The following is a 55,472-nucleotide window of genomic DNA, read 5'->3' on the forward strand; positions in this document are numbered from 1 at the left end:
TGCCCGATGGGGTGCTGTGGATGGTGCTGAAGATGTGGTTCTGGTTCTGGATGTTCTCGATGGTGAAGGCACTGGTGCCGCGCTATCGCTATGACCAGCTGATGCGGATTGGCTGGAAGGTCTTCCTGCCGCTGTCGCTGGCCTGGGTCGTGATCGTCGCGATTCTGGCACGTTATGAAATCCTCGGCGGCTTCTGGGCCCGCTGGGACCAACTGGCGCCCATCGGCGCCGCCGTTACCGGAGGCTGATACCCATGTCGGAGCAAACCATCGCACATGCCCTTGCGAACGCCAGCGAGACCGACAAGGCAGAATTCGCCCATTTTCTGGCCGATCACGCCGGGCTGGACCGCGATTCCGCGCATGTCCGCGCCCTTGTCGCGGCCTTTGACCGCTTCGTTGCAGAACGCCTGAAGGAGCGCTGATCATGGCTTTCGATCTGGCCCGGGCGACGAAGTATTTCCTGCTTTGGGATTTCATCAAGGGTTTCGGTCTGGGGGTGAAGTATTTCTTCGGCCCCAAGGAAACCATCAACTACCCGCACGAGAAAGGCCCGCTGTCGCCGCGCTTCCGGGGCGAACATGCGCTGCGCCGCTATCCCTCGGGCGAGGAACGCTGCATTGCCTGCAAACTGTGCGAGGCGATCTGCCCCGCGCAGGCGATCACCATCGACGCCGAGCCGCGTGACGACGGCAGCCGCCGCACGACGCGTTACGACATCGACATGACCAAGTGCATCTATTGCGGCTTCTGTCAGGAAGCCTGCCCAGTCGATGCCATTGTCGAAGGTCCGAATTTCGAATTCGCCACCGAAACCCGGGAAGAGCTGTTCTACGACAAGGAACGCCTGCTTCAGAACGGCGACCGGTGGGAACCTGAAATCGCCCGCAACCTCGCATTGGACGCGCCCTACCGATGACCGACGCATTCGCCCTTTTGTTTCAGCAGATGCTCCAGCAGGGGCAGGACATGGCGCGGGCGTTCAACCCGGCGCTGGAACAGGTCGACACCAAGGCTTTTGAAAAGCTGGTGCCGACCATGCCCGCCGACGTGCTTGAAATGTGGTTCGGCCGCACCTTCAACCGTGAAGGTCTGGACGCCAAGACCCGGCTTTTGCTGACAATCGGCGCGATCACCGTGCAGGGCGCGCTGGCAGAGCCGCAGCTGCGCCTGACCATCCGGCACGCGCTGGAAGCGGGCGCGACCAAGCGCGAGATTGCGGAAACCATCTATCAGATGAGCATGTTCGCGGGCCTGCCCGCCATGCAGAAGGCGCTGAGCATCGCCGCCAGCACCTATGACGAGGAGGACGAGGCGTGAGCGTCTTTGCATTCTATCTGTTCGCGGTCGTGGCCTGCATTTCGGGCTTTATGGTCGTCTTGTCGAAGAACCCGGTCCACTCGGTCCTGTGGCTGATCCTGACCTTCCTTTGCGCGGCGGGTCTGTTCGTGCTGCAAGGTGCGGAATTCGTCGCCATGCTGCTGATCATCGTCTATGTCGGCGCGGTTGCGGTGCTGTTCCTGTTCGTGGTCATGATGCTGGACATCGACTTTGCCGAACTGAAGGGTGAACTGGCCCGCTTCCTGCCGCTCGGTCTGATGATCGCGCTGGTGCTGCTGACCGTTCTGGGGATGAGCTTTGCCGGCTGGATCACCGCCGACGGCGCGGCCGATCTGCGCGCGGCACCCATCGACAACAGCACCTGGAACACCAATGCCATCGCCGGGGTTCTGTATGACCGTTACTTCCTGGCATTCCAGCTGGCGGGGCTGATCCTGCTGGTGGCAATGATCGGGGCGATCGTGCTGACCATGCGCCACCGCCGCGACATCAAGCGGCAGGACGTGCTGAAGCAGATGTGGACCGACCCCAAGAAGCAGCTGGAGCTGCGCGACGTCAAGCCGGGGCAGGGATTGTGACAGGGCGCGCGGCCATAGCTCTGGCCGCAGCCGGCCTTGCCCTTGTCGCGTGCGGCAAAGACGCACCTGACGAGGGCAGTGCCAATGCCATGTCGCTGCTGCCGCCTTGCGGCGCGGCCTTTACCAATGCTTTGGGTGGCTGGACGCGCTATGCGGCGGTCGATGAAGGCGGCGGAAAGGTCGGGCTTGCCTATGACAATGGCGGCGATCACATCGCTGCCGGCATGCCTCGGGCCTATTACCGCTTGCACGATTGCCGCACCGGTGCCGCGCAAGGGTTTGATGCCGATGGGCGCGGCAATCTGCCGCCGATCGAGGCGTTTCTGACACAGGCGCGGCAGGACGGCCTGATGTCCTCGCCCCAGCGGCTGCTGAGCCGCGCGACCCAGAGCGGTTACCTGCAAGCCAGCAATGCCCGCTGGAATGCCGAGGAAATGGCCGAATATGCGCATTGCGCCTGCGGGCAGTTTTATCCGGGATTGGGCGGTTCGCGCGGGGGGCAGGGGCAATGATCCATGCAGCATCCACGATGCATCGCGCGGATCCTCGGGGATTGAAATCTGCTGACCGGCTGGCATCAGACCGCCGCGAGGCAACCGGAAATCCGCGCCTCGGGTGCGGGTGTATGCTTCACTATCCGGATCTTCTCTGGCAGTAAGCGGCAAAAGACGGGGGCGGGCGTCCGCCCCCCGACTCAATAAGCAAGCGAAAGCGGGGGCAATGGCCTTCACAAGGGACAAGCGAGCGATGGGACGAACCGCAGGGGCAGCACTGGCGCTGTGCCTGACGGCTGTGTCTGCGTCTGCGCTGACGCCCCTGCCGCCCTGCAACGGTGACATCGAATCCGGGATGCGCGTCAGCAATGCCGAAAGCTTCGGCTATTACGGCAGCGGATTCGCGACCGAAGACTATGCCAATGCGTTGGAGGACGACGCCGGCGCGGATGGTGTCTATGACTATCTCGACGTGCCTGTCGGCGACCTTGCTCGGTTCTCGGGCTATCGGGTGATTGATTGCAAATCCGGTGAGTTTCTGGCCATCAGCCACTTCGGCGAAGCCGGCGCGCAGCGGCTGACCGCGACCGAATTCCTGCGCAGCAAAGTGCAGGAAGAAAAGCCGATCTCTCTTGCCGATGTGCGCCGCGCCGCAGAGGCACTGTACAAGGGCCTGGACGTCGCGATCCTGACCCTGCGCGAAACCGAACAGACCTGCTCTTGCAAGAATTATGGCGGCCAATAGCCGCCTGAAGAACGACCGGGGCCACGCGCCCCAGAACACGAACCGAGGGACGATACGATGATCGGATTGACGCATTTTCTGGTGGTGGGGGCGATTTTGTTCGTCACCGGCATCTTCGGCATTTTCGTGAACCGCAAGAACGTCATCGTCATCCTCATGTCGATCGAATTGATGCTGCTGGCGGTGAACATGAACTTCATCGCGTTTTCGGCCCATCTGGGCGATCTGGCGGGGCAGGTCTTCACCATGTTCGTGCTGACCGTCGCCGCAGCCGAGGCCGCCATCGGCCTGGCGATCCTGGTGGTGTTCTTCCGCAACCGCGGCACCATTGCCGTCGAAGATGTCAACGTGATGAAGGGCTGAGACAGACATGGCACAGTTCATCCTGTTTGCGCCCCTGATCGGCGCGCTGATCGCGGGCTTCGGCTGGCGCACCATCGGCGAACAAGCCGCCCAATACCTGACCACCGGTATCCTGTTCGTCTGCTGCCTGCTCAGCTGGATCGTCTTCCTGGGCTTTGACGGCGTCACCCAGCATATCCCGGTGCTGGACTGGGTCGTGGCCGGGGATTTCGTGTCGCAATGGGCGATCCGGCTGGACCGGCTGACGGCGATCATGCTGATCGTGGTCACCACCGTCTCGGCGCTGGTTCACCTGTATTCGATCGGCTACATGGCCCATGACGACAACTGGGACCATTCCGAGCATTACAAGGCGCGTTTCTTCGCCTATCTATCCTTCTTCACCTTTGCCATGCTGATGCTGGTGACGGCGGATAACCTGCTGCAGATGTTCTTCGGCTGGGAAGGCGTGGGCGTCGCGTCCTATCTGCTGATCGGTTTCTACTACAAGAAGCCCTCGGCCAATGCGGCGGCGATGAAGGCGTTTATCGTCAACCGCGTCGGCGATTTCGGTTTCCTTCTGGGCATCTTCGGGCTGTGGTGGCTGACCGGCACCGTGGTGTTTGACGAGATCTTCGCGCAAGTGCCGGCGATTGCCGAAACCAACGTGCATTTCCTGTGGACTGACTGGAACGCGGCGAACCTGCTGGGTGTGCTGCTGTTCATCGGCGCGATGGGGAAATCGGCGCAGCTGCTTCTGCACACCTGGCTGCCGGACGCGATGGAGGGCCCGACGCCGGTGTCGGCGCTGATCCACGCCGCGACCATGGTGACCGCGGGCGTTTTCCTGGTCTGCCGGATGTCGCCGCTGTATGAATTTGCCAGCGATGCGCGTCTGTTCATCACCATCATCGGGGCCTGCACGGCATTCTTCGCCGCGACCGTGGGTCTGGTCCAGAACGACATCAAGCGCGTCATCGCCTATTCGACCTGTTCGCAGCTGGGCTATATGTTCGTGGCGGCCGGTGTCGGCGTTTATTCGGCGGCGATGTTCCACCTGCTGACGCACGCATTCTTCAAGGCGATGCTGTTTCTTGGTGCGGGTTCGGTCATCCACGCGATGCATCATGAACAGGATCTGCGGAACTATGGCGGGCTGCGCAAGAAGATCCCGCTGACCTTCTGGGCCATGCTGATCGGCACGCTGGCCATTACCGGCGTCGGCATCCCGCTGACCACCATCGGCTTTGCCGGCTTCCTGTCCAAGGACGCCATCATTGAAAGCGCATGGGTCGGCAACGGCTTTGCCTTCTGGATGCTGGTGATCGCGGCGGGCATGACCAGCTTCTACAGCTGGCGGCTGATGTTCATGACCTTCTGGGGCACGCCGCGCGGCGACCACCACGCCCATGACCACGCCCATGAATCGCCTGCCGTGATGACCGTGCCGCTTGGCGTGCTGGCGGTTGGCGCCATCTTCTCGGGCATGCTCTGGTATGGCGATTTCTTCGGCGACCGGGTGAACCAGTTCTTCCATATCGGTGGGGCGCAGGCGCAAGCTGCCGAGCATGGTGAGGCCGCGCCGGCAGAGCACGGTGAAGCCGCGCCCGGCGAAGCCGCATCGGCCGAACATGGCGAAGCCGCCCCTGCAGAACAGGCCGTGGCCGACACCGCGACCGAAGGCGAACATGCCGCCGCGCCCGCCACTGACGGCGAACACGCGGCTGACGGCCATGTCCGCACCGACGTGCCCACGCCGGTCGGTGGTGCGATCTATCTTCACCCCGACAACCACATGATCCACGAGGCCCATGAGGCGCCGAAATGGGTGAAGGTGTCGCCCTTCATCGCCATGCTGATCGGCCTGTTCACGGCATGGATGATGTATATCCGTTACCCCGAGGCGCCGGCGAAGCTGGCCGCGACGCAGCGCCCGCTTTACAATTTCCTGCTGAACAAATGGTACTTCGACGAGATCTACGACCGCGCCTTCGTGCGGCCGACCCTGTGGCTGGGCCGCGCGCTCTGGACCGGGGGGGATGGGCGTGTCATCGACGGCGCGATCAATGGCGTGGCCATGGGGCTGATCCCGCGGCTGACCCGTTTCGCTGGCCGGATGCAGTCGGGCTATTTGTTCCACTATGCCTTCGCGATGGTGTTGGGGATCGTGGCGCTGCTGATCTGGGTCATGGCGCGGGGGAGCATGTAAGATGAGCAATATCCTCTCGATCATCACCTTCCTGCCGCTGGTCGCGGCGCTGATCCTGGCCGTGTTCCTGCGCGGCGATGATGAGGCGTCGAACCGTAACGCCAAGTGGCTGGCGCTGATTGCCACCACGGCGACTTTCCTGATTTCGCTGACGGTTCTGTTCGGCTTCGATCCGGCCAATACCGGGTTCCAGTTCGTCGAGGACCGCAACTGGATCATGGGCCTGCGCTACAAGATGGGCGTCGACGGGATTTCGATCCTGTTCGTCATGCTGACCACCTTCCTGATGCCGATCACCATCCTGTCGACCTGGGATGTGAGCACGCGCGTCAAGGAATACATGATTGCCTTCCTGGTGCTGGAAGGGCTGATGATCGGCGTCTTCACGGCGCTGGATCTGATCCTGTTCTACCTGTTCTTCGAAGCCGGCCTGATCCCGATGTTCCTGATCATCGGCATCTGGGGCGGTCAGAACCGCATCTATGCGGCGTTCAAGTTCTTCCTGTATACCTTCCTCGGCTCGGTTCTGATGCTGGTCGCCATGGTGGTGATGTATCGCGCCGCCGGGACCACGGATATTGAACAGCTGCTGGCTTTCGACTTCTCTTCCGAGCCGCTGCATTTCCTGGGCTGGACGATCTTCGGCGGGCTGCAGACCGTGCTGTTCCTGGCCTTCTTTGCCAGCTTTGCGGTGAAGATGCCGATGTGGCCGGTGCACACCTGGTTGCCGGACGCCCACGTTCAGGCCCCGACCGCGGGTTCGGTCGTGCTGGCGGCGGTGCTGCTGAAAATGGGCGGTTACGGCTTCCTGCGCTTCAGCCTGCCGATGTTCCCGGTCGCGTCCGATCTTCTCCAGCCGGTCGTCTTCTGGCTGTCGGCCATCGCCATCGTCTATACCTCGCTGGTGGCACTGGCCCAGTCCGACATGAAGAAGCTGATCGCCTATTCGTCCGTCGCGCATATGGGTTACGTGACCATGGGCATCTTCGCCGCCAATCAGGTCGGCGTTGATGGCGCGATCTTCCAGATGCTGAGCCACGGCTTTATTTCCGGCGCGCTGTTCCTGCTGGTCGGCGTCATCTATGACCGCATGCACACGCGCGAGATCGACGCCTATGGCGGTCTGGTGAACCGGATGCCGAAATACGCGCTGGTGTTCATGTTCTTCACCATGGCGAATGTCGGCCTTCCCGGCACCTCGGGTTTCGTGGGCGAATTCCTGACCCTGCTGGGCACCTTCCGCGAAAACACGTGGGTTGCGCTGATTGCGACCACGGGGGTCATCTTCTCGGCCGGTTATGCGCTGTGGTTGTATCGCCGCGTGACGCTGGGCGCGCTGGTGAAGGAAAGCCTGAAGACAATCACCGACATGACCGCGCGCGAGCGCTGGATCTTCGTGCCGCTGATCGTCATGACGCTGTGGCTGGGAATCTATCCGCGCGTCGTCACCGACATCACCGGGCCCAGCGTCGATGCGATGCTGACCCAGATGCATGCCGCCACCGAAGGCATGCCCGAAGACCCGGCCGCGTATCGCGTGGTCGAGGCAACGACCGGCGCCGATACGGCCGCCGCCGCGCACTGAGAGGACCGTCATGACTTCGCTCGACTTCACGATCATCATGCCGGAAACCCTGCTGGCGGCCTATGCGCTGCTGGCGCTGCTGGCAGGGGCCTATTTCGGCAAGGACCGCATCGCCGGTACGCTGCTTTGGACCACGGTCGCGGCCTTTCTGGTGCTGGCCTTCTATATCGGCGTCGGCCGCGTGACCGAGGGCGCCGCCTTCTTCGGCATGTTCGTCGCTGACGGCTTTGCGCGTTTCTGCAAGATCCTGATCCTGACCGCCGCCGCCGCCGTTCTGGCGATGAGCGCGGATTACATGCAGCGCCGCAATGCGCTGCGTTTCGAATATCCGGTGCTGATCGCGCTGTCGGTTCTGGGCATGATGGTCATGGTCTCGGCCGCTGACCTTCTGACCCTGTATCTGGGGCTGGAACTGCAGTCGCTGGCGCTTTACGTCGTCGCCGCCATGCGCCGCGAATCCAGCAAATCCTCGGAAGCGGGCCTGAAATATTTCGTGCTCGGCTCTCTTAGCTCTGGCCTGCTGCTGTATGGTGCCTCGCTGATCTATGGTTTTGCCGGCACAACCAGCTTCTCGGGTATCATCGACGTGGTGCAGGGCGGCACGCTGCCGGTCGGGCTGCTGTTCGGCATGGTCTTCGTGATCGTGGGCCTTGCCTTCAAGGTCAGCGCGGTGCCCTTCCACATGTGGACGCCGGATGTCTATGAAGGTTCGCCCACGCCGGTCACCGCCTTCTTCGCCACCGCGCCCAAGGTTGCCGCCATGGCGCTGCTGGCCCGCGTGTTGACCGATGCCTTCGGCCGGGTGCCGGGGGATTGGGGCCAGATCATTGCGGTGCTGGCGCTGCTGTCGATGTTCCTCGGCTCGATCGCGGGGATCGGGCAGACCAACATCAAGCGCCTGATGGCCTATTCCTCGATCGCGCATATGGGCTTTGCGCTGATGGGTCTGGCCGCTGGCACGGCTGTCGGCGTGCAGGCGATGCTGCTGTACATGGCCATCTATGCGGTCATGAACGTGGGCGTTTTCGCCTGGATCCTGTCGCTGGAACGCGACGGCCAGCCGGTCACCGACCTGGCGGCGCTGAACCAGTTCGCACGGGCCGAGCCGGTCAAGGCGATGGCGGTGCTGATCCTGTTCTTCAGCCTTGCCGGTGTGCCGCCGATGCTGGGCTTCTTCGCCAAGCTGGGCGTGCTGAATGCGGCCGTCGATGCGGGCATGGGATGGCTGGCGGTGGCGGGTGTGATCGCCTCGGTCATCGGCGCGTTCTACTACCTGCGTATCGTCTATTACATGTATTTCGGGGCCGAGACCGACCCCGTGGGCAGCCGCATGGGCCCGGTGTCCTATACGATGCTGATCGCGTCGGCGGTGGCGGTGCTGCTGGGGGCGATTACCATGTTCGGGGTCGACCGGGCGGCGGAGCGTGCCGCGGAATCGCTGATGATCGTGGATGCGCATCCCGCGGGTGGCGCGGTTGCCACCGCGACCCAACCCATTGACTGATCCGCATCTCTGGCCCGAGGGCGTAGCGCGGCATGTCCTGCCGCGCAGCCCCTCCACCAATGCCGAGGCGCTGCGCATGACCGCGCAGATGGCGGGCAAGGCCTGGATCATCACCCATGACCAATATCAGGGGCGCGGCCGTCGAGGCCGCGCCTGGGCTATGCCGCGGGGGAACTTCGCCGGCTCGTTGGCGCTGCGGCCCGAGGGCGATCCCGGACAGGCGGCGCTGTATTCTTTTGTCGCGGCGCTGGCGCTGTATGACGCGCTGACTGCGGCCTGCGGGCCGGCGGCGCGGCTGGCGCTGAAATGGCCCAATGATGTGCTGCTGAATGGCGGCAAGGTCGCGGGCATCCTGCTGGAAAGCGCGGGGCAGGGGGCGCGGGTCTCGGGGCTGGCGGTGGGCATCGGGGTGAACCTTGCAGCCGCCCCACCCGCCGATCCAGGCGCGGCATTTGCGCCCGTCAGCGTCGCGGGCGAAACCGGCCTGACGATCCCGGCCGAGGAGTTCCTGGACCTGCTGGCCCCTGCCTTCGCGGCTTGGGAGGCACGTTTCCTGACCGAGGGGTTCGGCCCCATTCGCGAGGCATTCCTCGCCCGTGCCGCCCGCCTGGGCGAGACCATCATCGCCCGCACCGGCACCACGGAACTGACCGGCCGGTTCGAAGGCATCGACCAGACCGGCGCGCTGATCCTGACCACCGCCGCAGGCCGTCAGGCCGTGCCGGCCGCAGATGTGTTCTTCTGATGCTGCTGTGTATTGATACCGGCAATACCAACACCGTTTTTTCCATCTGGGACGGCGAGAAATTCCTGTCGCATTGGCGTATCGCCACCGACCACAAGCGCACGGCGGACGAATATTTCGTCTGGCTGCAGACGCTGATCTCGCTGCGCCATTTCGAACTGGATATCGACAGCTGCATCATTTCGTCCACGGTGCCGCGCGTGGTCTTCAACCTGCGGGTGCTGTGCAACCGCTATTTCAACACCCGCCCGCTGGTCGTCGGCAAGCCCGACTGCCTGCTGCCCGCCCTGCCGCGCGTCGATGCGGGCGCGACCGTGGGGCCCGACCGCATCGTGAACACCTGGGCGGCCCATGCCCGCCATGGCGGCAGCCTGATCGTGGTCGATTTCGGCACCGCCACCACCTTTGACGTGGCCGATACCGATGGCGCATATATCGGGGGCATTATCGCGCCGGGCGTGAACCTGTCGCTTGAGGCGCTGCATATGGGCGCGGCCTCGCTTCCGCATGTCGATGTGACCCGTCCCGAACGGGTCATCGGCAGCAATACGGTCGCCTGTATCCAGTCCGGCATCTTCTGGGGCTATATCGGTCTGGTCGAAGGGCTTATCACCAAGATCCGGGGTGAACGTGACCGGCCGATGAAAGTTATCGCAACCGGAGGCCTGGCTCCGTTGTTCGAACAGGGGACGGATGTTTTCGACAGCGTCGAAGAGGATCTGACCGTCCACGGATTGCAGCTTATTTATGATTTCAACAAGGAGGCGGGGAATGTCTGACCGTCTGATCTATCTGCCGCTGGGCGGCGCGGGCGAAATTGGCATGAACGCCTATGTCTATGGCTATGGCCAGCCGGGCAAGGAACGGCTGATCGTCGTAGACCTGGGCGTGACGTTTGGCGACATGGACTCGACGCCGGGCATCGACCTGATCATGGCCGATACCGCATGGCTGACGGCGAACAAGGACCGCATCGACGCGATCTTCATCACCCATGCGCATGAGGACCATGTCGGCGCCCTTGGCCTGTTGTGGGACCGGATCGGCGCGCCGATCCATTGCCGCAAGTTCACCGGCGCACTGGCGCGGATGAAGATGGAGGAACGCGGCCTGCCGACCGACGCAATCAACATCCATGAACCACGCCCCGCGGTGGTCGAGGCTGGCCCGTTCACGGTTCAATTCGTGCCGATCAGCCACTCGATTCCTGAAAGCTCGGCCCTGATCATCGATACGCCGGCCGGCCGGATCGTCCATACCGGCGATTTCAAGCTGGATGGCACCCCGGTCGTGGGCGAGGCCTTCGACCCGATCCTGTGGCACGAAATCGCCCGCGAAGGTGACGGTGTGAAGGTGCTGACCTGCGATTCCACCAATGTCTTCAGCACCCATCCCGGCCGGTCAGAGGCGATGCTGGCCAATCCGCTGCTGGAATTCGTCATGGCTCAGCCGAACATGGTGGTGGCGACGACCTTCGCGTCCAACGTCGCGCGTCTGAAGACGCTGGCAGACGCCGCCATTGCCGCTGACCGCAAGGTTTGCCTGCTGGGCCGCGCCATGCGCAAGATGGTCAATACTGCGCAGGAAACCGGCATCCTGACCAACTTCCCCAAAACCATCTCGCCCGAGGAAGCGGCCGATCTGCCGCGCAACAAGGTGATGCTGATCGCCACCGGCAGCCAGGGCGAACGCCGCGCGGCCACCGCGCAGCTGGCGCGCGGCAGCTATCTGGGGCTGAAGCTGCGCGAAGGCGACAGCTTCCTGTTCAGCTCGCGCACCATTCCGGGTAATGAGCGGGGCGTGATCCGCATCATGAACCAGTTTTCCTATCTGGGCGTCGACGTGTTCGACCCCGATGACGGCACCTATCACGTCTCGGGCCATGCCAACCGGCCGGATCTGGAAGCGGTCCATGACCTGTTGAAGCCGAAGATGCTGATCCCGATGCATGGCGAGCACATGCATCTGCGCGAACATGTCAATATCGGCCGCGCCAAGGGGATCGCCTCGATCGTGGCGACCAATGGTCAGATGATCGACATTACCGGCGACAAGCCACACCATACGGAAGAAGTCGATCACGGTCGGATCTACCTGGATGGCTCGGTCCTGATCGGGGCGATGGACGGGGTCGTGCGTGACCGCATTCGCATGGCGCTGAACGGAAGTGCCCTTGTCAGCGTGATCGTCGATGAAAACGACAGCCCCTTCCCGGATGCCTGGGTCGAGCTGATGGGCCTGCCGGAAAAGGGCCGCTCGAACACGCCCGTGGCCCAGCAGATCGAGACCGAGCTGGCCGAGTTCCTGGAACGCGCCGACGCCAAGACCGTCGCCGACGATCAGAAACTGGAAGAGGCGGTGAAGAAAATCACCCGCCAGGTCGCCATGGAAGAAATCGGCAAGAAGCCCGAGGTAACGGCGATCATCAGCCGGCTGGCGCCGTAAGGGGCCACACGAATGCGCAGGGTGGCGAGGTTCGCCGCCCTCGTCAGCCCATCCTGCCATTGTGAAGGCTGCTGCCGCTGGCGCGCTTTTGCTGGGGGCTACAGGGGGAAGGCAATCAGAAGCATCGGGACCGAGACCAGTATCACGATGACTTCCAGCGGTAGACCCATCCGCCAGTAATCGCTGAAGCGATAGCCGCCGGGGCCAAGGATCAGCGTATTGTTCTGGTGCCCGATCGGCGTCAGGAAGGCACAGGATGCCGATACCGCCACCCCCATCAGGAATGCGTCGGCATTGACGCCAAGCTGACCTGCCAGCTGGATCGACACCGGCGCGGCAAGGATCGTCGTGGCGTTGTTGTTCAGCACGTCCGACATGAACATGGTCGTGATCATCAGCAGCGCCAGCGCAACCCAGGCTGGATAGCCCGAGGTCAGCTGCGCCAGTCCCGACGCGATCAGCGCAGATCCCCCGGTGGTTTCCAGCGCCATCCCAAGCGGGATCATCGCCCCCAGCAGCACGATGATGGGCCAGTCTACATGATCGTAAAGGTCTTCCGGCGACAGGATCTTGCCCAGCACGAACAGCAGCAGAACCACACTGAGCGCGATGGGCATGGTGATCACGCCCATGCTGGTAAGCGCAATTGCGCCTGCGAAAATCGCAAGCGAACCCCAAAGGCGATGTTCTTTGGTGACCTGGGTCGTGCTGCCCTGCAGCGCCAGAAGGTCACGGGGGTCAAGTGCCGCGTCGACGTTCTCCTCGGGCAGCAGCAACAGCAGCACATCGCCATTGCGGATGCGCTTGGTGTTCAGCTTCTCGCGCAGGGTCAGGCCCTCGCGCAGGATGCCCAGAAGCAACCCGTCGACCTCGTGGCCGCGAAACAACCGGTCTGCCCGTCGCCCGATCAGGCGCGAACGCTGCGGCACCACTGCCTCGACCAGCACCCTGCCGCCGGCATCCAACTGGGCGCGGCGCGATTCGCCGGTGCTCTCGTCATCGTCGCCTTCTTCGGCCTCGGGATAGGCGAGGCCCTGATCGGTGCGAAACTCCTCCATCGCGTCGGGGCTGGCCTCGATGATCAGCCGGTCGCCCGTATGCAGCACGATCATCCGCGAGGTGCGGTAATAACGCGTGCCGGCGCGTTCCACCGCCAGGATCACCACGTTGCCGGCGTTATCGACGACCTCGCCCAGCGACTTGCCGACGGCGCTGCTGGATTCGGGCAGGACAAGCTGGGTCACATAATCGCGCAGCGCTTCGCTGCTGTCGCCGCCACGCACGTCGTTGTCCCTGCGCGGGATCAGCCGCCAGCCGATCAGGGCGATGAACAGAACGCCTGCCACCGCAACCGCCCCGCCCACGGGAAGAAAGTCGAACATCTTGAAACCGTCGCCGGCTGCGCCCTCGCGGAATTGCGAAACCAGCAGGTTCGGCGGTGTCCCGATCAGCGTGGTCATGCCGCCCAGAATGGTGGCAAAGGCCAGCGGCATCAGCGTCAGCGCGGGCCTGCGCCCGGCCTTGCGCGCGGTCTGTATGTCGATCGGCATCAGGATCGCCAGTGCCGCCACGTTGTTCATGAAACCCGAAATGGCCGCGCCAACGCCGCCCATGATCGCCACATGGGCGGGAACGGACCGCTTTTCTCCCGACAGCAGCCGGGTCAGCATCGCGACCACACCAGAGCGTTGCAGCCCGGCGGTCACGATCAGGATCAGTGCCACGGTCATGGTGGCGGGATTGGCAAAGCCGGAAAAGGTCTCCTCGGCGGGAACGATGCCGGTCAACACCCCGGCAATCAGCCCGGCGAAGGCCACGATGTCATAACGCCACCGCCCCCACAGCATCAGCGCCATCACCACGGCAAAAATCACGAAAAGCGTAATCTGGTCGGGGGTCATGGGTACATCCTGCTGCACGTTTGCATTTCTGTCACGCCCATGCGGGCTTGACCAGAGCGGCCAGTCCGGGGCACAGGTCGCCCATGTCCGACAAGAATTTCGATACGAACCCGACCCATCGCAACTTCTATGGCCGTCGCCACGGCAAGACCCTGCGGCGCAGTCAGAAGGGCTATCTGGCCGATGACCTCGGGCCGCTGCGCCCGAGCGGCATAACGCTGGCGGAAAACCCGGGCCGCGAACCGGTCGACCCGGCGGGTTTCTTTGAAGGCGACCGCCCGGTCTGGCTAGAGGTCGGATTCGGCGGTGGCGAGCACATGGTCCATATGGCGGCCGCCTATCCCGAAATCGGCATCATCGGCTGCGAGCCCTTTATCAACGGCGTGGCCATGCTGGTCGGCAAGATCAAATCGGCCGGCGTCACCAATGTCAGCGTCCATCCCGGCGATGCGCGTGACCTGATGGACGTGCTGCCGGATGGAACAGTCGCAAAGGCCTTTCTGAATTATCCAGACCCCTGGCCGAAGACCCGCCATCATCGCCGCCGCTTCGTGACGCCCGAACACTTGATCCCGCTGCATCGCGTCATGGCCCCCGGTGCTGAATTCCGGGTCGCGACCGACATCCCGTCCTATGTCCGTCAGACGCTGGCGGAGGTTCCGAAAGCCGGGTTCGAGCTGGTCAGCCTGCGTGCCGAGGCCTGGCCGGACTGGCCATCAACCCGCTATGAGCAAAAAGCCCTGCGCGAGGGGCGCGCTGCCACCTATATCTCGTTCCGGCGCGTCTGAGGCGTCGCCGCCGGGGCGCTGCCCCGGACCCCGGGATATTTCAACCAGAATGAAGAAGCGGCACCCTGCCGCGACGGCCTTGGGGGCTGGCGGCCGGGCAGGGTGCTTTCACTCTGGACGGTCATCGGCGTCCCCGCCTGTACCGTAACACCCGTTTACGAACCTAATCTTTCATTCTGGTTAAAATACCCCCGCCGGAGGCATTATTTTCGTTCCGCAGCCTTGGCCGCGTCCCAAAGCGCGTCCATTTCCGCCAGCGTCGAATCCTCGGGCCGGCGGCCTTCGGCGTGCAGCGCTGCTTCTATCGACTGGAAACGGCGGGTGAACTTGGCATTGGCGCCACGCAGGGCTTCTTCGGGGTCGATGTCCAGATGGCGGGCGAGATTCGTCATCACGAAAAGAAGGTCGCCGAACTCCTCGGTCAGGTGGGCGTGGTCGGCGCTGTCGCGGGCTTCGACCAGTTCGGCGGTTTCTTCGTTGATCTTGTCCAGCACATATTCCGGCCCCGGCCAGTCAAACCCCACGCGGGCCGCCCGGTTCTGCAGCTTCAGCGCCCGGGTCAGCGCGGGCAGGCCAAGCGCCACGCCATCCAGCACGCCCTTTTCGGCCTTGGCGGCGCGCTCGGCCGCCTTGATCGCCTCCCAGTCCTTGATCTGCTGCGCCGCGGATTTGTCGCGTGATTCGTCGCCAAAGACATGGGGGTGCCGTGCGATCAGCTTGTCCGAGATTTTCGCCGACACATCGGCAAAATCGAACATGCCTTTTTCCTCGGCCATCTGGGCGTGGAACACCACCTGCAGCAGCAGATCGCCCAATTCGCCGGGGAATTCGTCCCAAGCCTCGCGGGCGATGGCATCGGCGACCTCATGCGCTTCCTCGATCGTGTAGGGTGAGATCGAGGCGAAATCCTGTTCGATATCCCAGGGGCAGCCGGTCTTGGGATCGCGCAGTGCCGCCATGATCTTGATCAGGCGGGCGATTTCGGACTGGGCGCGATCGGTGGCGTCGGCTTCAAGGCGGGGGGCGGGGGTGACGGTCATGGCATGCTCCTTCGCTGGCGAAGCCGTGCCACAAGTGGCGGTCCGAGTCCATCTTTCGCCCCGAATCGCGCAGAGTTCACCCCGGTTTTCGCGCCGCTTCCTTGCCAACCGTGCGGCTCAAGATTAGGTTGCGCCGCAACTCTGGGGGTGCAAGGCCCCATTTCGCGAAAGGATCGCCGATGTTTGTCACTCCCGCCTATGCCCAAGCCGCCGGAGGCGCTGGTGGCGCCGGGGCTATTGCCCAGTTCATTCCGCTGATCCTGATCTTCGTGATCATGTATTTCCTGATCCTGCGCCCGCAGCAGAAGCGCATGAAGGATCACCGCAACATGGTGTCGGCGCTGAAGCGTGGCGATCAGGTGGTCACCCAGGGCGGGCTGATCGGCAAGGTCACTGACGTCAAGGACGACGAAATCACGGTCGAGATCGCGCAGGGCGTGAAGGTCCGCGTCGTTCGCGCCACCATCGCGCAGGTTGTGACCCAAACCACCCCCGCCGCCGCCAACAGCTAAGGCCTTCCCGCCATGATGCATATCCCGCTCTGGAAGCGCGTCCTGATTCTGGGCGTGGTGGCGATCGGCCTGATCTGGGCCTCGCCGAACCTGTTCTATTCCCGTGTCGAGGCGCATAACGATGCGCTTGCGGCTTCGGAAAAGGCCGGGTTCGTCACCCCCGAACAACAGGCCGCCATCGACGCGTGGCCCAGCTGGATGCCCAACGGGCTGGTCAATCTGGGGCTGGACCTGCGGGGCGGGGCGCATCTGCTGGCAGAGGTGCACACGGACGACGTCTATAAGGCGCGGATGGATTCGCTGTGGCCGGAAATGCGCCGCGCGCTTGCAGATCAGCGCGATGTGGTGGGCGCGGTGCGCCGCGTTGCCAGTCCCGAGGATGAGCTGCATATCGAGATCGAGAACCCCGATCAGATGGCCGCTGCGGTCCAGATCGCGCGCGACATGGCCGTGCCGGTGGTGACGCTGACCGGGGCCGGGCAGTCGGATCTGGTCGTCAGCGCCTCGGGCAATGTGATGACGGTGGCGCTGTCTGATGCCGAGAAAACGGCCGCAGACGACCGCACGATCCAGCAATCGCTGGAAATCGTGCGCCGCCGCGTCGACGAGGTGGGCACCCGTGAGCCGACCATTCAGCGCCAGGGCGCCGACCGTATCCTGATTCAGGTGCCGGGCATCGGCTCCGCGGCCGAGCTGAAAGAGCTGATCGGCACCACCGCCAAGCTGACCTTCAACCCGGTCGTCGGGCGCACCACTGACGCCAATGCCCGCCCGGGCGTGGGCAATGTGCTGCTGCCGTCGCAGGATGAGCAGGGCGTATACTATATCCTTGAAAACACCCCGGTCGTGACCGGCGAGGAACTGACCAACGCGCAGCCGGCTTTCGATCAGAACAGCCAGCCGGCGGTGAATTTCAACTTCAACCCCTCGGGGGCGCGCAAGTTTGGTGCCTATACGGCGGCCAATATCGGCCAGCCCTTCGCCATCGTGCTGGATAACGAGGTGATTTCCGCCCCGGTCATCCGCGACGCGATCACCACCGGATCGGGCCAGATCTCTGGCTCGATGGATGTCGCCGGCTCGACCCAGCTGGCGGTGCTGTTGCGCGCGGGCGCCTTGCCCGCCGAGCTGACCTTCCTGGAGGAACGCACCATCGGGCCGGAACTGGGGCAGGACAGCATTGATGCGGGCAAGCTTGGCTCGATCATCGCCATCTTCGGCGTCGTGGCCTATATCGTTGCCAGCTATGGCACCTTCGGGATATTCGCCTCGGCTGCGGTGATCGTGAACGTGATCCTGCTGTTGGCGGTCATGTCGGCCATCGGGGCCACGCTGACCCTGCCGGGCATCGCCGGGATCGTGTTGACGGTGGGGACCGCGGTTGACGCCAACGTCATCATCTATGAGCGTATCCGCGAAGAACTGCGCAAGGGCAAGCGGGTCGCCAATGTGATCGATACCGGCTTTCAAGAGGCGATGTCGGCGATCATCGACGCCAACGTCACCACGTTCATCGCCGGTCTGGTCATGTTCTTCATCGGCTCTGGTCCGGTAAAGGGCTTTGCGGTCACGCTGACCATCGGTCTGGTCACATCCGTGTTCACAGCGATCTATCTGACCCGTCTGTTGATCGTATTGTGGTATGAACGGCGCAAGCCGAAGCAGCTGGTTCTGTAAGGGGGCTATCATGGCATTCCGTCTGAAACTCGTCCCCGACGAAACCAAGATCAATTTCTTCCGCTGGCAGTATGTGACCTTCGGCATCTCGGCCGTGGCCATGGCGCTGTCGGTTGTGCTGCTGCTGACCATGGGGCTGAACTTCGGCATCGACTTCAAGGGCGGCACCACCATCCGCACCGAAAGCTCGACCGCGTTCGAGGTGGGCGATTACCGCGAGGCCCTGCAAGGGCTAGGGCTGGAAGATGTGTCGATTACCGAGGTATTCGATCCGACCTTCGGCGACGAAAAACATGTCGCGCAGGTGCGCATCGGCGCGACCGAAGGCACCGAGGCGATGACGCCCGAGCAGATCGGTGCGGTCGAGGCGGCGCTGAAAGAGGTCGATCCCAACGTCACTTTCGCCGCCGTCGAATCGGTTGGACCGAAGGTGTCGGCCGAGCTGATCAAGACGGCCGTCTATGCGGTGCTGGCGGCCTCGGCGGGGATCCTGTTCTATATCTGGCTGCGCTTTGAATGGCAGTTCGCGATCGGCGGCGTGGTGGCCATCGTTCATGACGTGCTGATCACGATGGGGATTTTTTCGCTGTTCCAGCTGAGGTTCGACCTGTCGACCATCGCCGCGCTGCTGACCATTCTGGGCTATTCGATCAACGATACCGTCGTGGTGTTTGACCGGCTTCGGGAAAACTTGATGAAGTTCAAGTCCATGCCGCTGGTCGACGTGATGAACCTGACGGTGAACGAGACGCTGTCGCGTACCATCATGACCGCCGTGACCACGGCCATCGCGCTGACCGCGCTGCTGGTCTTTGGCGGCGATGTGATCCGGGGCTTTGTCTTCGCGATGCTGCTGGGGGTCTTCGTCGGCTGTTATTCGACGATCTACGTGGCCAAGAACATCGTGCTGTGGCTGGGCGTCAAGCGGGACTGGTCGAAACCCGACCCTGAGGCGCTGCCCGAAAAATTCACGGAAGCGCCCTGATGAAGCTGACCGCGGCCGAATATCCGTCTGGCGCTGTGCCCGTGGATGGCTATGGCCCCGGTTTCTTCCGTGTCGGCGGCCAGGTCCATGTCGGCGCGATCATCGTCGCACCTTCGGGCGTGTCGTCTTGGGGCGGAATCGCCGACCGCGCCGCGCTGTTGGCGCTGGCGGGAAAGGTCGATCTGTTGTTTCTGGGCATGGGTGCCGACATCGCCCCGCCCCCCGCGGATCTGATTGCGGAACTGGACGGGCTGGGGGTCATGGCCGAACCCATGTCCTCGCCCTCTGCCGCGCGCAGCTTCAACGTCTTGCTGGCCGAGGGGCGGCGCGTCGCCTGCGCGCTGATCCCGGTATGAGCCTGCTGGCCGTCCATGATCTTGCCGTCGCGCGCGGTGGGATGCGGACGGTCGAGGGCGTCAGTTTTGCGCTGGATGCGGGGCAGGCGCTGATCCTGCGCGGCCCGAATGGCATCGGCAAGACCACGCTTCTGCGCACCGTCGCCGGGCTGCAACCCGCCGTCAGCGGCAGGATCGAGGCCGCCCCCGACGCAATCGCCTATGCCGCACATGCCGACGGGCTGAAGACCGCCCTGACCGTGACCGAAAACCTGCGCTTCTGGGCGCAGGTCTTTGGCCGCACGGAAATTACCCCCGCGATCGAGGCGATGAACCTGCGCGACCTGACTCAGCGCCCGGCGGGCACGCTGTCGGCAGGGCAGAAACGGCGCCTTGGGCTGGCGCGGCTGCTGGTTACTGGGCGACCGGTCTGGGTGCTGGATGAACCGACGGTCTCGCTCGACGCCGATTCGGTGGCGCTGTTCGCGACTGTCGTGCGCGCGCATCTGGGGCAGGGCGGGGCGGCGCTGATGGCCACGCATATCGACCTGGGCCTGCCCGAGGCGGAGGTGCTGGACCTGACGCCGCTGCGCGCCTCGACCGCCAGCAAGGACGTGAAACCTGCCGGGTTCAATGAGGCATTTGCATGATCGCCCTGCTGATGCGTGACCTGAGACTGGCGACCCGCGCGGGCGGGGGCTTCGGTCTTGGCCTCGCCTTCTTCCTGATCGTCTGCACGCTGGTCCCCTTCGGCGTTGGCCCGCAGGCCGAGATGCTGTCGCGGATTGCCCCCGGCATCCTCTGGATCGGCGCATTGCTGGCTTGCCTGCTGTCGCTTGACCGGCTGTTCGCGCTGGATTTCGAAGATGGCTCGCTGGACCTTCTGGCGACCGCGCCCCTGCCGCTGGAAGGCGGCGTGGCCGTCAAGGCCGCAGCCCATTGGATCGCCACCGGTCTGCCGCTGGTCGTGGCGGCCCCGCTGTTCGGAATGCTGCTGCACCTGCCCAGCCAAGCGGTGCCCTATCTGTTGATCTCATTGCTGATCGGGACGCCGGCGCTGTCCATGCTGGGCGCCTTCGGCGCGGCCATTACCGTGGGCTTGCGCCGCGGCGGGTTGCTGCTGTCGCTGCTGGTGCTGCCGCTTTATGTGCCTACCTTGCTGTTCGGGGCCGAGGCCGTGCGGCGCGGCGCGGCCGGAATGGATGCAATCACGCCTTTGGTCTTTCAGGCCGCCATCACGCTGCTGACGCTTGCGCTTATCCCCTTCGCGGCGGCTGCGGCATTACGTATCAACCTGCGCTAGGGTCTTCACCGGGTCCCCGCCAACCGCTAGGAACGCCCCATGTCGATCTGGGAATATGCGAACCCCGTCAAATTCATGCGCAGCTCTGGCGCGGTGCTGCCATGGGTGGTCGCGGGTGCTGCCGCCTGCACGGTTGGCGGGCTGATCTGGGGTTTCCTGACGCCGCCGGATTACAAGCAGGGCGCCTCGGTCAAGATCATGTTCCTGCATGTGCCCGCCGCGATGATGGCGATCAACTGCTGGTTCATGATGCTGGTCGCGTCACTGATCTGGATCATCCGCCGCCACCATGTCAGCGCGCTGGCGGCCAAGGCCGCCGCCCCCATCGGCGCGGTGATGACGCTGATCGCACTGGTGACCGGCGCGGCCTGGGGGCAGCCGACCTGGGGGACGTGGTGGGAATGGGATCCGCGGCTGACCAGCTTTCTGGTGCTGTTCCTGTTCTACCTTGGTTATATCGCGCTGTGGGAGGCGGTGGAAAACCCCGACAGCGCCGCCGACCTGACCGGCGTTCTGTGCCTTGTCGGCTCGGTCTTTGCGGTCCTGTCGCGCTATGCGGTGAATTTCTGGAATCAGGGGCTGCATCAGGGCGCCTCGCTGTCCGTCGCCTCGGGCGAGCGGATGAGCGCCATCTACCGCTATCCGCTTTACCTGTGTATGGCGGGCTTCTTCCTGATGTTCCTGGCGCTGCTGCTGATCCGCACCCGGACCGAGATCCGCATCCGCCGCACCGCCGCCCTGCAAGCCCGCGAGGCCCGCTGATGTTCGAACTTGGCAAATATACTCAATCCATCCTGATCGCATATGGCGTCAGCCTGACCCTGCTGGTCGGATTGATCTGGCAGAGCCTCGCCCGCAATGCCCGCGCCCGGCGCGCGCTGAAACAGCAGGAAGGAAACCGCGATGCGCGTTAAGCCGCTGATGCTGATCCCGCCGGTCGTCTTTCTGGCACTGGCACTGACCTTTCTGTGGGGGATGGGGCGCGAGGATCCCGAAGGTCTGCCCTCGACCTTTGTGGGCCGCGAAGCGCCCGCCGTGCCGCAGACCACCCTGCCCGGAAACACCCAGCTGACCGACGAGATGCTGCGCCAACCCGGCGTGAAGCTGGTGAACTTCTGGGCCAGCTGGTGCCCACCGTGCCGGGCAGAACATCCGACCCTGATGGAGCTGTCGAAGCGCCTGCCGGTCTATGGCGTCGACCTGAAGGATAATGAGGCAGATGCGCTGCGTTTCCTGTCGCAGGACGGCAATCCCTTTGCCGCCGTTTCGACCGATCCGCGCGGGCGCACGGCGATCGACTGGGGTGTGACCGCGCCGCCGGAAACCTTCATCATCGACGGCGCGGGCAAGATCCTGTACCGCCATGCCGGCCCGCTGGTGCGCGAGGATTATACCAACCGCTTCCTGCCCCAGCTGGAGGCTGCGCTGGCGGCAGAATAGGCGCTGTCATTCCAGATTGTGCTGGATCCATTCCGGGCTGTGGTGAATGTCCACGGTCCGCAGCCGACCCGGCCCGAGATTGGTAAAGCGGTGCGGCATATCGGGCGGCCCGATCAGCACATCGCCGACAGTGGCATCGATCACCTGATCGCCAACCTGATAGCGGCCATTGCCCTCGATCACGATGAAGGTTTCCGCATAGGGATGGGTATGCAGAACCGGCCCCTGGCCGATTTCGTCGGTCTCATAGAAGACCAGCGTGATGTCCGTCCCCATCCGCTCGCCCGTAAGGCTGCCGCGCCATGCGTCGGGGAAGCGTTGCCAGTCGGTTTGGGTGAATTTCTGAGTTTTGATCATACGAACGCCCTTCTTCATTGGCATGTCATGCAGCCGTCTCGTTGGAGTGCTTCTCGACCGAGTGGATGGGTGCCATTGTTCAAGGTAAGACCCTTGAGAAAGTGCTAGTATTGGCCACAGGTTGATGCCCGTTAACGTCCCTGCCGAAACTAGGCTATCGGAAACTGCTTGATACGACCGATGCGTCCTTCGTGCAGCGCATCTAGCGATATCACCAGCATAGCCGATGCCGACATCCAGTATCGTTCAAGCGCGCCATTAGCATCTGTTGCTTTCTCTGGTACGGCGAGGCGTAGATCGTTGCATCTATTGAAAACCTTTTCATCATTGAATGTACTGAAAATGCTGTGGGCGAAGATATTGCGTATTTCGCGAAGAAGATTGAGTTCCGCATGCCATGTGTCAGAGATGAGGCCTAATGCATGGGCCGCTGTAATCTTGGCGTAGAAAGTGCCAAGCGGCGCGTTGCGACCACGGAGCATATCCCGCGAGGAGGTCCCTTCAATCAGGCGCGCCTGCAGTAGCCTAGTGAGGACGTCATCAAGCATGGATGCAGTCACCAAAACTCGGCCCCTGTCGCTTTCCTGCGATAAAACCTCAAGGTAGCGTAAATGGTCTATCAAATGCGGAGCTTCCTGCTCCATCAGCGCCATGTATTCCTGACTGTATTTCATTCCTACTCCGCCTGAGCAACATAGCGATATCCCTGCTATCTTCTGATCGATAGAGTTCAACCTTTTTCAGCGAAAGCTCACTTTGCCTCGCAAGACGATACGGGAACGTCCACGACAAACGATCAAAACGGCACGTCGTCCTCTGCGCCCGCGGGCTGCACATAGCCTGCCTTCACGTTCTTGAACCCGGCCTCGAACTGGATGGTCAGCGTGTCCTCGGCGATGCCCATGATCGTGCCTGCGCCGAATTTCGGATGGGTGACCTGATCGCCGACGCTGAAGCCCACGGCCTCGGCGTCGATCACCATCGAAGGGGGCATGCGCGGCTTCGCGCGCTGATCGCCGCGCGCCTGCATCCGCTTCCAGCCGGGCGAGTTATAGACATCGGCATTGGCCGCCCGGCTGTGCATCGAGGCGCCGAAATCGGCAGAACCTGCGGCGACGGCAGCGGCGCCATAGCCCTGGCCATAAAGCCCCGGCGCGGTCAGCACGTCCATGCGATCTTCGGGCAGTTCGTCGATGAAACGCGACGGAAGCGAGCTTTGCCATTGCCCATACATGCGCCGGTTTTGGGCAAAGCTGATCGTCGCCAGCTTTTCGGCGCGGGTGATGCCGACATAGGCAAGGCGGCGCTCCTCCTCCAGCCCCTTCTGACCTGTTTCGTCCATGCTGCGCTGGCTGGGGAACAGGCCGTCCTCCCATCCCGGGAGGAAGACGATGGGGTATTCCAGACCCTTGGCGGCGTGCAGTGTCATGATCGACACGGCATCCTGCGCCTCGTCATTGTCGCGATCCATCACCAGCGCGACATGTTCCAAAAATCCTTGAAGATTTTCGAATTCTTCCAGCGCCTTGACCAGTTCCTTGAGGTTTTCAAGCCGGCCCGGAGCGTCGGGAGATTTGTCGTTCTGCCACATCGCGGTATAGCCGGATTCGTCCAGAATCCGCTCTGCCAGTTCGACATGGTTCACGGTCGAATCCAGCGCGTCGGCGTGGAAGCGGCCCATGGCATTGACGAATTCGCGCAGATTCGCGCCGCCCTTGCCGCCCAGCAGGCCGTTGGCGACGACGGATTGCGCGCCGATCAGCAGCGGCTCGGCCAGTTGCCGCGCCTCGGTCTGGATCACCTGCACCGCCTTTTCGCCGAGGCCACGCTTGGGGGTATTCACCACGCGCTCAAAGGCCAGATCGTCGACGGGGCTGACGGCCAGCCGGAAATAGGCCATGGCGTCGCGGATTTCCAGACGTTCGTAAAAGCGCGGCCCGCCGATCACCCGGTAGGGCAGGCCGATGGTCAGAAAACGGTCCTCGAAGGCGCGCATCTGGTGGCTGGCGCGGACCAGAATCGCCATGTCGTTCAGGTTGTGCCGCCCGATGCTGGCGCGGGTGCCGGAATGGAAATCCTCGATTTCTTCGCCGATCCAGCGGGCCTCGGCCTCGCTGTCCCATTGATGTATCAGGCGGACAGGCAAGCCTTCGGTTGCGTCGGTCCAAAGCGTCTTGCCCAGCCGCCCCTTGTTCGCCGCGATCAGCCCCGAGGCCGCCGCCAGAATATGCGGGGTCGAGCGGTAATTCTGTTCCAGCCGGATCACCTCGGCGCCGGGAAAATCCTGCTCAAACCGCAGGATGTTGCCGACCTCGGCCCCGCGCCAGCCATAGATGGACTGGTCGTCATCGCCCACGCAGCAGATGTTGCGATGCCCCTGCGCCAGCAGTCGCAGCCAAAGATATTGCGCGATATTAGTGTCCTGATATTCGTCGACAAGGATATAGCGGAAGCGGTCCTGCCATTGCCGCAGGAGGTCGGGATGGGCCTGAAACAGCGTCACGCAATGCAGCAGCAGATCGCCGAAATCGACCGCGTTCAGCGCCAGCAGGCGGTCCTGATAGGCGCGGTAAAGCTGCACGCCCTTGCCATCGAAACCCGCACCTTCGGCGCGCGAGACCTTGTCGGGCGTCAGCGCGCGGTTCTTCCAGCTGTCGATCAGCCCGGCCAACTGACGCGCAGGCCACCGCTTTTCGTCGATGTTTTCGGCCAGGATCAACTGCTTCAGCAGGCGAATCTGATCGTCGGTGTCCAGAATGGTGAAGGTCGGCTTCAGATGCTGGTCGCCAGATCCGATCAGTTCGGCATGGCGGCGCAGGATCTTGACGCTGACACTGTGAAAGGTGCCTAGCCAGGGCATCCCCTCGACCGCGTCGCCCAGCAGGCGGCCGATGCGGTCGCGCATCTCGCGTGCGGCCTTGTTGGTGAAGGTCACGGCCAGGATCTGGCCCGGTCGCGCCCGTCCGGTGGCGATCAGATGGGCGATCCGCGTCGTCAGCACCCGCGTCTTTCCGGTGCCCGCACCTGCCAGCACCAGAACCGGGCCATCCAGCGCCTCGACCGCGCGGCGCTGCGCAGGGTTCAGCCCATCCAGATAGGGCGGCGGCCCCGCAGGCACGCCCATGGCCCGCTGCGATAGGGTAAGCTTGCGTTCGGCTTGTTCAAAGGGATCGTCATCCGTCATGGGCTGACGATAGCGTAGCGCGTTCGGAAGCGGAAGGAGTGTTCTTTGTTTGTTCAACAGAATTTTCGTCAATCCTCACGACTTGACTTGACCGTGTGAGTGTTCTGACGCAGCAATTCGCCAACAAAATCAACAGCGATGACCGGGGGTATCATGCGGCATCTTCACCTTGTAACTTTTGCGGCCGGGATGCTGGCGGTTTCTGGCGCTCATGCCCAGCAAGGCAAGCAGGATCTTGGCGCCTGCGGGCAGCCGGCGGCGCTGAATGGCGGGGCGCTGGTGCTGGACCGCCAGCCGGCTGAAGTCATCGGCGCTTTCACCCAAATCACCCGGAACGAGCCGCGCTATGTCGAGCTGCAGGTGAATGCGCCGATGGCGCTGACCATCTCGACAGTGCTCGAAGGGGGCGATACCACGCTGATCCTGTTCGACAGCAGCGGTGGCGTGGTGGCCGCAAATGATGATCAACGCGACAGCAACGCCTCCCGGATTATCGCCCGGCTGGAGCCGGGGGCCTATTGCGCGCAGGTTGATGTTCTGGGGTCGCTTGATGGCGCGCCGGTCGTGGTGCCGGTCTCGGTCGAGGGCGCGCCGCCGGCCGATGCCTGCATCCGCAATGCAGAGCCTGCGGTTGCGTTTGGCCCGGACAGTCAGGAAATCATCACCACGGGTACGCTGGCCGGCAGTGTCGATCATGCGTTCACGCTGCCTGCGGGGACTGGTGCAAAGATCATGGCGCGCAGCCCGATCTTCGACACCTTCCTGACGTTGGAGGACGAAAACGGCGTGCAGCTTGCCACGGATGACGACAGTGGCAGCGATACCAACAGCCTATTGGAGGTGGCGCCCGAGGCCGAAGAGCGGCAGTATTGCATCCGGCTGACCGGGCTGAACGAAGAAGGCGGCATCTATGCGCTGTCGATCCAGCCGCAGGCCGAAGCCGAGATGCAGGGACCGCAGGATGGCCCGGACGATGCTGTCAGCGCGGCGGCGGATGCAGCAGTCGAGGCGGCGGAGGCCGCCGCAGAAGCTGCTGCGGAAGCGGCCGAGGACAGCCAATAAGGCTTCCCGCGCCGAGCGTCAGCCGCGATGTAGGAGGCTGGCGAAGGTGGTCGGGTCAAGACTGTCCTGCGCAAAGGTCGGCCCGTTGACCAGCATGCTTACCGCGTCATGGCTGTGCAGCGATTCCTGATGGCTGGCGATGACGCGGAAGTCGCTGACGCGCGGTTCCGCGATCAACTGTTCGGCAAAGCTGCGGACCGCATCCTCGACGAAGATCGGATTGGCGGCGTTCAGCTCGGCAAACGCCTGTTCGTCCTCGCGCTTGACCATGACCTGGGTTTCGGTGGGCACGGCGCGACGGCACAGTGCAATCACGTCCTCGAACCACAGCCGGCCTTCGCCGGTCATCAGCATCGACAGCCGCGCGACCGAGCGCTGCGAATGCGGCGTCGCCAGTCGGCCCCGGCTTTCGCGGGCGTGTTCTGAAAGCTCCAGCGAACAGGGGCAGGTCGAGGAATAGACGTAATCGACATGCATGATCCGGCGGCGATGGCCCTGATGTTCAATCAGTTCCAGCGCGATATCGTAATACTGCCAGCCGGCCAGACCTGAGCGCAGCGATTCGACCCGCATCGGATAGGAAATCCGCATCTGGATGCGCGCATCCATGCTGCCCAGATCGTCCTTGTAATCATCCAGCGCCGCCTGCAGCACATCAAGGCTGAAATCCTTGTCGGCATGGGCATAGAAGCTGCGCATGATGCGCGACATGTTGATGCCCTTGCGGTCGGCTTCCAGGCTGACGGTACCAGTGACGCTGGTTTCCAGCGTGATCTCGCCGCCATCCTGCGTCTGATAGCGGATCGGCAGCCGGAAATTGGAAATGCCGACATGCTGGATCAGCACATTGGCGCCCACGATCAGGCTGGCCGGACCGTTCTGAAGGTCGGGCAGGCTGGCCTTGTACTGCGGATCGACGCGGAAATCCGCGTCATATTCGCGGGCAAGCGCGGGATAGATCATCGGCGGGCGCGGCGTGTTCACGGGCGGCTCCTGGCTGGTCGCGCCTCCGATATAGGCCGGATTAGCGGAATCGAAAGGGTTTTCGGCAAGGATCGGGACAAATGACCCGAATCCTTGCCGCCCTGATATGGTTATTCCAATGCCTGACGCAGATCCGCGATCAGGTCATCGGGATGTTCAAGGCCCACCGAAAGGCGCACCAGACCCGGCGTGATGCCAAGGCGCAGCCGGTCCTCCTCGGTCAGGCGCTGGTGGGTGGTGGTGCTGGGATGGGTGATGATGGATTTCGCGTCGCCCAGATTGTTGGAAATCAGGATCAGCTCCAGCTTGTTCAGGGCATTGAAGGCGGCGTCCTGCCCGCCTGCGATCTCCAGCGCAATCATGGTCCCCCCGGAACCCATCTGCGACATTGCCAGAGCGTGTTGCGGGTGATCGGTCCGGCCCGGATAGATCAGCCGCGACAGCTTTGGATGCCCGTTCAGCGCATCCGCGATGGCTGCGGCGCTGTCGGCCATGGCGCGGACGCGCAGGTCCATCGTGGTCAGCCCGTTCAGCATCAGCCAGGAATTGAACGGGCTGATCGCGCCGCCGGAATGTTTCAGATAGGGCTCGGCCACCTCGCGCACGAATTGCCGCGTGCCGCAGATCACGCCCCCAAGGCCGCGGCCGGCGCCGTCGATATGCTTGGTCGTCGAATAGATGATGACATCGGCACCCTGTTCGACCGCACGAGAGAAGATCGGAGTGGCAAAAACGTTGTCGACCATGACGATCGCACCGGCGGCATGTGCCAGTTCGGCGACGGCGGCGATGTCGATCACCTCCAGCGTCGGGTTCGACACCGATTCGAAGAAGACCGCCGTCGTGCCCGGCCGGATCGCCGCGCGCCATTGGTCCAGATCGGTTCCGTCGACCAGCGTGACCTCGACCCCGAAGCGTTTCAGGACATCAAGGATATACAGGTTCGAGCCGAACAGTGCGCGCGCTGCGACGACATGGCTGCCGGCTTCGCAAACCGCCATCAGCGCACCGTTGACGGCTGCCATGCCCGAGGTGGTGGCAAAGGCGTCCTCGGTACCTTCCAGCGCGGCGATGCGGTCCTCGAACATGCGGTTGGTCGGGTTGCCATAGCGGGCATAGATGAATTCGTCGTCGCCGACCTTCTGGAACCGCGCCTCGGCCTGTTCGGCGGTGTCATAGACAAAGCCTTGGGTCATGAACATCGCCTCGGCCATCTCGCCATATTGGCTGCGACGGGTGCCGGCGTGCACGGCAAGGCTGCGTTTGTGCAGATTGCGTTCGTTCATGATTTGCCTCGTTGGTTGCGGTTCCGCGTTACCCCCGCCGTTTTCGGATGGCAAGCTTTGCGGCCGAAATCCAGCGTTGTTACGGCAATGTCGCGCCCCGGTCACACCCCTGTTGCGCTGAAGCGGCATCAGGACGCGAACCTTGGCAAAGCGGATCCGGCCATGGCCGTGCTGCATCTCAATTCTGACCGGGCGGACGCACCGGAGGCCCTTGACGCGGCGCGGGCGCTGCCGCCCGGCGCGGCGCTGATCGTGATGATCCACGGCTATCGTTACTGCCCGTCCAGCCCGGCGCATGATCCGCATCGCCATATCCTTGCGCTGGATCCGACGCTGCCGGGGCGGCGGCTGCGATCCTGGCCCTCGGCGCTGGGGTTGCGCGACGAAACGGGCGGGCTGGGCATCGCCTTTGGATGGCCGGCGCGCGGCGGGCTGGCGCGGGTCTACCATCGGGCCGGGGGGATCGGGCGCGATCTGGGGCCGGCGCTTGGGCGGCTGGCGGATGCGGCGGGGCGCCCGGTGCAGATGATCGGGCATTCGCTGGGCGGGCGCGTTGCCTTGCAGGCGCTGGCGGCAGCCCCCGCGGGCAGTGTCGGGCGTATCATCCTGATGGCTGCGGCCGAGTTGCGTCCCGCGGCCGAGGCGGCGATCGCCAGCCCCGCCGGTCGTCTGGCCGAGGTCATCAACGTCACCTCGCGCGAGAATGACCTGTTCGATTTCGCTTTGGAACTGTTGGTCGGGCGCGGCCGCGGGCGCAGCCCGGCGCTGGGGTTCGGCCTGTCGCAGCCATGCCCGAACTGGCTGGACCTTCAGATCGACGCGTCCGAGCCGCGCCGCGCATTGGCCGGGCTGGGATTTGATATTGGTGCCGATACTGCCCGCGCCTGCCATTGGTCGCCCTATATGCGGGCCGGGCTTTTCGATTTCTATCGCGTGGCGCTGGGTCAGCCTTGGGCGTTGCCGCTGGCCCTGCTGCGGGCACATTTGCCTGCCCGGCAGACCCCGCGCTGGTCGCGGCTGTTGCAGCTACCGGGGCGGCAGGCTGACTGGGGACGCGCGTAAGAACTGGGGCGCGTTCCGGTTCTGGCGGATCAGTTCAGGCGTCATCGTCCTTGTTGATGCCATAGCGGGAAAAAAGGCCCGCATTGGCCATCAGGAACACGAACATGATGACCGGCAGGCCGAAGGTCTTGAAATTCACCCAGGCGGTATCCGAGAAGTTGCGCCAGATTACCTCATTTGCGATGGCGAGGCCCGCGAAAAGCGCGATCATCCGCTGGGTCAGCTTGACCCAGCCTTCGTGCTGCATGGGCAGGGCCTCGCCCATCACCAGCTCCAGCCAGTTGCGATTCAGAAGCAGTCCCAGCGCCAGCAGGCCGGCGAAGATGCTGTAGATCAGCGTGACCTTCATCTTGAAGAAACGCTCGTCGTTCAGCCAGACCGTCAGGCCGCCGAAAACCACCACCAGCACAAGCGTCAGCACCTGCATCACCGACAGCTTGCCGCTGAGCCGCCACAGCGCCAGGGTCGACAGCGCCAGCACCGGCACGAAGATCATGGTGGCAATGATGAAGCCGCCATATTCGGTCCCGCCCAGTACGAAGGTCCGGTTTTTCAGCAGCGTGAAGACGGCGAAGAAGGCGATGAGCGGGCCGAATTCCAGCGCTGCCTTGACGCCCGGCGAGATGGGCTTGCGATTGTCGGTTTCCATATCTGCTCCGTTCAGGCTGCGCCGAATTCCATGATGACAGCGCCAGCGGCGATCAGCGCCATCAGCGCCGCGCGTGCCGGCCCGACCTTTTCGCCCAGGACGAGCCAGCCGACAAGGGCCGCGAAGACTGTTGATGTCTCGCGCAGGACGGCGGCGCGGCCGACCTCGTCGATGCGGGTGGCCATCATGATCGATCCGAAGCTGGCAAAGGCCACCACGGCCCCGATCACGCCGCGGACCGCCAACCCGCGCCATTCGGTGCGAGGCAGGGCAGCCAGCCGTCGCCGCAGAAAGAACGGCATGAGCAACCCGTCGAGCAGGAAGAACCAGGTCAGAAAGGTCAGCGGATGCGCCGCCTGCCGGATGCCCCAGGCGTCGTAGGTGGTATAGGCGGCAACGAAAACGCCGGTGATGGCGGCCCAGGTCAGCGCCGGGACCAGGGTTTCGCGCCCGACATCCAGCTTGCGGTAATTATAGGCGGCCAGCCCGAGGATCCCCGCGACCAGCGTCGCCACCCCAAGCCACTGGGTCAGGTTGTAGCGTTCCTGAAAGACGATGCTGGCCAAGATGACCGTGACCAGCGGCCCGGTGCCGCGCACCACCGGATAGACCACGGTATAGGCGCCACGCTGATAGGTCATCGCCTGCGCCATCTTGTAGCCGATGTGAATCACCACGACGCCCGCGAAGATCGGCCACAATGCCGGCTCGGGCCAGGGGGCAATGAACAGCGCCACCGGAAGGGCAATGGCGACGACCGAGATGTCGATGGCCGCGCGGCTGATCCAAGGGTCGTGCCTGCCTTTTTGCAGCGCCCCGAAAATGGCGTGCAGGAAGGCCGCCGACAACGCCAGCATCGAGGCAATGCGCGCGCCCTCTGGTGTGCCGGCAATGTGGTTGATCCATTCGGTCATGCCGAAGTCATGATCCCGAAAACCGCCAAGGTCCAGATGCTGGCGCGGCGGCCATTCAGTCCAGCAGCACAGCTGCGAAAATTTCGCCTGGACGTTTGCCGTTCAGCTGCTGGACGATCAGCGCGTGGCGGGTATCGGCGGGCAGGTTGGCCACGCGGCCGGCGCCAAGCGTTACCGTCAGACGCAGCGGCGCCCGCCCGTCCCAGGTCGCCAGCACTTCGCTGGCGGCGACGACATTGCGCAGCACCAGCCTGCGACCGCGATTTTCGCCGCCTTGCACCTCGACAATACGCTCGGGCAGGTAACGGACCAATTGCACCGCGATCGAGGGCGGCAGCCTGCCTTGAGGGGTCAGCTCGATCTCGCTGCGGTTGCCGGATTCTCGACGGGTGATGGCGACGTGATCGCCCTCGGCCCGCTCCATATCGATGGCCATGGCCACATCGGCGGGGCGCGGAAGGTCAATCGGGGTCTCGCCGCCGACTACGATCTGCGGCGTGAACAGCGAGCGTGCGCCCCAGCTCAGGTTGTAACCCTTCTGGCGCTGGCTGAATTCGGGCCGGGCGAATTCATCGGGCCAGCCGAGATAATCCCAGTAATCGACATGCCAGCTGAGTGCCAGCACATCACCTTGGGTCGCCAGATCTGCCAGCAGGTTATCGGCCGGGGGGCAGTCGATGCAGCCTTGAGAGGTAAACAGCTCTACCACCACCGGAGAGCGCGCATGCGGTCCCTGCCGGTTGCGTGCCGACGGACCGGCGGGCGTTGGCGCAGGGGAGATGTCCGAACCGGAGGGCTCCTTCGCAGCCGGGGCCTCGTCTGACCCTGTGGCCTCTGCAGCGAAATCGTGCTGGGGGGCATCGGGTGCGACCTCGTCGCGCATGGCGTCGATGACGGCGTCCACATCGTCCATGATATCGCCATAGTCCGAGGCATCGTAGCCGCCCAGATCGTTCTGGCTGTCGAAGCCACCAAGATCCTCTGAACCGCCGAATTCGGATTGCGCTAGCCTTTGGGGCACACCCGTCGCGGCGTCGAAGCCATCCATCACCCGCTGCAGGCTGTCGTGCGGTCCTCGGGCAGCGCTGCGCGGCGCGACGGGCGCGGCAATGGCAGCCCCGGACGGGACCGGGCGCGAGGCGTGCGGGGATGTGTCGGCCGTTGCCGGCACCGCCAGGAAGGTCAGCGCCAGCAGCGCGAAGGGTATCTGCCGTGCCTGATGCATCATCGCCTTTCCTGCTTGGAGGCAGGGGATAGGACATTGACCGGAAAATCCCAAATCAACGCTATGTGACGTGGCCGTCAGGACGCGATGCGTTGCGCTTGTGCAACATGCGGATGAATGGTATACAATCGCATACAAACAACGATCCGGCCCCTTGAAACGACTCCTCTAATGGGGCATCTCAAAGCTTGAAGCGACCGCCGTACCCATCCAACCGACAGGGAGGCCACCATGCCCATCGTTACCGGAACCGATACCGCCAAGACCCGCCGCACACTGGAGTCGGGCGGGCAGAGCGTCGATTATTACTCGATCCCTGCCGCATCCGAAGCAGGCCTAGGCGATTTTTCGAAGCTGCCGGCCGCGCTGAAGGTCGTGCTGGAAAACATGCTGCGCTTTGAAGACAGCGGCCGCACGGTTTCGGTGGATGACATCAAGGCCTTCGCCGAATGGGCGCAGAAGGGTGGCAACAACCCGCGCGAAATCGCCTATCGCCCGGCCCGCGTGCTGATGCAGGACTTCACCGGCGTGCCGGCTGTCGTGGACCTCGCGGCGATGCGCGACGGCATCACCGCGCTTGGCGGCGATGCGCAGAAGATCAACCCGCTGAACCCTGTCGATCTGGTCATTGACCACTCGGTCATGGTCGATGAATTCGGCACGCCCCGCGCCTTCCAGTTCAATGTGGATCGCGAATACGAACGCAATATCGAACGCTATACCTTCCTGAAATGGGGTCAGAGCGCGTTCAACAACTTCCGCGTCGTGCCGCCCGGCACCGGGATCTGTCACCAGGTGAACCTGGAATATCTGGCCCAGACTGTCTGGACCGACAAGGACCAGAACGGGGCCGAGGTCGCCTATCCCGATACGCTGGTCGGCACCGACAGCCACACCACCATGGTCAACGGCCTTGCCGTTCTGGGTTGGGGCGTTGGCGGGATTGAGGCCGAGGCCGCGATGCTGGGTCAGCCGATCTCGATGCTGATCCCCGAGGTCGTCGGCTTCAAGATCACCGGCGCGCTGACCGAAGGCGTGACCGCGACCGACCTGGTGCTGAAGGTCGTCCAGATGCTGCGCAAGCACGGCGTGGTGGGCAAATTCGTCGAATTCTACGGCGACGGGCTGGATCACATGCCGCTGGCGGACCGCGCCACCATCGCCAACATGGCCCCCGAATACGGCGCCACCTGCGGCTTCTTCCCTGTTGACGAGGAAACGCTGCGCTATCTGCGTCAGACCGGCCGAGATGAGGACCGCATCGCGCTGGTGGAAGCCTATGCCAAGGCCAACGGCATGTGGCGCGACAAGGACTATGCACCGATCTACACCTCGACGCTGGAACTGGATCAAAGCACCGTAGTGCCCGCCATCTCGGGCCCTTCGCGTCCGCAGGACCACGTTGCGCTGACCGATGCGGCTTTCGAATTCGGTAAATACGTCTCGGGCAACCGCAAGCTGAAGGAACCGACCCGCAAGGAAGCCAAGACTTGGAACGAAGAAGGCGGCGCGCCTGCACCCGACCATCTGCCGGGCCATCTGGACGGCTTCCACGAAGCGGTCGTGGAAGGCGAGGATTACAAGCTGCATGACGGTTCTGTCGTGATTGCGGCGATCACCTCCTGCACCAATACCTCGAACCCTTACGTTCTGATGGCCGCCGGTCTTGTGGCGCGCAAGGCGCGCGCGCTTGGCCTGAACCGGAAGCCCTGGGTCAAGACCTCGCTGGCGCCGGGATCGCAGGTCGTCGAAGCCTATCTGAAGGCCGCCGGTCTTCAGGAAGATCTGGACGCGCTCGGCTTTGATCTGGTCGGCTTCGGCTGCACCACCTGCATCGGCAATTCCGGCCCGCTGGAGCCGCATATCTCGAAAGCGATCAACGACAATGACCTGATCGCGACGGCCGTTCTGTCGGGCAACCGTAACTTCGAAGGCCGGATCTCGCCCGATGTTCGCGCGAACTATCTGGCCTCGCCGCCGCTGGTCGTGGCCTATGCGATTGCGGGCGACATGAATATTGACCTGTCGAGCGAGCCGCTGGCCCATACCGCTGACGGCAAGCCGGTCTTCCTGAAAGATATCTGGCCGACCTCGAAAGAAGTCGCGGATATGGTCGACAGCGTCGTCACGCGCGAGATGTTCCAGGAAAAATATGCCGACGTCTTCAAGGGCGACAAGCGCTGGCAAGAGGTCAAGACCACCGACAGCGAGGTCTATGACTGGCCGGCTTCGTCGACCTATATCCAGAACCCGCCCTATTTCCAGGGCATGTCCAAGGAACCGGGCGCGATCAGCGACATCAAGGGCGCCCGCGTGCTGGCCGTTCTGGGCGACATGATTACCACCGACCACATCAGCCCGGCCGGTTCGTTCAAGCCGACCACCCCGGCCGGCCAGTACCTGACCGAACGCCAGGTCGCGCCGAAGGATTTCAACAGCTACGGCTCGCGTCGCGGCAACCACGAGGTCATGATGCGCGGCACCTTCGCCAATATCCGCATCAAGAACGAGATGCTGGACGGCGTCGAGGGCGGCTATACCAAGGGTCCGAAAGGCGGGCAGGAGGCGATCTATGACGCCGCCATGGAATACGAGGCCCAGGGCACGCCGCTGGTCATAATCGGCGGCAAGGAATACGGCGCCGGTTCGTCGCGCGACTGGGCGGCGAAGGGCACCAACCTGCTGGGCGTCAAAGCCGTCATCGCCGAATCGTTTGAGCGTATCCACCGTTCGAACCTGGTCGGCATGGGCGTCATCCCGTTCGAGTTCACGGGTGGCGACAGTCGCAAATCGCTGGGCCTGACCGGTGAAGAGGCCATCACCATCGAGGGGCTGGCCGATGTGAAGCCGCTGCAGATCGTTGATGCGCAGGTCAAATATGCAGACGGCACCGAGAAGACGGTCAAGCTGAAGGCCCGCATCGATACCGAAGTCGAGATCGACTATCTGAAGAATGGCGGCGTGCTGCACTATGTGCTGCGCAACCTCGCGGCGGCCTGATTAAATCCAACTGAACGACAAACCCCCGGCAACTGTGCCGGGGGTTTTCATTTTGTCGGGTCAGGGCTTGCTTCCTTCAATTATTCGATTAATCTGGATATATCGAATCATAGGGGGCCGCGATGAACCAATCGCAGGCATTGGCCGCACTTTCGGCACTTGGGCAGGAAACCCGCCTCGACACGATCCGGCTGCTGGTCAGCGCCGGGGCTGACGGACTGGCAGCTGGTGAGATCGGCGCGAAACTCGGGATCGTGCAGAATACGCTGTCGACCCATCTGTCGATCCTGACGCAGTCCGGCCTAGTAAAATCGCAACGAGAGGGCCGGGTGATCCGCTATTTCGCCGATATGGACGGCATGTGCGGCTTGATGGGCTATCTGCTGGAGGATTGCTGTGCCGGACAGGTCGAATGCTGCGATGGCAGTTTCCAGTGCAGCGCACCCGCGCAGGAGGGTGCCGCAAGTGGCTGCTGCTGATAAGCTTGGGCGACAACTGGTTGCCGAAGCCATCGGCACCGGCTTTCTGGTCGCGGCCGTCGTCGGTTCGGGCATCATGGCTGACCGGCTGACCGCCGATACGGCCATGGCGCTGATGGGCAACACCATTCCGACCGGCGCGATCCTTTTCGTGTTGATAACCCTGCTCGGTCCGGTTTCGGGCGCGCATTTCAATCCGGCGGTCACGCTGGCCTTCGCGCTTGGCGGCGATATGTCCCGCAACGTCGCGCTCCGCTATGTGCTGGCGCAGATTTGCGGGGGGATCTCCGGTGCCGTGCTGGCCCATGCCATGTTCGATCTGCCACTTTTGCAGATCAGTCAGACCGATCGTGGCGGCGCCGATCAGTTCCTGTCTGAAATTGTCGCCACCTTCGGTCTTGTCGCGACGATCTTCGCGGGGCTGCGCACAAGCCCGCAGGCGATACCGGCGCTTGTCGGTCTTTATATCACCGCCGCCTATTGGTTCACCGCATCGACCAGCTTCGCCAATCCGGCCGTTACCATCGCCCGGGGACTAACTGACACGTTTTCGGGCATCAGCCCCGGCAATATCCTCATCTTCATTGTGGCGCAGGTGATCGGGGCGGCCGTCGCGGTGCCGTGCTGTCGCTGGCTGTTCAGGGAAAGGCAAACCGCATGAGCGTCGTCATCCATCACAACCCAGGCTGTGGCACCTCTCGCAATGTGCTGGAAATCATTCGCGCCGCAGGGATCGAGCCGGTGGTGATCGAATACCAGGTGACGGGATGGACCCGCCCGCAGTTGCTGGGCCTGTTCGCGGCGGCGGGACTGACGCCGCGGCAGGCGCTGCGCGTGTCGAAAACCCCGGCCGAGGAAATGGGCCTGACCGATCCGGCCATTCCCGATGATGCGCTGATCGAGGCGATGATCGCGCATCCGATCCTCGTCAATCGTCCGATCGTCTGCACTCGAAAGGGTGTGCGCCTGTGCCGCCCGTCCGAGACGGTTCTGGACCTGCTGGATCAGCTGCCGAAGGGCCCGCTATTCAAAGAGGACGGAGAGATGATTCTGGATGCGAATGGAAGGCCGCCGGCGCAGAAGGGCTGACAGGGTCGTGTGGGGGACGTTCGGTCGCGTGCCGCCAGTACGCATCGTGCGGAATCGCGGGTCGATTCGCGGGCTTTAGCCCCGAAACAATGCCTCGATCCTGGCGGCTTCCTCGGCCAGCCCCCAGGGCGGATTGACCACGAACATGCCGGATCCGACCATGCCGTGACCGGGCTTTGCGGGCGGGAAGTGGACCTCTGACTTCAGCGCCTCGGGGAAGGCCTGCGACAGTCGCGCGACCATGCCACGCTGGCGGTCATCGGTCAGTATCGGATACCACAGCGCCAGTGTGCCGACATTCCACTTGCGGGCGATGTCCTGAAAGAAGCCGGGAATTTCGGTGTAATCGGTTTTGACCTCATAGCTGGGATCAACCAGCATCAGCCCACGGCGCGGGGTGGGCGGGGTGATGGTGCGGGCCATTTGGAATCCGTCCTGGCTGTACAGCTTGGCACGGCCTGCCACTTGCGCCAGCGCCGCATGCTCGGCCGGGTGCATCTCTGCCAGATGGGCGCTGTCGCCGCGACGCAGGAAATGCTGCGCGATCAATGGCGAGCCGGGATAGGCATGGTCGCCATGCTGCCGGCGAACCGATGCCAGCGCCCGCATCAGCGGGTGATCTTCGTCCAGCCATGCGCCGCGTTCGGCGCGTCCGAGACCGGCATCCGCCTCGGCTGTTTTCCGGGCCTCGGCCGAGGACAGGTCGTAAAGCCCGCGCCCGGCATGGGTTTCCAGATAGCTCAGCGGTTTGTCCTTGGCGGTCAGGTAATCCAGCGCCCAGGCCAGCAGCGCGTGCTTGTGCAGATCGGCCGCGTTCCCGGCGTGATAGATGTGCTGATAGGACAACATGCGCCCTTATCCCGCAGGCTTGCTGAAATGAAAAGCGGCGACGCCCAGGGAGGAGGAGGGGCGCCGCCGCGACAACGCTGGCCCAGGGAGGAGGAGGGGCCGCGTATAGCTGCGATACAGGCAGGGAGGAGGAAGCCTGCATCGCATATTCCGACCCAGGGAGGAGGAGGGGCCGGATATAGGGTGCGACACAGGCAGGGAGGAGGAGCCCGCATCGCTAACGTCACACCCAGGGAGGAGGAGGGGCGGACGTGTTCAGTTTAAAGCGGCGTCCCCGAGGGAGGAGGAGACGGGGACGCCGCCGCACCAACAGAACCCAGGGAGGAGGAGAGGGTCCCGTCGTATCTTGGCGGTGGCGCCTCCAGGGAGGAGGAGGGAGGCGCCACCTGAACCCGGACCCAGGGAGGAGGGAGGGTCGGGTATCTGCGTTCTTACTTGCCCCAGGCTGCCTCGGTGGCGATCCGGGTGATCATGCTGCGGTGAATGCCCAGATCCGCCAGTTCGCGGTTCGACAGGTTGGACAGTTCATTCACCGTCTGGCGATACACGGCACGACGGGCGCGGGCTTCCTGCAAGCGCACGATCATGCCCATAAAGCCGGTGCCGGCAGCGCGTTCGCTGCGTGCGGTATGGGTCAGGGTGTTCGTTGCGGCCATTGTACTATCGCTTCATCTTACGGTTCGGTTCGGACGGTGCAGCCATCTGCGCCGTTGAGATCAACATGGCCCCTATGCTGCGCTTGCACAACGAACATTCGGTCAATGCTGCTATGCAGCAAACGCAAGACTTTCGAAAATCAGTCGCGTAATGTGACGGTACTGTTACAAAAATTATTTTTGCGTGAATGTTAGCGCTGGACAGAAGTTGCCGTTTCCGGCAGGTTTCGCGACCTGTTCGCCGCGTTGTCCTATTTAAGTGGCAGCTTCGCATCAGCAAGGAGATTGTAACGCCGCGTCATGTGGTCGGGCCACTTGAAAAGCCTTCCCTGCGGCGGCCTGTCGCAGACCTCGGGTAAGACGCCAGCCCGGACAGGCTGTTGCTTGCGTCGGTTGGGTGGTCGGCCGGATGCGCGCAATGCGCGTTCGAATCGGCGTTCATGGCAGCAATCTCCCCTAGGCCGAGAAAACCTCGATTTAAAGGTATTTCGTCCTATCAGGGTGAATGGACATTTCTACCAACAGCGGCGAAAAGGCAATGTAAGAGGGGGAAACATGGCGTCTTCGCACAGCTTTACCGTGTCTTACGATCGCCGGATCGTCCGCGATGCCATCCGGGCATTCGTGCTGCACCGCTGCTTTCGCGAGCAGAAGGGGCTCTGGCTGGCTGAGTGCGGCCTGCTGCTGTTTCTGGGGTGGCGTTTTGCCGGCGGACGTCATGGCTGGCCAGAGTTGGTCCTGCTTGTCCTCGTGCTGTTGCCCCGGTCGTCGTCGCGATGATTCGCAGCTCCTATAGTCGCAACTCGCTGGGCCGGCTGCGCCAGATGCGCGCGCCCGAGGCGCGCTTCGTTCTGGATCAGCGGGGCGTTTTCGCCGCGTCCGAGCTGGGCGAAACGCTGATACCCTGGGACCGCATCACCGAGGTCTGGCAGCGCCCTGAAAGCTGGATGATCTTCTTTGGCCCCAGCCAGTTCATCACCATGCCCATCCGCGAGATCCCCGAGGAGGCCCTGGGCTACCTGCGCCGGAACCTGCCACGCGGCTGAGCCGGGAATTCATGGGAACGCCTGCGGTCCATGGGGCCGTATGTCGGAACGCGTGGCGCATCGGTTGGGGCGAGGGCTTTCGGGAATATGTGGGAACAGCCCGGTTGGGGGGCGCTCGAGTGCCGGGAATGCATGGGAAAGGCGACCCTGATCCGAATCACCGCCGCGTGATGGGCCGTGATTTTGTGCGGCTGGGCGTCTTTTTGCCCGTCGAGTTGCGGATTTTTGGCGCATGACCATCGTCTGATGGGATTTTCTGGGACAGCGTGGCGGCCCTGCATCTACTACCACATTTAGTATGATTTGTTCGGTTGCTGCCAATACCTGCGCAATGCTGCGCAGCGGCGCGAGGATGTTCCCCCGGTGTTCACGCCCGTTCACATCCGCTCACGCGGTGCTTGCCCAAGATTTTCCATTGCGTCCCATAAATTCCCATGTCATCACGGGGTCACGGAGACGGGCTTCAAGGGGCGATCAAGACCCCGAAGGCGATAGCAGGCTTCATACAGGCACCCCGCTTCCGAACAAGATGGTCCCAAGTGCGAGCAGCACCTCCCCCAAGGTGGCACCAGGGACCAGCCCGCCAACGATGCGGGCCCCAGAGATGGGAACGAGGGCGGCGGATCGGGCAGTGGCAGCGGCCCGGTCCGCCTTTCTTTTCCGGGGTCCCGGGAAGGAAGCGACAGGATCGAAGGAGAGGCGGGCCGGTGGCGCGCAAGTTCAGAGGCTCGGAAGAGGTAAAGGTGGATGGCAAGGGTCGCATGTCGATCCCGGCCCGTTTCCGCCGTATCTTCGAAGCCGGCGATCCTGACTGGAAGCCCTCTGACCGGACACGCATGATCGTCGTCTACGGTCCCGAAAGCTGGAAAAAGCTTGAATTCTATACAGTCGACGCGGCCGAGCGTATCGACGACGAGATCGACCAGTTGCCACGCGGGTCGCAGGAACGACTTTGGCTGGAAACCCTGATGAACGGCATGGCGACCGAGGCCGAGATCGACACCGATGGCCGCCTGGTCCTGCCTCAGAAGCTGCGCGACAAGATCGGGCTGGATGATGGCGCCTTCTTCACCTCGAAAGGTGATTTCATCGAGGTCTGGAGCCCGGCGAACTATTCCGAATCCAGCGGCTCGCTGGAGGCGTTCATGTCGCAATTCCCGGCCGATTTCGATCCGCGCAGCTTCCTGGCTGCCGCGCCCGATCAAGAACCGCGCGAGGGTTAGGCCATGGCCCCCGCGGATAGCGCCAAGGATCCCCATGTTCCCGTACTGATCGACCCGCTGATCCGGGCCGTGGCACCCGTGCGCGGCACCTGGGTCGACGGCACGTTCGGGGCCGGCGGCTATGCGCGCCGGCTGCTGGATGCCGGGGCCGAGCGGGTGATCGGCATCGACCGCGATCCCAGCGTCTTTGCGATGGCGGCCGAATGGGCGGGCGAATATGGCGACCGGCTGCAACTGGTCGAGGGGACGTTTTCCGATCTGGACCGGCTGGCGGGCGGCCCGGTCGACGGGGTGGTGCTGGATCTGGGCGTCAGCTCGATGCAGCTGGATCAGGCCGAGCGCGGCTTTTCCTTCCTGCGCGACGGACCGCTGGACATGCGCATGGGCGCAGATGGTCCCAGTGCCGCCGATCTGCTGAACGCGGCCGACGAATCGCAGATCGCCGACGTGCTGTATCATTATGGCGAGGAGCGCGCCTCGCGCAGGATTGCCCGCGCCATCGTGGCCGCGCGCCCGCTGGAGACCACCGCGCAACTGGCCGAGGTGATCTCGGCCCAGCTTCCGCGCCCGAAACCGGGGCAAAGCCATTCGGCGACGCGCAGCTTTCAGGCCATCCGTATCTGGGTGAATGACGAATTCGGTCAGCTGGCCGAGGGGCTGGCGGCGGCGGAACGCGCGCTGAGGCCCGGCGGCCATCTGGCGGTCGTCAGCTTTCATTCGCTGGAAGACCGGGTGGTCAAACGCTTCTTGCAGTCGCGTTCGGCCACCGCCGGGGGCGGGTCGCGCCACGCGCCGGCGGGCCATGTCGATGCGCCCACCTTCACCATGCCTCACCGCCGCGCCATTGGTGCCGATGACGCCGAACTGGCCGCGAATCCGCGTTCGCGCAGCGCCTATCTGCGGGTCGGCATCCGCACCGACGCCCCGCCGCGCGGTCTGGACGAATCCGCCATTGCCCTGCCGCGCCTGCCGGTGAAAGGGGGGCGGCGATGAGGTCGATCTTCTTCCTGCTGGTGGCGATGGTGGTCATGGGGCTGGCCTTCTGGGCTTACCGTGAAAACTATCGCACCCAGGACGCCCTGAACGAGATGGAGCGCGTGCAGCGCGACATCGCCGGGCTGCGCGAGCAGTTGGTCGTACTGCGTGCCGAATGGGCCTATCTGAACCGGCCCGAGCGTCTGCGCGAGCTGGTGGAGTTGAATGCCGAAAAGCTGAACCTGCAGCCGATCACTTCGAACCAGTTCGTCGATACTGCCAAGATCGACTATCCGCCGCCGCCGGTGAAATACCCGCCGCGCCGCCCGGAAAACTTCGTGCCCCCGACCGAGGGCGCGATCACCGATGCTGACCCGACGCCTTCCGAACAGGAGTCCTCGCAATGATCCGCAAGCCGCTGCGCCCGTTGGCCCGTATCCTCCGCGCCCGTGAAACCGGGCAGGATCCCGACGCGATCGAGGCTGAAAACCGCGCCGAACGCCATGCCGAGATTCAGGACCGCGCCCGCAAACGGGCCGAGGGGCGGCTGGTCTTCATGGCGCTGGGGTTTCTGGTCGCCTTTGGCACCGTGGGCTTCCGCATGGGCGCGCTTGCGGCCTCTGATCCGGCCGAGCCGCGCGCCCAGACCACGGGCGCCCAGATCATCAGCCAGCGCGCCGACATCACCGACCGCAAGGGCCGGGTGCTGGCGACGAACATGCTGACCCACAGCCTTTATGCCCAGCCCAACCAGATGGTCGACGGCCGCCGCGCCGCCGAGGCGCTGTCGCGGATCTTCCCGGATCTGGACCGCGAGCGGATGCTCAAGGACTTCACCGATCCGAAGCGGAAATTCCTGTGGGTGAAGAAAAAGCTCAGCCCCGAACAGATGCAGGCGGTTCACGACATTGGCGAGCCGGGCCTGCTGTTTGGACCGCGCGAGATGCGCCTTTATCCCAATGGCCGCATCGCCAGCCATATCCTCGGCGGGTCCGCCTTCGGCGCTGAAGGCGTGAACAGCGCCGAGGTGATCGGCACCGCTGGCGTGGAGAAAGCCTTTGATGGCTGGCTGCGAAACCCCGCGAACGAGGGCGCACCGCTGACCCTGTCGCTGGACCTGACCGCCCAATCCGCGATGGAGGAGGTGCTGTCCTCGGGCATGCGCCGGATGAACGCCAAGGGTGCGGCCGGCGTGCTGATGGAAATCGAGACGGGCGAGATCCTGGCCATGGCAAGCCTGCCCGATTTTGACCCCAATGATCGCCCGAAGCCGGCGCTGAAGGGCGACCCGTCCGACAGCCCGCTGTTCAACCGTGTCCTGCAAGGGCAGTACGAGCTCGGCTCGACCTTCAAGATCTTCCCGGTTGCGCAGGCGATGGACCTGAAGCTGGTCAATCCGAACACGCATATCAATTCGAACAGCCCGATGAAGATCGGGAAATACAGCATCCGCGACTATCACAATTACGGGCCCAGCCTGTCGGTGGCCGATATCATCGTCAAATCCTCGAACGTGGGCACGGTCAGGATCGCGCAGATGATCGGGGTCGAGCGGCAGAAGGAATTTCTGGGACGGCTGGGCTTTTTCGCACCGACATCTGTCGAGATGGTCGAGGCCCCGACCGGCAAGCCCATCGTGCCGTCGCGTTGGCCCGCCGTGACGGCGGCCACGGTCAGCTTTGGCCACGGCCTGGCGGCCAGCCCGCTGCATCTTGCGTCCGCCTATGCGACGCTGGCGAATGGCGGGCGCAAGGTCACGCCGACTTTGGTGCATGGCAAGAAGCGCCCGGTGGGCGAGCAGGTCGTGTCTGCACAGGCTGCCAAGCTGTCGCTGGCAATGCTGCGCGAAGTGGTCGTGCGCGGCACCGCGCGCCGGGCAGATGTCGAGGGCTATCAGATCGCCGGCAAGACCGGCACCGCCGACAAGCCGCGCCCCGGCGGCGGTTACTACGAAAACAAGGTGGTCGCGAACTTTGCCGCCGTATTCCCACATGAAGCGCCGAAATATGTGCTGGTGGTGACGCTGGACGAACCCAGCGCCACGCTGGGCGGTGGCGAAAGCCGGGTTGCGGGCCTGACCGCGGTGCCGGTGGCGGGTGATGTCATCAGCCGGCTGGCCCCGATTCTGGGCCTGCGCCCGGTCGGCACCAAACCGCTGCCCGACATTGAAGCGCCCACCCGAAACAAGGTAAAGGTCGCCGCAAACGACTGACGGAGTAAGCATGACCGAGGGCGTAAAGCGGCTGTCCCTGCTGGGGTTGAACGCATTTGGCGGGCGCGACCCGGATATTACCGGCCTGTCGGTCGACAGCCGGACGGTTCGGCCGGGCCATCTGTTCGCGGCCCTGCCGGGATCGGCCATCCATGGCGGTGAGTTCATCCAATACGCGCTGCGTCAGGGCGCGGCTGCGGTGCTGACCGATGCCGCCGGTGCGGCCTTGGCGGCCGATGTCCTGCGCGGCTGGGATGGCGCGCTGGTGGTGGCCGAAGACCCCCGGCAGGTGCTGGCGGGTGCGGCGGCGCTGTGGTTCGGTCGCCAGCCGGAAAAGGTGGTCGCGATCACCGGCACCTCGGGCAAGACCTCGGTGGCAAATTTCACCCGGCAGATCTGGCAATCTCTGGGTCTGAAGGCGATCAGCCTTGGCACCATGGGCGTGCAGGGCGATTACGAAGCCAAGCTGGCCCATACCACCCCCGAACCGGTGACCCTGCACCGCATTCTGGCCGCCGCCGCCGAGGCGGGCGTGACCAATGTCGCGATGGAGGCGTCCAGCCACGGGCTCGACCAGCGACGTCTGGACGGGGTGCGGCTGATGGCCGGGGCCTTCACCAATTTCAGCCAGGACCATCTGGATTACCACGCCGGTTTTGACGAATACTTCGCCGCCAAAGCACTGCTGTTCAGCCATATCCTTGATGCCGGCGACGGTGCCGTCATCAATGTCGACAGCGAACGCGGCCGTCAGATGGCCGATATTGCGCGCGAGCGTGACCTGATCCTGACCACCATCGGCAGCGCCGAGGGCGATGATTTCCGGATCCTCGGCCAGCGTTACGATGCCACCGGGCAGGAGCTTCGTTTCAGCTACAAGGGCCAGACGCATCTCGTGCGGCTGAACCTGATCGGCGGCTTTCAGGCGGAAAACGTGCTGGCGGCGGCCGGTCTGGCTATCGCCTCGGGCAGTGACGCGGGCGAGGTTCTGGCGGCGCTGCCGCATCTGGAAACCGTGCGTGGCCGCATGCAGCTGGTCGCGCAGCGCGACAATGGCGCGGCGGTCTTTGTCGATTACGCCCACAAGCCCGGCGCGGTGATCGCGGCGCTGCAATCGCTGCGCCCCCATGTCATGGGCCGGATCATCGTCGTGCTGGGCGCAGGCGGCGACCGTGACCGCGGCAAACGGCCGCTGATGGGACAGGCGGCGCGCGACTTCGCCGATGTGGTCTTCATCACCGACGATAACCCCCGGACCGAAGACCCCGCCGCCATCCGCGCCGAGGTCATGGCCGGTGCTGGCCCCGAAGCCGTCGAAGTCGGTGACCGGGCCGAGGCGATTCTGCGCGGTGTGGACGCCCTGCAACCGGGTGACGCGCTGCTGATCGCCGGCAAGGGGCACGAGACCGGCCAGATCGTCGGCAGCGACGTGTTCCCCTTTGACGATGCCGAACAGGCCTCGGTCGCGGTGGCCGCTCTGGACGGGAAGATCTGATGGCGCTCTGGACTTCTGAAGATGCCGCCGCCGCGACCGGCGGCCGGGTGACGCAGTCCTGGCAGGCGGATGGCGTCAGCATCGACACCCGGACGATCCAGCCGGGCGACCTGTTCGTCGCCCTGCAAGCCGCCCGCGACGGCCATGACTTCGTCGCGCAGGCACTGGAAAAAGGCGCGGCTGCGGCTTTGGTCAGCCGTATCCCCGAAGGCGTGGCCGATGACGCGCCGCTGCTGATTGTCGATGACGTGCTGAAGGGGCTGGAGGCGCTAGGCCGCGCCGGTCGCGCGCGCGTGTCGGGCAAGGTGGTGGGCGTCACCGGTTCTGTCGGCAAGACCTCGACCAAGGAAATGTTGCGCGCGGCCCTTGCTGGGCAGGGCAATATCCACGCGGCCGAGGCATCCTATAACAACCACTGGGGCGTGCCGCTGACCCTGGCCCGCATGCCTGTTGATACCGATTTTGCCATCATCGAAATCGGCATGAGCAACCCGGGCGAGATCGCACCCTTGGCAAAGATGGCCCGTCCCCATGCGGCGCTGATCACCACCATCGCACCCGCCCATATCGCCGCCTTCGGTCATCTGGACGGCATCGCGCGCGAAAAGGCCGCGATCTTTCAGGGCCTGACGCCAGCCGGCGCGGCGATCATCCCGACCAGCCTGTCCACCACGCCGATCCTGCGCGAGGCCGCCGACGATGCCGGTGCCCCCATCCTTAGCTTCGGCGACGCGGGCGAGGCGCGGCTGATTTCCTCGACGCCCGAAGGCGATGTGCTGCGGGTGCGCGGCGCGCTGTCGGGCAAGCCGATCAACTTTACCCTGCGCTCGGTCGGGCCGCATTTCGCCAATAATGCCATGGGCGTGCTGGCCACCGTCAGCGCCATTGGCGCCGACGTGATCGAGGCGGCGAAGCACCTTGCCGAGTGGCTACCCCCGCAGGGACGCGGCGCGGTCGAACAACTGGGTGAGATCCGCCTGATTGACGATGCCTTCAACGCCAACCCTTCCTCCATGCGGGCAGGCCTGGGCACGCTGGCCCGGCTGCCGGGCGCGCGCCGGGTGGCGATTCTGGGCGATATGCTGGAACTGGGGGCGGACGAAAACGCCCAGCATGCCGAACTGGCAAGCGATCCGGTGATGGCCTCGATTGATCTGGTCCATGCCGCAGGCCCGCGCATCCGCCATCTGTTCGATGCGCTGCCAGCCGATAAGCAGGGCATCTGGGCGGAATCCGCCGACGCACTGGCCCTGCGGCTGGACGAACTGGTCCGGCCCGGCGATACGGTGCTCATCAAGGGCTCCAAGGGCTCATATATCAGCCGCGTCGTTCAGGCGATGCGCAAGGCCGGGAACGCGGCCGACGCAACGGGGGCGTGACGAATGCTGTATTGGCTTTACGATCTGACGGGCGGGCAGGGTGTCTTCAACCTGTTCCAATACATCACCTTTCGCGCCGGTGGCGCCTTCTTCACGGCCCTGATCTTCGCCTTCCTGTTCGGCCGTCCGCTGATCGAGAAGCTGCGCCGGATCCAGAAAAAGGGCCAGCCCATCCGCGATGACGGGCCGGAAACCCATTTCGTCAAGGCCGGCACCCCGACCATGGGCGGGCTGCTGATCCTGTCGGCGCTGCTGGTCGGCACGCTTCTGTGGGCGCGGCTGGATAATGGCTATGTCTGGATCGTCCTGATGGTGACCTACGGCTATGCGGCCATCGGTTTCGCGGATGACTATGCCAAGGTGTCGAAGCACAATACCAAGGGTGTCTCGGGCCGCGTGCGCATGGCGCTGGGTCTCGGCCTTGCATTCCTGGCAGCGGTCTGGGCGATGTATCTGCACCCCGACACGCTCAGCGGGCGGCTGGCCTTTCCCTTCTTCAAGGATCTGCTGCTGAATCTCTCGGTGCTGTTCATCCCGTTCGCCATGATCGTCATCGTCGGCGCGGCCAATGCGGTCAACCTGACCGACGGGCTGGACGGGCTGGCGATCATGCCTGTGATGATCGCGGCTGCCACCTTCGCCATCATCGCCTATGCGGTCGGCAACGCCACCTTCGCCGATTATCTGGGCGTCCACCGCGTCCCCGGCAGCGACGAGCTGGTGGTCTTTGTCGCCGCCCTGATCGGCGGGGGCTTGGGCTTTCTGTGGTACAACGCGCCGCCCGCCGCCGTCTTCATGGGCGATACCGGGTCACTGGCCCTTGGCGGCGCCCTTGGCGCCATGGCCGTCATTACCAAGCACGAAATCGTGCTGGCCGTCGTCGGCGGGTTGTTCGTGGTCGAGGCGCTGAGCGTCATCATTCAGGTTCTCTACTTCAAACGCACCGGCAAACGCGTCTTCCTGATGGCCCCGATCCACCACCATTTCGAAAAGAAGGGCTGGAAGGAAAGCCAGATCGTGATCCGCTTCTGGATCATCGCGCTGGTGCTGGCCCTGATCGGGCTTGCGACGCTGAAACTGCGCTGAGGCCTTTCATTCTGGCACAAATATCCTCGGGGGTGCAGGGGCAGACAGCCCCCGCAACGGCCCCGGAAAGAGAAGCGACATGATCCCCGTCCAAGGCGTTGCCAATCAAACCATCGCTGTTCTGGGCCTCGGCCGTTCCGGCAAGGCGACCGCCGCAGCATTGCAGGCGGGGGGCGCCCGCGTCGTCGTCTGGGATGACGGTCAGGAAGCGCGCGCCCAGGCCGAGACCGAGGGGCTGGAGGTCCGCGATCTCAGCCGGGACGCGGCATGGGAAGGGGTCGCGGCACTCATCACCTCGCCCGGCATCCCGCATCTTTACCCAAAGCCGAACAGCGTCATCTCCAAAGCGCTGGAGCTGGGCATACCGGTCGACAATGATATCGGCCTGTTCTTCCGCAGCTTCGCCACCTCCGAATGGGCAGAGTTCGACACAACCCCGCGCGTCATCACCATCACCGGCTCGAACGGGAAATCGACCACCTCGGCGCTGACCTACCATATCCTGCAATCGGTTGGCCGTCCGACCCAGCTAGGCGGTAATATCGGCACCGGCGTTCTTTCGCTGGATCCGGCCCATGATGGCGAGGTCGTGGTGATCGAGCTTTCAAGCTATCAGACCGACCTTGCCCGGGCGCTGACGCCGGATGTGGCGGTCTTCACCAATCTTTCGCCCGATCATCTGGACCGTCACGGCGGACCGGGCGGCTATTTCGCGGCCAAGCGCCGGCTGTTTTCCGAAGGCGGCCCTGACCGCTGCGTGATCGGCATCGACGAGATCGAGGGCCAGTATCTTGCCAATCAGATGGGGCAGGGGCCACAGGATGACCGTGTGATCCGCGTGTCCTCGGGGCAGAAGCTGGAAGGGTTCGGCTGGTCGGTTTTCGCGAAAAAGGGTTTTCTGAACGAATACCGCAAGGGCAGGCAGGTCGCCTCGGTCGACCTGCGCGCGGTCAAGGGCCTGCCTGGCGCGCATAATCACCAGAATGCCTGCGCCGCCTATGCCGCCTGCCGCGCCGTCGGCATCGCGCCCCGCGATATCGAGGCCGCGTTCCACAGCTTTGCGGGGCTGCCCCATCGCAGCCAGACCGTGCGTGAACTGGACGGCGTGCGCTATGTCAACGATTCCAAGGCCACCAATGTGGACGCGGCGCAGCAGGCACTGCTGGCCTTTCCGCGCATCCGCTGGATTGCTGGCGGGCTTGGCAAGGATGGCGGCATCGCGGCGCTGCAACCGCATTTGGGTGAGGTGGTGAAGGCCTATCTGATCGGCCATTCAGCACGCGATTTCGCGCTGCAACTGGGTGAGACCGCGCATGAGGTCGTCGACACGATGGAGGCCGCCGTCGCCCGCGCCCATGCCGAGGCGCAGCCGGGCGAAACCGTGCTGCTGGCCCCTGCCGCCGCCAGCTTCGACCAATACCCGAATTTCGAAAAGCGGGGCGAGCATTTCGCCGCCCTGGTGCAGGCGCTTTAAGGGCATTGAAGGCCCGGCCAGCCCGAAACCGGAAGCCGGACTGATCCGGCAGGCCGGTTCGATCGACTCGCGTCAGGGGCGTTCGGCGGACAGGAAGGCCGCCGACATGAAGCCGGTGCGGCCGCGCTCGTCGCGGATTTCGATCCAGTCGCCGCTGCGGGGGCCGATGGCAGTGACCATCTCGCCGCGTGACAGCGAACCCACGACCGTATCGGCGGTGCTCGGGCCGGCGCGAAAATTCACGGTGCTGCCGGTGACGAACAGCCTGTCGCTGGGGGCCTCGGCCAGATCCTCGGCCGGGGCGTCCTGCGCATATTCGGGCGATGGGCGCAGCTCTGGCCCGGGGAAATCGCGGCGACGTTCCGGCGTTTGCGCGACGTCGGTGATGACGGGGGCGCTGGCAGCTGCAGGATCGGTAGATGTCGGCGCAGGATCGGCGGGCTCAGGTTCGACCGGCGCCGTGTCGGCCGTTGCTGCCGCTGGTTGGGGCGCGGCAGTCCTTGCCCCGTCGTCTCCGCCCAGAAACATCAGCACTGCGCCAAATGCCAACACTGTCAGCAAGATCAGTTTAAACATGCAACCCCATCCCTGCATCGCCCGCGCGGTCCTGCACGACGACAGGCAAGCGTAACGCATCCGATCACTGCGGCGTTCCGCGCTTAAGCGGTGGTTTTGCATTTCCGACTGGACCGGGGCGCGGACGCGGCCTAAATCCTATCCATGTCCGATGATCTGATCCCCGACGAACCCGAGAATCTTGTCTCTGAACCGCTGTCGCGCGCGATTGGCGAGCGCTACCTGACCTATGCGCTGTCGACCATCATGAACCGGGCACTGCCCGATGCGCGTGACGGGTTGAAGCCGGTGCATCGCCGCATCCTGTATGCGATGCGCGAACTCAGACTTGCGCCCAACGGTCCTTTCCGCAAATCGGCGAAGATCACCGGTGACGTGATGGGCAACTATCACCCCCATGGTGACAGCGCGATTTACGACGCGATGGCGCGCTTGGCGCAGGATTTCGCCATGCGTTATCCGCTGGTCAGCGGGCAGGGGAACTTCGGCAATATCGACGGCGACAGTCCCGCCGCCTCGCGTTATACCGAGGCCCGTCTGGGCCAGCCCGGCGATGCGCTGATGGAAGGCTTGGCCGAGGATGCGGTCGAGTTCCGCCCGAACTATGACGGCACGCTGACCGAACCCGTGGTCCTGCCGGCGGCCTTTCCGAATCTGCTTTGCAACGGTGCCTCGGGGATTGCGGTGGGGATGGCCACAAACGTGCCGCCCCACAACCTGCACGAGGTCGTGGACGCCTGCCTGCATCTCATCAAGACGCCCGAGGCGCGCGACGACACGCTGCTGAACTTCGTGCAAGGTCCCGATTTCCCGACTGGCGGCGTGCTGGTCGAGAATGCCGAAACCCTGCGCGAGGTCTACCGCACCGGGCGCGGCAGCATCCGGCTGCGCGCGCGCTGGATGCAAGAGGATCTGGGGCGTGGGGTGTGGCAGATCGTCGTGACCGAGATCCCGTACCAGGTCCAGAAATCCAAGCTGATCGAGCGTCTGGCCGAGCTGATCCAGACCAAGAAGATCCCGATCTTGGCCGATGTGCGCGACGAATCCGCCGAGGATGTGCGCATTGTTCTGGAACCCAAGACCCGCAGCGTCGATCCGGCGCAGCTGATGGCGGCGCTGTTCCGCGTTTCGGATCTGGAAATCCGCTTTGGCGTGAACATGAACGTGCTGATCGACGGGCGGGTGCCCAAGGTCTGTTCGCTGAAAGAGGTGCTGCAGGCCTTTCTTGACCACCGCCGCGATGTGCTGCTGCGCCGCTCGACCTTCCGTCTGGGCAAGATCGCTGCCCGGTTGGAGGTGCTGGAGGGCTATATCATCGCCTTCCTGAACCTCGACCGGGTGATCGAGATCATCCGCAACGATGACGATCCCAAGGCCGGCCTTCTGGCCGAGGATTGGGGCGGCGGCGCCCGGCTGACCGAGGTTCAGGCCGAAGCGATTCTGAACATGCGGCTGCGCGCTCTGCGCCGGCTGGAAGAGATGGAGCTGCGGGCCGAACGCGACAATCTGCTGGAGGAACAGCAGGGCCTGACCGCGCTTGTCGCCGATCCGACCCGGCAATGGTCCCGCATCGCCGACGAGCTGCGCGAGGTCCGCGGGTTGTTCGGTAAATCCGTGCCCGGCGGGCAGCGGCGGACGGAAATCACCGCCTCGGTCGACGTTCAGCCGCTGGACATGGACAGCATGATCGAACGCGAGCCGGTGACGGTGATCCTGTCCAAGATGGGCTGGATCCGGGCGATGAAGGGCCATCAGCCGCTGGATGCCGAGGTGAAATTCCGCGACGGCGACGGCCCGTTCATGGCACTGCATGCGGAAACCACCGACAAGCTGATGATCTATGGCTCGAACGGGCGGTTCTATACGCTCAGCGCCAATGACCTGCCCGGCGGGCGGGGTCTGGGCGAGCCGGTGCGGCTGATGGTCGATCTTCCAAACGACGCTGCCATCATCGACCTGTTCCCCTGGCGCGAGGGGCGGAAATACCTGCTGGCCTCGAAGGCGGGGGATGGGTTCGTGGTCAACGCGGCCGATATCCTTGCGCAGACCAAATCGGGCAAGCAGGCGCTGAACGGCGACGCGCTGCTGTGTCGGCCGGTTACGGGCGATCACGTCGTCACCGTGGGCGAGAACCGCAAGATGCTGGTATTCCCGCTGGACGAGCTGCCGGAAATGGCGCGCGGCAAGGGCGTGCGCCTGCAAAAGTTCAAGGATGGCGGTCTGGCCGATGCAACCTGCATCACCTTGGCCGAAGGCCTGCGCTGGCAGGAAAGCGGCGGCCGCACCCGGACAGAGCCGGACCTGACCGAATGGCTCGGCAAGCGGGCAACGGCGGGCCGCATGGCCCCGCGCGGCTTCCCCCGCGACAACAAGTTCAACTGAACAAGCGAAAGGGGCGGGGTTCAACCCGCCCCAAACGTTTCCGGGGTTCCGAGAGACTGGGTTCCCGTGTTGCGCCCGCCGACGATCGGTCGGACTGGCGACCGAATGCCTAGACGCTGGTCTTCGGCGGGACGACCACTGGCTCCGTTGGTGGATCCGTTGTGGCAGTCTGATCATGCGGTTTGCCTGTGCATTCGGCCGAAGCCGGAAGCGCAGCCAGCGTAAGCACCGCTGCGGCGAGCGCCGCGAAGATTTTTGTCATGCGGTCGTCCTTTCGTGGTTGTTGCACGTCAGGTCGTAAGGGGCGCGATGTCATGCGCCCTGTCACCATAGTGTCATGATGCGGCGATTCGATCAAATCCACACGGCAGCGAAAGCGGCCCCTTGCCAAAAGTTGCCTGATTTTCGGGCAGTTCAGTCGCGCCGGACCAGCTTGCGACCGTCAACCATCGGCTTGATCAGGTTTTCGCGCTTCCAGAAGCGATAGAACAGCAGCACGCCGACATGCAGCAGAACCAGCACCAGGATCAGGTTGGCGCCGAATTCGTGATAGCTTTTTGCGGCCTTCCGCGTGGCTGAACTGACCGAACTGGCCAATGGGCCGGCATCGATGAAGTTTTCGGATTCCGACATCATCCCGGTCAGCACCTGCGCCACCAACGCCGCCAGCATTGCAATTACCGACAGCGCCCCCAGCGGGTTGTGGCCTGGCCAATAGCTCGGCTCGCGCAGGAACATGTGTCGCGCATAGTCCGAAATCGCCCGAGGCCCGCGCAGGAAGCTGGAAAAGCGTGCCGGTTCCGGGCCGACGAAGCCCCAGATCAGCCGAAAGGCCAGAAGGAAAGTGACCGCATAGCCGCACCAGAAATGCAGGGTCATGCTGGTTGGCCCGTAATTCCCTAACAGCCACGCAGCGATGACGAAGAAGGCCAGCAGCCAGTGGAACCCGCGCAGAAGCGGATCCCACAGCTTGACCTCGCGCAGTTCGGGGCGATCCGCCACGGTTTATTCCTCGCGGAAGTCGTCGTGGCAGGCTTTGCAGGCGCCTCCAAGCTTTTGCAGCACCGGGCCTAGCGCGTCCTGCCCGGCTGCAACGGCAGTGCCGGCACCGGCTGCTGCTTCCTGAAACTCCGCATATTTCTGGGCGAATTCCTCGGGCTGTTCCCAGACAGCGGGCAGGGCTTCGCTTTCCTTGCCATCCGCCGGGCCAGAGCCGGGGACGAACAGCGCTGGCACGGAATTATACTGGCTCAGCGCCTCGATATTGCTGGCGGCGGCGGTCACGGCGGCCTGATCGAAGGGAATTTCGCCTTTGGCGGTGCCCGCCAGCGTCCCCATGTTGATCGCGAGCATCTTCATATAGCCCGCGCGCGCCTCGATCGCGTCGTCGGCAGCGTCAGCATAAGCGAGAAGGGGGGCGGCGGCGAGAATGCTGGCAATGAAAAGCTGGCGCATGGTTGGCTCCTTAACTCAGGGTTACGCATTTGATATAAAAGGTAAATATTCCGATCTTCAGTCTTTCGTGTGATATGTCTAGGACTAGGAGGTTACAATAAAATGAAACCTGCACAACGGCTCACCGCCGACCGGCTGCCCGGACGGCGGTGAATTTTTCGTCAGCTGTACAGGTTCTGGACGCCCACCTGCTGGTGGATCTGGTTGATCGTTTGCGGTTGCAGACCCATCGCCTGTGCCAGTTGGTGCAGGTATTGCGCCTCTTCCTGGCTGTCGAAATCAATGGCCATGACCGACATCAGATAGACCTGCTGCTCCAGCCCCTTTGGGACGTCGCGCGCAAGGGCGGCAGCATCGACCGGCGCAGCCATCTGTTCGCGGATGAACTGACGTTCTTCATCGTCCAGATCGCCAAGCTCGCCCGTCAGACGCTCTTTTTCTCCCTCGTCGATCTTGCCGTCGGCCTTGGCGGCCTGGATCATCGCCCGCAGCATCAGACCGGCCACCGCATTCTGTTCCGGCGTTGGCGCGACCTCTGGCTCGCCATTATTGGCAAGGGAATCGTTCAGCAGCTCCCCAAAGGAGGCATCGTTGCTTTTCTGCGAGCCGCGACTGGCAAGCGCGCCACCTGCAGCACCGCCCGCAGCCCCGCCAAGCAGGCCGCCCAGCAGGTCGCCAAGCCCGCCCGACTGGCTGCCGCGGGTGCTGTTGGCACCACCGCCAAGCTGATCGAGGATGCCGCCCAACCCGCCGCTGGCCCCGGCAGAGTTCGGGCCGCCATAGCGACGACCGGTGCCCGCGCCTGCGCTTGACCCGCCACCCAGAACCTGACCGAGCAGGTCACCGAGCCCGCCGCCAGACGTGCCTTGACCGCCGCGCGACTGCGTGCCCTGCATGATCTGGTCCAGAAGGCCGCCACCGGTGCGGCGCGACTGCGTACCCGTGCGCTGCCCGGCAGTCTGCCCTGATCGCGGTGCGTTGGCGTTCTTGATGACTGCGCTCATGCCCTTGGCGACCAGTACACCGGCCGCGACGCGGGCGAGGGATTTCATGAGACTCATTGTGCTACTTCCTCCAGCGAACCATGGCGCAGAATGCGCGACAGGCTTGGGAAAGCGAACGCTTTTTTTCCCGCGCGGTTCCGGCGCGGGGGTAAAAAGCAGTCTCCGCAGCGCCCCTTGATTTTTCCCGATTCTGAATTTATCTCGGCCCGCGATACGAAAACCGGGGACGGGACCGCCATCTGCCCCGATCATGGAGGCCTTTATGGCAAAAGCTAAGTTTGAACGGACGAAACCGCACGTCAACATCGGCACCATTGGTCACGTTGACCACGGCAAGACGACGCTGACGGCTGCGATCACCAAGTATTTCGGTGACTTCAAGGCCTATGACCAGATCGATG

General features: G+C 63.8%; 58 protein-coding genes (1 of these 58 only partly in view). 42 read left to right on the plus strand and 16 right to left on the minus strand.

Translation table 11 applies throughout. The features are described 5' to 3' along the window. From nuoH to G7044_RS13710, 14 genes are all read left to right on the plus strand, one after another. A protein-coding gene (gene nuoH, locus G7044_RS13645; RefSeq protein ID WP_166329770.1) for an NADH-quinone oxidoreductase subunit NuoH crosses the window boundary here: on the plus strand, nt 1-248 show its end. Its footprint begins 814 nt before the window's first position; 248 of the gene's 1,062 nt are visible here — the last part of the coding sequence; the start codon falls outside the window, past its left edge; the stop codon is at nt 246-248. A gap of 5 nt (nt 249-253) precedes the next feature. Next, nucleotides 254-424, plus strand: a complete 171-nt coding sequence (locus G7044_RS13650; protein WP_166329772.1) for a hypothetical protein — start codon at nt 254-256, stop codon at nt 422-424. A 2-nt stretch (nt 425-426) separates the two neighbouring features. Then, entirely contained in the window at nt 427-918 is a 492-nt protein-coding gene (gene nuoI, locus G7044_RS13655) for an NADH-quinone oxidoreductase subunit NuoI (protein ID WP_166329774.1), read from the plus strand. After that, complete coding sequence (locus G7044_RS13660) at nt 915-1,319, plus strand: carboxymuconolactone decarboxylase family protein (RefSeq protein ID WP_166329776.1); 405 nt, start codon at nt 915-917, stop codon at nt 1,317-1,319. Before nuoI ends, G7044_RS13660 begins: the two co-directional genes overlap by 4 nt. Next, entirely contained in the window at nt 1,316-1,918 is a 603-nt protein-coding gene (locus G7044_RS13665) for an NADH-quinone oxidoreductase subunit J (RefSeq protein WP_166329778.1), read from the plus strand. The genes G7044_RS13660 and G7044_RS13665 overlap by 4 nt, the downstream gene beginning before the upstream one ends. Nucleotides 1,919-2,007: 89 nt before the next feature. Next, nucleotides 2,008-2,430: a hypothetical protein gene (locus tag G7044_RS13670; protein ID WP_166329780.1), complete on the plus strand. Its 423-nt coding sequence runs from the start codon at nt 2,008-2,010 to the stop codon at nt 2,428-2,430. Between the two features lie 235 nt (nt 2,431-2,665). Then, entirely contained in the window at nt 2,666-3,157 is a 492-nt protein-coding gene (locus tag G7044_RS13675) for a hypothetical protein (RefSeq protein ID WP_166329782.1), read from the plus strand. A gap of 57 nt (nt 3,158-3,214) precedes the next feature. Then, complete coding sequence (gene nuoK, locus G7044_RS13680; protein WP_166329784.1) at nt 3,215-3,520, plus strand: NADH-quinone oxidoreductase subunit NuoK; 306 nt, start codon at nt 3,215-3,217, stop codon at nt 3,518-3,520. 7 nt (nt 3,521-3,527) lie between these two features. Beyond that, complete coding sequence (gene nuoL, locus G7044_RS13685) at nt 3,528-5,708, plus strand: NADH-quinone oxidoreductase subunit L (protein ID WP_166329786.1); 2,181 nt, start codon at nt 3,528-3,530, stop codon at nt 5,706-5,708. Nucleotide 5,709: 1 nt separating this feature from the next. After that, nucleotides 5,710-7,293, plus strand: coding sequence for an NADH-quinone oxidoreductase subunit M (locus G7044_RS13690; RefSeq protein ID WP_166329788.1), 1,584 nt, complete (start codon nt 5,710-5,712; stop codon nt 7,291-7,293). A gap of 10 nt (nt 7,294-7,303) precedes the next feature. Next, a complete protein-coding gene (gene nuoN / locus G7044_RS13695) occupies nt 7,304-8,797 on the plus strand; it encodes an NADH-quinone oxidoreductase subunit NuoN (protein WP_166329790.1) in 1,494 nt (497 codons plus the stop codon). Beyond that, entirely contained in the window at nt 8,790-9,542 is a 753-nt protein-coding gene (locus G7044_RS13700; protein ID WP_235931307.1) for a biotin--[acetyl-CoA-carboxylase] ligase, read from the plus strand. The genes nuoN and G7044_RS13700 overlap by 8 nt, the downstream gene beginning before the upstream one ends. Then, on the plus strand, nt 9,542-10,321 hold the full coding sequence (locus G7044_RS13705) for a type III pantothenate kinase (RefSeq protein WP_166329794.1): 780 nt from the start codon (nt 9,542-9,544) through the stop codon (nt 10,319-10,321). Before G7044_RS13700 ends, G7044_RS13705 begins: the two co-directional genes overlap by 1 nt. Then, nucleotides 10,314-11,987, plus strand: a complete 1,674-nt coding sequence (locus G7044_RS13710; protein WP_166329796.1) for a ribonuclease J — start codon at nt 10,314-10,316, stop codon at nt 11,985-11,987. The genes G7044_RS13705 and G7044_RS13710 overlap by 8 nt, the downstream gene beginning before the upstream one ends. A 98-nt stretch (nt 11,988-12,085) precedes the next feature. Here G7044_RS13710 and G7044_RS13715 read toward each other — a convergent pair whose 3' ends face one another. Continuing rightward, nucleotides 12,086-13,888 carry an SLC13 family permease gene (locus tag G7044_RS13715; RefSeq protein WP_166329798.1) on the minus strand — a complete coding sequence of 601 codons (1,803 nt, stop codon included), beginning with the start codon at nt 13,886-13,888 and terminating at the stop codon, nt 12,086-12,088. Between the two features lie 83 nt (nt 13,889-13,971). On the opposite strand from G7044_RS13715, the gene trmB reads away from it, so the two are divergent. Beyond that, entirely contained in the window at nt 13,972-14,676 is a 705-nt protein-coding gene (gene trmB, locus G7044_RS13720) for a tRNA (guanine(46)-N(7))-methyltransferase TrmB (protein WP_166329800.1), read from the plus strand. Between the two features lie 203 nt (nt 14,677-14,879). On the opposite strand, the gene mazG is transcribed toward trmB, so the two are convergent. Continuing rightward, nucleotides 14,880-15,716, minus strand: a complete 837-nt coding sequence (gene mazG / locus G7044_RS13725; protein WP_166329802.1) for a nucleoside triphosphate pyrophosphohydrolase — start codon at nt 15,714-15,716, stop codon at nt 14,880-14,882. A gap of 179 nt (nt 15,717-15,895) precedes the next feature. Between mazG and yajC the strand changes: the two genes are divergently transcribed. The 9 genes from yajC to G7044_RS13770 are packed head-to-tail and all read left to right on the plus strand — an operon-like array spanning nt 15,896 to nt 21,968. Then, entirely contained in the window at nt 15,896-16,228 is a 333-nt protein-coding gene (gene yajC / locus G7044_RS13730) for a preprotein translocase subunit YajC (protein WP_166329804.1), read from the plus strand. A 12-nt stretch (nt 16,229-16,240) separates the two neighbouring features. After that, complete coding sequence (secD, locus tag G7044_RS13735; protein WP_166329806.1) at nt 16,241-17,905, plus strand: protein translocase subunit SecD; 1,665 nt, start codon at nt 16,241-16,243, stop codon at nt 17,903-17,905. A gap of 10 nt (nt 17,906-17,915) precedes the next feature. Beyond that, on the plus strand, nt 17,916-18,890 hold the full coding sequence (secF, locus tag G7044_RS13740) for a protein translocase subunit SecF (RefSeq protein WP_166329808.1): 975 nt from the start codon (nt 17,916-17,918) through the stop codon (nt 18,888-18,890). Further along, nucleotides 18,890-19,246 (plus strand): Mth938-like domain-containing protein, encoded by a 357-nt coding sequence (locus G7044_RS13745; protein WP_166329810.1) that lies wholly within the window; start codon nt 18,890-18,892, stop codon nt 19,244-19,246. Before secF ends, G7044_RS13745 begins: the two co-directional genes overlap by 1 nt. Continuing rightward, a complete protein-coding gene (gene ccmA / locus G7044_RS13750; protein ID WP_166329812.1) occupies nt 19,243-19,875 on the plus strand; it encodes a heme ABC exporter ATP-binding protein CcmA in 633 nt (210 codons plus the stop codon). Before G7044_RS13745 ends, ccmA begins: the two co-directional genes overlap by 4 nt. Next, nucleotides 19,872-20,528 carry a heme exporter protein CcmB gene (ccmB, locus tag G7044_RS13755; RefSeq protein WP_166329814.1) on the plus strand — a complete coding sequence of 219 codons (657 nt, stop codon included), beginning with the start codon at nt 19,872-19,874 and terminating at the stop codon, nt 20,526-20,528. Before ccmA ends, ccmB begins: the two co-directional genes overlap by 4 nt. 39 nt (nt 20,529-20,567) lie before the next feature. After that, nucleotides 20,568-21,290 (plus strand): heme ABC transporter permease, encoded by a 723-nt coding sequence (locus tag G7044_RS13760; RefSeq protein WP_166329816.1) that lies wholly within the window; start codon nt 20,568-20,570, stop codon nt 21,288-21,290. Beyond that, nucleotides 21,290-21,442 carry a heme exporter protein CcmD gene (gene ccmD / locus G7044_RS13765; RefSeq protein WP_235931308.1) on the plus strand — a complete coding sequence of 51 codons (153 nt, stop codon included), beginning with the start codon at nt 21,290-21,292 and terminating at the stop codon, nt 21,440-21,442. The genes G7044_RS13760 and ccmD overlap by 1 nt, the downstream gene beginning before the upstream one ends. A 7-nt stretch (nt 21,443-21,449) precedes the next feature. Continuing rightward, nucleotides 21,450-21,968, plus strand: a complete 519-nt coding sequence (locus G7044_RS13770; RefSeq protein ID WP_166329908.1) for a DsbE family thiol:disulfide interchange protein — start codon at nt 21,450-21,452, stop codon at nt 21,966-21,968. A 6-nt stretch (nt 21,969-21,974) separates the two neighbouring features. On the opposite strand, the gene G7044_RS13775 is transcribed toward G7044_RS13770, so the two are convergent. The 3 genes from G7044_RS13775 to G7044_RS13785 form a co-directional block, all read right to left on the minus strand. Next, a complete protein-coding gene (locus G7044_RS13775; RefSeq protein ID WP_166329818.1) occupies nt 21,975-22,325 on the minus strand; it encodes a cupin domain-containing protein in 351 nt (116 codons plus the stop codon). A gap of 149 nt (nt 22,326-22,474) precedes the next feature. After that, nucleotides 22,475-22,999 (minus strand): transcriptional regulator, encoded by a 525-nt coding sequence (locus G7044_RS13780; RefSeq protein ID WP_166329820.1) that lies wholly within the window; start codon nt 22,997-22,999, stop codon nt 22,475-22,477. A gap of 122 nt (nt 23,000-23,121) precedes the next feature. After that, a complete protein-coding gene (locus tag G7044_RS13785) occupies nt 23,122-25,509 on the minus strand; it encodes an ATP-dependent helicase (RefSeq protein WP_166329822.1) in 2,388 nt (795 codons plus the stop codon). Between the two features lie 153 nt (nt 25,510-25,662). Between G7044_RS13785 and G7044_RS13790 the strand changes: the two genes are divergently transcribed. Beyond that, nucleotides 25,663-26,571: a hypothetical protein gene (locus G7044_RS13790; RefSeq protein WP_166329824.1), complete on the plus strand. Its 909-nt coding sequence runs from the start codon at nt 25,663-25,665 to the stop codon at nt 26,569-26,571. 18 nt (nt 26,572-26,589) lie between these two features. Here G7044_RS13790 and folE2 read toward each other — a convergent pair whose 3' ends face one another. Both folE2 and metZ read right to left on the minus strand, forming a co-directional pair. Next, a complete protein-coding gene (folE2, locus tag G7044_RS13795) occupies nt 26,590-27,534 on the minus strand; it encodes a GTP cyclohydrolase FolE2 (protein ID WP_166329910.1) in 945 nt (314 codons plus the stop codon). 131 nt (nt 27,535-27,665) lie between these two features. Beyond that, nucleotides 27,666-28,841 carry an O-succinylhomoserine sulfhydrylase gene (gene metZ, locus G7044_RS13800; RefSeq protein ID WP_166329826.1) on the minus strand — a complete coding sequence of 392 codons (1,176 nt, stop codon included), beginning with the start codon at nt 28,839-28,841 and terminating at the stop codon, nt 27,666-27,668. 162 nt (nt 28,842-29,003) lie between these two features. On the opposite strand from metZ, the gene G7044_RS13805 reads away from it, so the two are divergent. Continuing rightward, complete coding sequence (locus G7044_RS13805) at nt 29,004-29,903, plus strand: hypothetical protein (protein ID WP_166329828.1); 900 nt, start codon at nt 29,004-29,006, stop codon at nt 29,901-29,903. A 34-nt stretch (nt 29,904-29,937) separates the two neighbouring features. On the opposite strand, the gene G7044_RS13810 is transcribed toward G7044_RS13805, so the two are convergent. Genes G7044_RS13810 through G7044_RS13820 form a run of 3 tightly spaced genes read right to left on the minus strand, consistent with a single transcriptional unit; the run spans nt 29,938 to nt 32,694 of the window. Continuing rightward, nucleotides 29,938-30,552 (minus strand): inner membrane-spanning protein YciB, encoded by a 615-nt coding sequence (locus tag G7044_RS13810; protein ID WP_166329830.1) that lies wholly within the window; start codon nt 30,550-30,552, stop codon nt 29,938-29,940. Nucleotides 30,553-30,563: 11 nt separating this feature from the next. Continuing rightward, nucleotides 30,564-31,466, minus strand: coding sequence for a DMT family transporter (locus G7044_RS13815; RefSeq protein ID WP_166329832.1), 903 nt, complete (start codon nt 31,464-31,466; stop codon nt 30,564-30,566). A 55-nt stretch (nt 31,467-31,521) separates the two neighbouring features. Further along, the gene (locus tag G7044_RS13820; RefSeq protein WP_166329834.1) at nt 31,522-32,694 is read right to left on the minus strand and encodes a DUF1223 domain-containing protein; all 1,173 of its coding nucleotides are present in this window, start codon (nt 32,692-32,694) and stop codon (nt 31,522-31,524) included. Between the two features lie 228 nt (nt 32,695-32,922). On the opposite strand from G7044_RS13820, the gene acnA reads away from it, so the two are divergent. From acnA to arsC, 4 genes are all read left to right on the plus strand, one after another. Further along, entirely contained in the window at nt 32,923-35,691 is a 2,769-nt protein-coding gene (gene acnA / locus G7044_RS13825) for an aconitate hydratase AcnA (RefSeq protein ID WP_166329836.1), read from the plus strand. Nucleotides 35,692-35,813: 122 nt separating this feature from the next. Then, nucleotides 35,814-36,170 (plus strand): ArsR/SmtB family transcription factor, encoded by a 357-nt coding sequence (locus G7044_RS13830; RefSeq protein WP_166329838.1) that lies wholly within the window; start codon nt 35,814-35,816, stop codon nt 36,168-36,170. Next, nucleotides 36,157-36,831 (plus strand): MIP/aquaporin family protein, encoded by a 675-nt coding sequence (locus tag G7044_RS13835; protein WP_328803859.1) that lies wholly within the window; start codon nt 36,157-36,159, stop codon nt 36,829-36,831. Before G7044_RS13830 ends, G7044_RS13835 begins: the two co-directional genes overlap by 14 nt. Further along, entirely contained in the window at nt 36,828-37,259 is a 432-nt protein-coding gene (gene arsC / locus G7044_RS13840; RefSeq protein WP_166329842.1) for an arsenate reductase (glutaredoxin), read from the plus strand. The genes G7044_RS13835 and arsC overlap by 4 nt, the downstream gene beginning before the upstream one ends. A 75-nt stretch (nt 37,260-37,334) precedes the next feature. Here arsC and rlmJ read toward each other — a convergent pair whose 3' ends face one another. Then, nucleotides 37,335-38,108, minus strand: coding sequence for a 23S rRNA (adenine(2030)-N(6))-methyltransferase RlmJ (gene rlmJ / locus G7044_RS13845; RefSeq protein WP_166329844.1), 774 nt, complete (start codon nt 38,106-38,108; stop codon nt 37,335-37,337). A gap of 431 nt (nt 38,109-38,539) precedes the next feature. Next, on the minus strand, nt 38,540-38,764 hold the full coding sequence (locus tag G7044_RS13850) for a DUF1127 domain-containing protein (RefSeq protein ID WP_207630300.1): 225 nt from the start codon (nt 38,762-38,764) through the stop codon (nt 38,540-38,542). 555 nt (nt 38,765-39,319) lie between these two features. On the opposite strand from G7044_RS13850, the gene G7044_RS13855 reads away from it, so the two are divergent. The 10 genes from G7044_RS13855 (at nt 39,320) to murD (ending at nt 49,654) form a co-directional block, all read left to right on the plus strand. Beyond that, complete coding sequence (locus G7044_RS13855; RefSeq protein ID WP_166329846.1) at nt 39,320-39,544, plus strand: hypothetical protein; 225 nt, start codon at nt 39,320-39,322, stop codon at nt 39,542-39,544. Next, nucleotides 39,541-39,810 (plus strand): YcxB family protein, encoded by a 270-nt coding sequence (locus G7044_RS13860; protein WP_166329848.1) that lies wholly within the window; start codon nt 39,541-39,543, stop codon nt 39,808-39,810. The genes G7044_RS13855 and G7044_RS13860 overlap by 4 nt, the downstream gene beginning before the upstream one ends. 707 nt (nt 39,811-40,517) lie before the next feature. Next, nucleotides 40,518-41,033, plus strand: coding sequence for a division/cell wall cluster transcriptional repressor MraZ (gene mraZ, locus G7044_RS13865; RefSeq protein ID WP_166329850.1), 516 nt, complete (start codon nt 40,518-40,520; stop codon nt 41,031-41,033). 3 nt (nt 41,034-41,036) lie between these two features. After that, nucleotides 41,037-42,026, plus strand: a complete 990-nt coding sequence (gene rsmH / locus G7044_RS13870) for a 16S rRNA (cytosine(1402)-N(4))-methyltransferase RsmH (RefSeq protein WP_166329852.1) — start codon at nt 41,037-41,039, stop codon at nt 42,024-42,026. Continuing rightward, a complete protein-coding gene (ftsL, locus tag G7044_RS13875; protein WP_166329854.1) occupies nt 42,023-42,415 on the plus strand; it encodes a cell division protein FtsL in 393 nt (130 codons plus the stop codon). Before rsmH ends, ftsL begins: the two co-directional genes overlap by 4 nt. Beyond that, the gene (locus G7044_RS13880; RefSeq protein WP_166329856.1) at nt 42,412-44,220 is read left to right on the plus strand and encodes a peptidoglycan D,D-transpeptidase FtsI family protein; all 1,809 of its coding nucleotides are present in this window, start codon (nt 42,412-42,414) and stop codon (nt 44,218-44,220) included. The genes ftsL and G7044_RS13880 overlap by 4 nt, the downstream gene beginning before the upstream one ends. Before the next feature lie 10 nt (nt 44,221-44,230). Beyond that, nucleotides 44,231-45,715 carry a UDP-N-acetylmuramoyl-L-alanyl-D-glutamate--2,6-diaminopimelate ligase gene (locus G7044_RS13885; RefSeq protein ID WP_166329858.1) on the plus strand — a complete coding sequence of 495 codons (1,485 nt, stop codon included), beginning with the start codon at nt 44,231-44,233 and terminating at the stop codon, nt 45,713-45,715. Next, nucleotides 45,715-47,094, plus strand: coding sequence for a UDP-N-acetylmuramoyl-tripeptide--D-alanyl-D-alanine ligase (locus tag G7044_RS13890; RefSeq protein WP_166329860.1), 1,380 nt, complete (start codon nt 45,715-45,717; stop codon nt 47,092-47,094). The genes G7044_RS13885 and G7044_RS13890 overlap by 1 nt, the downstream gene beginning before the upstream one ends. A 3-nt stretch (nt 47,095-47,097) precedes the next feature. Next, nucleotides 47,098-48,180 (plus strand): phospho-N-acetylmuramoyl-pentapeptide-transferase, encoded by a 1,083-nt coding sequence (gene mraY / locus G7044_RS13895; protein ID WP_166329862.1) that lies wholly within the window; start codon nt 47,098-47,100, stop codon nt 48,178-48,180. 79 nt (nt 48,181-48,259) lie between these two features. After that, nucleotides 48,260-49,654 carry a UDP-N-acetylmuramoyl-L-alanine--D-glutamate ligase gene (gene murD / locus G7044_RS13900; protein WP_166329864.1) on the plus strand — a complete coding sequence of 465 codons (1,395 nt, stop codon included), beginning with the start codon at nt 48,260-48,262 and terminating at the stop codon, nt 49,652-49,654. A gap of 72 nt (nt 49,655-49,726) precedes the next feature. Here the strand turns inward: murD and G7044_RS13905 are convergent, their stop codons facing one another. Continuing rightward, nucleotides 49,727-50,230 carry an SH3 domain-containing protein gene (locus tag G7044_RS13905; protein ID WP_166329866.1) on the minus strand — a complete coding sequence of 168 codons (504 nt, stop codon included), beginning with the start codon at nt 50,228-50,230 and terminating at the stop codon, nt 49,727-49,729. Between the two features lie 144 nt (nt 50,231-50,374). Here G7044_RS13905 and parC point away from each other — a divergent pair, with 144 nt between their 5' ends. Continuing rightward, nucleotides 50,375-52,612, plus strand: coding sequence for a DNA topoisomerase IV subunit A (gene parC, locus G7044_RS13910; protein WP_166329868.1), 2,238 nt, complete (start codon nt 50,375-50,377; stop codon nt 52,610-52,612). Between the two features lie 414 nt (nt 52,613-53,026). Here the strand turns inward: parC and G7044_RS13915 are convergent, their stop codons facing one another. The 3 genes from G7044_RS13915 to G7044_RS13925 all read right to left on the minus strand — a co-directional run bounded on the left by G7044_RS13915 (nt 53,027) and on the right by G7044_RS13925 (nt 55,128). After that, on the minus strand, nt 53,027-53,614 hold the full coding sequence (locus G7044_RS13915; protein WP_166329870.1) for a cytochrome b/b6 domain-containing protein: 588 nt from the start codon (nt 53,612-53,614) through the stop codon (nt 53,027-53,029). A 3-nt stretch (nt 53,615-53,617) separates the two neighbouring features. Further along, nucleotides 53,618-54,067: a c-type cytochrome gene (locus G7044_RS13920; RefSeq protein WP_166329872.1), complete on the minus strand. Its 450-nt coding sequence runs from the start codon at nt 54,065-54,067 to the stop codon at nt 53,618-53,620. Nucleotides 54,068-54,228: 161 nt separating this feature from the next. Then, nucleotides 54,229-55,128: a DUF533 domain-containing protein gene (locus tag G7044_RS13925; RefSeq protein ID WP_166329874.1), complete on the minus strand. Its 900-nt coding sequence runs from the start codon at nt 55,126-55,128 to the stop codon at nt 54,229-54,231. Between the two features lie 205 nt (nt 55,129-55,333). On the opposite strand from G7044_RS13925, the gene G7044_RS13930 reads away from it, so the two are divergent. Beyond that, the coding region (locus tag G7044_RS13930; RefSeq protein ID WP_235931319.1) for a GTP-binding protein at nt 55,334-55,472 on the plus strand (139 nt) is incomplete at its 3' end.

The organism is Paracoccus xiamenensis (assembly GCF_011308835.1).
GTDB lineage: Bacteria > Pseudomonadota > Alphaproteobacteria > Rhodobacterales > Rhodobacteraceae > Paracoccus > Paracoccus xiamenensis.

What these genes read in the sequence shown, in the direction of transcription:
- trmB (WP_166329800.1), top strand. Translation starts at nt 13,972, where the DNA reads ATGTCCGACAAGAATTTCGATACGAACCCGACCCATCGCAACTTCTAT.
- metZ (WP_166329826.1), bottom strand. Translation starts at nt 28,841, where the DNA reads ATGAACGAACGCAATCTGCACAAACGCAGCCTTGCCGTGCACGCCGGC.
- ftsL (WP_166329854.1), top strand. Translation starts at nt 42,023, where the DNA reads ATGAGGTCGATCTTCTTCCTGCTGGTGGCGATGGTGGTCATGGGGCTG.
- arsC (WP_166329842.1), top strand. Translation starts at nt 36,828, where the DNA reads ATGAGCGTCGTCATCCATCACAACCCAGGCTGTGGCACCTCTCGCAAT.
- G7044_RS13920 (WP_166329872.1), bottom strand. Translation starts at nt 54,067, where the DNA reads ATGCGCCAGCTTTTCATTGCCAGCATTCTCGCCGCCGCCCCCCTTCTC.
- nuoK (WP_166329784.1), top strand. Translation starts at nt 3,215, where the DNA reads ATGATCGGATTGACGCATTTTCTGGTGGTGGGGGCGATTTTGTTCGTC.
- G7044_RS13805 (WP_166329828.1), top strand. Translation starts at nt 29,004, where the DNA reads ATGGCCGTGCTGCATCTCAATTCTGACCGGGCGGACGCACCGGAGGCC.
- G7044_RS13820 (WP_166329834.1), bottom strand. Translation starts at nt 32,694, where the DNA reads ATGATGCATCAGGCACGGCAGATACCCTTCGCGCTGCTGGCGCTGACC.
- G7044_RS13860 (WP_166329848.1), top strand. Translation starts at nt 39,541, where the DNA reads ATGATTCGCAGCTCCTATAGTCGCAACTCGCTGGGCCGGCTGCGCCAG.
- nuoI (WP_166329774.1), top strand. Translation starts at nt 427, where the DNA reads ATGGCTTTCGATCTGGCCCGGGCGACGAAGTATTTCCTGCTTTGGGAT.
- G7044_RS13775 (WP_166329818.1), bottom strand. Translation starts at nt 22,325, where the DNA reads ATGATCAAAACTCAGAAATTCACCCAAACCGACTGGCAACGCTTCCCC.
- G7044_RS13925 (WP_166329874.1), bottom strand. Translation starts at nt 55,128, where the DNA reads ATGAGTCTCATGAAATCCCTCGCCCGCGTCGCGGCCGGTGTACTGGTC.
- secD (WP_166329806.1), top strand. Translation starts at nt 16,241, where the DNA reads ATGATGCATATCCCGCTCTGGAAGCGCGTCCTGATTCTGGGCGTGGTG.
- G7044_RS13770 (WP_166329908.1), top strand. Translation starts at nt 21,450, where the DNA reads ATGCTGATCCCGCCGGTCGTCTTTCTGGCACTGGCACTGACCTTTCTG.
- G7044_RS13830 (WP_166329838.1), top strand. Translation starts at nt 35,814, where the DNA reads ATGAACCAATCGCAGGCATTGGCCGCACTTTCGGCACTTGGGCAGGAA.
- secF (WP_166329808.1), top strand. Translation starts at nt 17,916, where the DNA reads ATGGCATTCCGTCTGAAACTCGTCCCCGACGAAACCAAGATCAATTTC.
- nuoL (WP_166329786.1), top strand. Translation starts at nt 3,528, where the DNA reads ATGGCACAGTTCATCCTGTTTGCGCCCCTGATCGGCGCGCTGATCGCG.
- G7044_RS13780 (WP_166329820.1), bottom strand. Translation starts at nt 22,999, where the DNA reads ATGAAATACAGTCAGGAATACATGGCGCTGATGGAGCAGGAAGCTCCG.
- G7044_RS13710 (WP_166329796.1), top strand. Translation starts at nt 10,314, where the DNA reads ATGTCTGACCGTCTGATCTATCTGCCGCTGGGCGGCGCGGGCGAAATT.
- acnA (WP_166329836.1), top strand. Translation starts at nt 32,923, where the DNA reads ATGCCCATCGTTACCGGAACCGATACCGCCAAGACCCGCCGCACACTG.
- ccmB (WP_166329814.1), top strand. Translation starts at nt 19,872, where the DNA reads ATGATCGCCCTGCTGATGCGTGACCTGAGACTGGCGACCCGCGCGGGC.
- rlmJ (WP_166329844.1), bottom strand. Translation starts at nt 38,108, where the DNA reads ATGTTGTCCTATCAGCACATCTATCACGCCGGGAACGCGGCCGATCTG.
- G7044_RS13650 (WP_166329772.1), top strand. Translation starts at nt 254, where the DNA reads ATGTCGGAGCAAACCATCGCACATGCCCTTGCGAACGCCAGCGAGACC.
- mraY (WP_166329862.1), top strand. Translation starts at nt 47,098, where the DNA reads ATGCTGTATTGGCTTTACGATCTGACGGGCGGGCAGGGTGTCTTCAAC.
- nuoN (WP_166329790.1), top strand. Translation starts at nt 7,304, where the DNA reads ATGACTTCGCTCGACTTCACGATCATCATGCCGGAAACCCTGCTGGCG.
- ccmD (WP_235931308.1), top strand. Translation starts at nt 21,290, where the DNA reads ATGTTCGAACTTGGCAAATATACTCAATCCATCCTGATCGCATATGGC.
- G7044_RS13745 (WP_166329810.1), top strand. Translation starts at nt 18,890, where the DNA reads ATGAAGCTGACCGCGGCCGAATATCCGTCTGGCGCTGTGCCCGTGGAT.
- G7044_RS13790 (WP_166329824.1), top strand. Translation starts at nt 25,663, where the DNA reads ATGCGGCATCTTCACCTTGTAACTTTTGCGGCCGGGATGCTGGCGGTT.
- G7044_RS13715 (WP_166329798.1), bottom strand. Translation starts at nt 13,888, where the DNA reads ATGACCCCCGACCAGATTACGCTTTTCGTGATTTTTGCCGTGGTGATG.
- mazG (WP_166329802.1), bottom strand. Translation starts at nt 15,716, where the DNA reads ATGACCGTCACCCCCGCCCCCCGCCTTGAAGCCGACGCCACCGATCGC.
- G7044_RS13855 (WP_166329846.1), top strand. Translation starts at nt 39,320, where the DNA reads ATGGCGTCTTCGCACAGCTTTACCGTGTCTTACGATCGCCGGATCGTC.
- murD (WP_166329864.1), top strand. Translation starts at nt 48,260, where the DNA reads ATGATCCCCGTCCAAGGCGTTGCCAATCAAACCATCGCTGTTCTGGGC.
- G7044_RS13670 (WP_166329780.1), top strand. Translation starts at nt 2,008, where the DNA reads ATGTCGCTGCTGCCGCCTTGCGGCGCGGCCTTTACCAATGCTTTGGGT.
- G7044_RS13785 (WP_166329822.1), bottom strand. Translation starts at nt 25,509, where the DNA reads ATGACGGATGACGATCCCTTTGAACAAGCCGAACGCAAGCTTACCCTA.
- G7044_RS13705 (WP_166329794.1), top strand. Translation starts at nt 9,542, where the DNA reads ATGCTGCTGTGTATTGATACCGGCAATACCAACACCGTTTTTTCCATC.
- G7044_RS13890 (WP_166329860.1), top strand. Translation starts at nt 45,715, where the DNA reads ATGGCGCTCTGGACTTCTGAAGATGCCGCCGCCGCGACCGGCGGCCGG.
- G7044_RS13675 (WP_166329782.1), top strand. Translation starts at nt 2,666, where the DNA reads ATGGGACGAACCGCAGGGGCAGCACTGGCGCTGTGCCTGACGGCTGTG.
- G7044_RS13885 (WP_166329858.1), top strand. Translation starts at nt 44,231, where the DNA reads ATGACCGAGGGCGTAAAGCGGCTGTCCCTGCTGGGGTTGAACGCATTT.
- G7044_RS13660 (WP_166329776.1), top strand. Translation starts at nt 915, where the DNA reads ATGACCGACGCATTCGCCCTTTTGTTTCAGCAGATGCTCCAGCAGGGG.
- G7044_RS13905 (WP_166329866.1), bottom strand. Translation starts at nt 50,230, where the DNA reads ATGTTTAAACTGATCTTGCTGACAGTGTTGGCATTTGGCGCAGTGCTG.
- G7044_RS13880 (WP_166329856.1), top strand. Translation starts at nt 42,412, where the DNA reads ATGATCCGCAAGCCGCTGCGCCCGTTGGCCCGTATCCTCCGCGCCCGT.
- rsmH (WP_166329852.1), top strand. Translation starts at nt 41,037, where the DNA reads ATGGCCCCCGCGGATAGCGCCAAGGATCCCCATGTTCCCGTACTGATC.
- G7044_RS13810 (WP_166329830.1), bottom strand. Translation starts at nt 30,552, where the DNA reads ATGGAAACCGACAATCGCAAGCCCATCTCGCCGGGCGTCAAGGCAGCG.
- G7044_RS13690 (WP_166329788.1), top strand. Translation starts at nt 5,710, where the DNA reads ATGAGCAATATCCTCTCGATCATCACCTTCCTGCCGCTGGTCGCGGCG.
- ccmA (WP_166329812.1), top strand. Translation starts at nt 19,243, where the DNA reads ATGAGCCTGCTGGCCGTCCATGATCTTGCCGTCGCGCGCGGTGGGATG.
- G7044_RS13815 (WP_166329832.1), bottom strand. Translation starts at nt 31,466, where the DNA reads ATGACCGAATGGATCAACCACATTGCCGGCACACCAGAGGGCGCGCGC.
- yajC (WP_166329804.1), top strand. Translation starts at nt 15,896, where the DNA reads ATGTTTGTCACTCCCGCCTATGCCCAAGCCGCCGGAGGCGCTGGTGGC.
- parC (WP_166329868.1), top strand. Translation starts at nt 50,375, where the DNA reads ATGTCCGATGATCTGATCCCCGACGAACCCGAGAATCTTGTCTCTGAA.
- G7044_RS13760 (WP_166329816.1), top strand. Translation starts at nt 20,568, where the DNA reads ATGTCGATCTGGGAATATGCGAACCCCGTCAAATTCATGCGCAGCTCT.
- folE2 (WP_166329910.1), bottom strand. Translation starts at nt 27,534, where the DNA reads ATGATCTATCCCGCGCTTGCCCGCGAATATGACGCGGATTTCCGCGTC.
- G7044_RS13850 (WP_207630300.1), bottom strand. Translation starts at nt 38,764, where the DNA reads ATGGCCGCAACGAACACCCTGACCCATACCGCACGCAGCGAACGCGCT.